The sequence below is a fragment of the Streptomyces sp. NPDC025618 genome (assembly GCF_055558795.1).
This window is the reverse complement of the sequence record NZ_JBVHLW010000001.1, coordinates 325,827-380,961: the sequence shown is the minus strand read 5'-3', so window position 1 is coordinate 380,961 and position 55,135 is coordinate 325,827. Positions and strand designations below refer to the sequence as shown.

52 protein-coding genes, 1 other RNA gene and 1 pseudogene (1 of these 54 running past the window's edge) are annotated in these 55,135 nt (G+C 72.3%); 26 read left to right on the top strand and 28 right to left on the bottom strand.

Annotation, left to right across the window (positions count from 1 at the left end):
* On the bottom strand, nt 1-652 hold the start of the coding sequence (locus ACZ4A5_RS01705) for a hypothetical protein (RefSeq protein WP_467577064.1). It extends 2,204 nt beyond the left edge of the window; the window shows 652 of its 2,856 coding nt (coding positions 1-652); its start codon is at nt 650-652; its stop codon lies off the left edge, out of view.
* A gap of 300 nt (nt 653-952) precedes the next feature.
* Here ACZ4A5_RS01705 and ACZ4A5_RS01700 point away from each other — a divergent pair, with 300 nt between their 5' ends.
* The 4 genes from ACZ4A5_RS01700 to ACZ4A5_RS01685 all read left to right on the top strand — a co-directional run bounded on the left by ACZ4A5_RS01700 (nt 953) and on the right by ACZ4A5_RS01685 (nt 4,839).
* The gene (locus tag ACZ4A5_RS01700; protein WP_467577061.1) at nt 953-1,990 is read left to right on the top strand and encodes an ABC transporter substrate-binding protein; all 1,038 of its coding nucleotides are present in this window, start codon (nt 953-955) and stop codon (nt 1,988-1,990) included.
* A gap of 65 nt (nt 1,991-2,055) precedes the next feature.
* A complete protein-coding gene (locus tag ACZ4A5_RS01695) occupies nt 2,056-2,895 on the top strand; it encodes a Nif3-like dinuclear metal center hexameric protein (protein WP_467577057.1) in 840 nt (279 codons plus the stop codon).
* Between the two features lie 16 nt (nt 2,896-2,911).
* Complete coding sequence (locus tag ACZ4A5_RS01690; RefSeq protein WP_467577263.1) at nt 2,912-3,655, top strand: zinc ribbon domain-containing protein; 744 nt, start codon at nt 2,912-2,914, stop codon at nt 3,653-3,655.
* Between the two features lie 5 nt (nt 3,656-3,660).
* On the top strand, nt 3,661-4,839 hold the full coding sequence (locus ACZ4A5_RS01685; protein ID WP_467577054.1) for a bifunctional RNase H/acid phosphatase: 1,179 nt from the start codon (nt 3,661-3,663) through the stop codon (nt 4,837-4,839).
* Between the two features lie 40 nt (nt 4,840-4,879).
* Here the strand turns inward: ACZ4A5_RS01685 and ACZ4A5_RS01680 are convergent, their stop codons facing one another.
* The 4 genes from ACZ4A5_RS01680 to ACZ4A5_RS01665 all read right to left on the bottom strand — a co-directional run bounded on the left by ACZ4A5_RS01680 (nt 4,880) and on the right by ACZ4A5_RS01665 (nt 8,260).
* A complete protein-coding gene (locus ACZ4A5_RS01680; RefSeq protein ID WP_467577051.1) occupies nt 4,880-5,320 on the bottom strand; it encodes a hypothetical protein in 441 nt (146 codons plus the stop codon).
* Between the two features lie 220 nt (nt 5,321-5,540).
* Nucleotides 5,541-6,164 carry a bifunctional 4-hydroxy-2-oxoglutarate aldolase/2-dehydro-3-deoxy-phosphogluconate aldolase gene (eda, locus tag ACZ4A5_RS01675; protein ID WP_467577048.1) on the bottom strand — a complete coding sequence of 208 codons (624 nt, stop codon included), beginning with the start codon at nt 6,162-6,164 and terminating at the stop codon, nt 5,541-5,543.
* 153 nt (nt 6,165-6,317) lie between these two features.
* Nucleotides 6,318-6,719: RNase P RNA component class A (gene rnpB, locus ACZ4A5_RS01670), an RNA gene on the bottom strand.
* A 68-nt stretch (nt 6,720-6,787) separates the two neighbouring features.
* The gene (locus ACZ4A5_RS01665) at nt 6,788-8,260 is read right to left on the bottom strand and encodes an RNB domain-containing ribonuclease (protein ID WP_467577045.1); all 1,473 of its coding nucleotides are present in this window, start codon (nt 8,258-8,260) and stop codon (nt 6,788-6,790) included.
* 108 nt (nt 8,261-8,368) lie between these two features.
* Here ACZ4A5_RS01665 and yaaA point away from each other — a divergent pair, with 108 nt between their 5' ends.
* Nucleotides 8,369-9,175 carry a peroxide stress protein YaaA gene (gene yaaA / locus ACZ4A5_RS01660; protein ID WP_467577042.1) on the top strand — a complete coding sequence of 269 codons (807 nt, stop codon included), beginning with the start codon at nt 8,369-8,371 and terminating at the stop codon, nt 9,173-9,175.
* A 93-nt stretch (nt 9,176-9,268) separates the two neighbouring features.
* Here the strand turns inward: yaaA and ACZ4A5_RS01655 are convergent, their stop codons facing one another.
* Nucleotides 9,269-9,691 carry a hypothetical protein gene (locus tag ACZ4A5_RS01655; RefSeq protein WP_467577039.1) on the bottom strand — a complete coding sequence of 141 codons (423 nt, stop codon included), beginning with the start codon at nt 9,689-9,691 and terminating at the stop codon, nt 9,269-9,271.
* 211 nt (nt 9,692-9,902) lie between these two features.
* Between ACZ4A5_RS01655 and ACZ4A5_RS01650 the strand changes: the two genes are divergently transcribed.
* Nucleotides 9,903-11,183 carry a Bcr/CflA family multidrug efflux MFS transporter gene (locus tag ACZ4A5_RS01650; protein WP_467577036.1) on the top strand — a complete coding sequence of 427 codons (1,281 nt, stop codon included), beginning with the start codon at nt 9,903-9,905 and terminating at the stop codon, nt 11,181-11,183.
* A 31-nt stretch (nt 11,184-11,214) separates the two neighbouring features.
* Nucleotides 11,215-12,231 (top strand): small ribosomal subunit Rsm22 family protein, encoded by a 1,017-nt coding sequence (locus tag ACZ4A5_RS01645; protein WP_467577034.1) that lies wholly within the window; start codon nt 11,215-11,217, stop codon nt 12,229-12,231.
* Nucleotides 12,232-12,341: 110 nt separating this feature from the next.
* Here ACZ4A5_RS01645 and ddaH read toward each other — a convergent pair whose 3' ends face one another.
* Both ddaH and ACZ4A5_RS01635 read right to left on the bottom strand, forming a co-directional pair.
* Nucleotides 12,342-13,172, bottom strand: a complete 831-nt coding sequence (gene ddaH / locus ACZ4A5_RS01640) for a dimethylargininase (protein ID WP_467577260.1) — start codon at nt 13,170-13,172, stop codon at nt 12,342-12,344.
* Between the two features lie 122 nt (nt 13,173-13,294).
* A complete protein-coding gene (locus ACZ4A5_RS01635) occupies nt 13,295-13,477 on the bottom strand; it encodes a DUF6243 family protein (RefSeq protein ID WP_467577031.1) in 183 nt (60 codons plus the stop codon).
* Nucleotides 13,478-13,605: 128 nt separating this feature from the next.
* Between ACZ4A5_RS01635 and ACZ4A5_RS01630 the strand changes: the two genes are divergently transcribed.
* On the top strand, nt 13,606-14,214 hold the full coding sequence (locus tag ACZ4A5_RS01630; protein WP_398867389.1) for a TetR/AcrR family transcriptional regulator: 609 nt from the start codon (nt 13,606-13,608) through the stop codon (nt 14,212-14,214).
* Nucleotides 14,215-14,334: 120 nt separating this feature from the next.
* Complete coding sequence (locus ACZ4A5_RS01625) at nt 14,335-15,048, top strand: bifunctional DNA primase/polymerase (RefSeq protein WP_467577027.1); 714 nt, start codon at nt 14,335-14,337, stop codon at nt 15,046-15,048.
* A 344-nt stretch (nt 15,049-15,392) separates the two neighbouring features.
* Here ACZ4A5_RS01625 and ACZ4A5_RS01620 read toward each other — a convergent pair whose 3' ends face one another.
* From ACZ4A5_RS01620 to ACZ4A5_RS01590, 7 genes are all read right to left on the bottom strand, one after another.
* Complete coding sequence (locus tag ACZ4A5_RS01620) at nt 15,393-16,328, bottom strand: SCO2278 family lipoprotein (RefSeq protein ID WP_467577257.1); 936 nt, start codon at nt 16,326-16,328, stop codon at nt 15,393-15,395.
* Complete coding sequence (gene efeU, locus ACZ4A5_RS01615; protein WP_398867387.1) at nt 16,246-17,214, bottom strand: iron uptake transporter permease EfeU; 969 nt, start codon at nt 17,212-17,214, stop codon at nt 16,246-16,248. Before efeU ends, ACZ4A5_RS01620 begins: the two co-directional genes overlap by 83 nt.
* A 43-nt stretch (nt 17,215-17,257) precedes the next feature.
* Complete coding sequence (gene efeB / locus ACZ4A5_RS01610) at nt 17,258-18,538, bottom strand: iron uptake transporter deferrochelatase/peroxidase subunit (protein ID WP_467577024.1); 1,281 nt, start codon at nt 18,536-18,538, stop codon at nt 17,258-17,260.
* Nucleotides 18,539-18,556: 18 nt separating this feature from the next.
* Nucleotides 18,557-19,687 (bottom strand): iron uptake system protein EfeO, encoded by a 1,131-nt coding sequence (efeO, locus tag ACZ4A5_RS01605; protein WP_467577020.1) that lies wholly within the window; start codon nt 19,685-19,687, stop codon nt 18,557-18,559.
* A 101-nt stretch (nt 19,688-19,788) separates the two neighbouring features.
* Complete coding sequence (locus tag ACZ4A5_RS01600) at nt 19,789-20,670, bottom strand: heme ABC transporter ATP-binding protein (protein WP_467577017.1); 882 nt, start codon at nt 20,668-20,670, stop codon at nt 19,789-19,791.
* The gene (locus ACZ4A5_RS01595; protein ID WP_467577014.1) at nt 20,667-21,749 is read right to left on the bottom strand and encodes a FecCD family ABC transporter permease; all 1,083 of its coding nucleotides are present in this window, start codon (nt 21,747-21,749) and stop codon (nt 20,667-20,669) included. The genes ACZ4A5_RS01600 and ACZ4A5_RS01595 overlap by 4 nt, the downstream gene beginning before the upstream one ends.
* Before the next feature lies 1 nt (nt 21,750).
* On the bottom strand, nt 21,751-22,797 hold the full coding sequence (locus ACZ4A5_RS01590; protein ID WP_467577011.1) for a heme/hemin ABC transporter substrate-binding protein: 1,047 nt from the start codon (nt 22,795-22,797) through the stop codon (nt 21,751-21,753).
* Nucleotides 22,798-23,134: 337 nt separating this feature from the next.
* On the opposite strand from ACZ4A5_RS01590, the gene ACZ4A5_RS01585 reads away from it, so the two are divergent.
* A complete protein-coding gene (locus ACZ4A5_RS01585; protein WP_467577008.1) occupies nt 23,135-24,760 on the top strand; it encodes an HtaA domain-containing protein in 1,626 nt (541 codons plus the stop codon).
* A 58-nt stretch (nt 24,761-24,818) separates the two neighbouring features.
* Here the strand turns inward: ACZ4A5_RS01585 and ACZ4A5_RS01580 are convergent, their stop codons facing one another.
* Together ACZ4A5_RS01580 and ACZ4A5_RS01575 are read right to left on the bottom strand one after the other, a co-directional pair.
* Nucleotides 24,819-25,952 carry a methyltransferase domain-containing protein gene (locus ACZ4A5_RS01580; RefSeq protein WP_467577005.1) on the bottom strand — a complete coding sequence of 378 codons (1,134 nt, stop codon included), beginning with the start codon at nt 25,950-25,952 and terminating at the stop codon, nt 24,819-24,821.
* 32 nt (nt 25,953-25,984) lie between these two features.
* Nucleotides 25,985-26,212, bottom strand: a complete 228-nt coding sequence (locus tag ACZ4A5_RS01575) for a hypothetical protein (protein WP_467577001.1) — start codon at nt 26,210-26,212, stop codon at nt 25,985-25,987.
* A gap of 133 nt (nt 26,213-26,345) precedes the next feature.
* On the opposite strand from ACZ4A5_RS01575, the gene ACZ4A5_RS01570 reads away from it, so the two are divergent.
* Together ACZ4A5_RS01570 and ACZ4A5_RS01565 are read left to right on the top strand one after the other, a co-directional pair.
* On the top strand, nt 26,346-27,281 hold the full coding sequence (locus ACZ4A5_RS01570; protein WP_467576999.1) for a helix-turn-helix domain-containing protein: 936 nt from the start codon (nt 26,346-26,348) through the stop codon (nt 27,279-27,281).
* Nucleotides 27,250-27,369 (top strand): annotated as a pseudogene (locus tag ACZ4A5_RS01565) (DUF397 domain-containing protein); the annotation flags it as partial. The gene ACZ4A5_RS01570 and the pseudogene ACZ4A5_RS01565, both read left to right, overlap by 32 nt.
* On the opposite strand, the gene ACZ4A5_RS01560 reads toward ACZ4A5_RS01565, so the two are convergent.
* Both ACZ4A5_RS01560 and map read right to left on the bottom strand, forming a co-directional pair.
* The gene (locus tag ACZ4A5_RS01560) at nt 27,370-28,032 is read right to left on the bottom strand and encodes a biliverdin-producing heme oxygenase (protein ID WP_467576996.1); all 663 of its coding nucleotides are present in this window, start codon (nt 28,030-28,032) and stop codon (nt 27,370-27,372) included.
* A gap of 144 nt (nt 28,033-28,176) precedes the next feature.
* A complete protein-coding gene (gene map / locus ACZ4A5_RS01555; protein WP_467576993.1) occupies nt 28,177-29,034 on the bottom strand; it encodes a type I methionyl aminopeptidase in 858 nt (285 codons plus the stop codon).
* Nucleotides 29,035-29,103: 69 nt separating this feature from the next.
* Between map and ACZ4A5_RS01550 the strand changes: the two genes are divergently transcribed.
* The gene (locus tag ACZ4A5_RS01550) at nt 29,104-29,328 is read left to right on the top strand and encodes a hypothetical protein (protein WP_467576990.1); all 225 of its coding nucleotides are present in this window, start codon (nt 29,104-29,106) and stop codon (nt 29,326-29,328) included.
* A 222-nt stretch (nt 29,329-29,550) separates the two neighbouring features.
* On the opposite strand, the gene ACZ4A5_RS01545 is transcribed toward ACZ4A5_RS01550, so the two are convergent.
* Together ACZ4A5_RS01545 and ACZ4A5_RS01540 are read right to left on the bottom strand one after the other, a co-directional pair.
* Nucleotides 29,551-30,879: an MFS transporter gene (locus ACZ4A5_RS01545; protein ID WP_467576987.1), complete on the bottom strand. Its 1,329-nt coding sequence runs from the start codon at nt 30,877-30,879 to the stop codon at nt 29,551-29,553.
* Nucleotides 30,880-30,934: 55 nt separating this feature from the next.
* Nucleotides 30,935-31,561: a hypothetical protein gene (locus ACZ4A5_RS01540; protein ID WP_467576984.1), complete on the bottom strand. Its 627-nt coding sequence runs from the start codon at nt 31,559-31,561 to the stop codon at nt 30,935-30,937.
* Nucleotides 31,562-31,679: 118 nt separating this feature from the next.
* On the opposite strand from ACZ4A5_RS01540, the gene npdG reads away from it, so the two are divergent.
* Nucleotides 31,680-32,384 (top strand): NADPH-dependent F420 reductase, encoded by a 705-nt coding sequence (gene npdG, locus ACZ4A5_RS01535; RefSeq protein ID WP_398867371.1) that lies wholly within the window; start codon nt 31,680-31,682, stop codon nt 32,382-32,384.
* A gap of 335 nt (nt 32,385-32,719) precedes the next feature.
* A complete protein-coding gene (locus tag ACZ4A5_RS01530) occupies nt 32,720-32,911 on the top strand; it encodes a hypothetical protein (RefSeq protein ID WP_467576981.1) in 192 nt (63 codons plus the stop codon).
* Here the strand turns inward: ACZ4A5_RS01530 and ACZ4A5_RS01525 are convergent.
* Entirely contained in the window at nt 32,901-33,707 is an 807-nt protein-coding gene (locus tag ACZ4A5_RS01525; protein ID WP_467576978.1) for a site-2 protease family protein, read from the bottom strand. The two genes, ACZ4A5_RS01530 and ACZ4A5_RS01525, sit on opposite strands and share 11 nt — an antisense overlap.
* Before the next feature lie 154 nt (nt 33,708-33,861).
* On the opposite strand from ACZ4A5_RS01525, the gene ACZ4A5_RS01520 reads away from it, so the two are divergent.
* On the top strand, nt 33,862-37,578 hold the full coding sequence (locus ACZ4A5_RS01520) for an AfsR/SARP family transcriptional regulator (RefSeq protein ID WP_467576975.1): 3,717 nt from the start codon (nt 33,862-33,864) through the stop codon (nt 37,576-37,578).
* A 26-nt stretch (nt 37,579-37,604) separates the two neighbouring features.
* Here the strand turns inward: ACZ4A5_RS01520 and ACZ4A5_RS01515 are convergent, their stop codons facing one another.
* From ACZ4A5_RS01515 to panB, 3 genes are all read right to left on the bottom strand, one after another.
* Nucleotides 37,605-38,435, bottom strand: coding sequence for an ABC transporter permease (locus ACZ4A5_RS01515; RefSeq protein WP_467576972.1), 831 nt, complete (start codon nt 38,433-38,435; stop codon nt 37,605-37,607).
* On the bottom strand, nt 38,432-39,451 hold the full coding sequence (locus ACZ4A5_RS01510) for an ATP-binding cassette domain-containing protein (protein WP_467576968.1): 1,020 nt from the start codon (nt 39,449-39,451) through the stop codon (nt 38,432-38,434). The genes ACZ4A5_RS01515 and ACZ4A5_RS01510 overlap by 4 nt, the downstream gene beginning before the upstream one ends.
* 75 nt (nt 39,452-39,526) lie before the next feature.
* Nucleotides 39,527-40,396, bottom strand: coding sequence for a 3-methyl-2-oxobutanoate hydroxymethyltransferase (panB, locus tag ACZ4A5_RS01505; protein ID WP_467576966.1), 870 nt, complete (start codon nt 40,394-40,396; stop codon nt 39,527-39,529).
* A gap of 157 nt (nt 40,397-40,553) precedes the next feature.
* Between panB and ACZ4A5_RS01500 the strand changes: the two genes are divergently transcribed.
* The 6 genes from ACZ4A5_RS01500 (at nt 40,554) to ACZ4A5_RS01475 (ending at nt 46,065) form a co-directional block, all read left to right on the top strand.
* Nucleotides 40,554-42,164: an MFS transporter gene (locus ACZ4A5_RS01500; RefSeq protein ID WP_467576963.1), complete on the top strand. Its 1,611-nt coding sequence runs from the start codon at nt 40,554-40,556 to the stop codon at nt 42,162-42,164.
* Nucleotides 42,161-42,832 carry a TetR/AcrR family transcriptional regulator gene (locus tag ACZ4A5_RS01495; protein WP_467576960.1) on the top strand — a complete coding sequence of 224 codons (672 nt, stop codon included), beginning with the start codon at nt 42,161-42,163 and terminating at the stop codon, nt 42,830-42,832. Before ACZ4A5_RS01500 ends, ACZ4A5_RS01495 begins: the two co-directional genes overlap by 4 nt.
* Before the next feature lie 305 nt (nt 42,833-43,137).
* Nucleotides 43,138-44,079, top strand: a complete 942-nt coding sequence (locus ACZ4A5_RS01490) for an endonuclease/exonuclease/phosphatase family protein (protein ID WP_467577254.1) — start codon at nt 43,138-43,140, stop codon at nt 44,077-44,079.
* A 145-nt stretch (nt 44,080-44,224) separates the two neighbouring features.
* Complete coding sequence (locus ACZ4A5_RS01485) at nt 44,225-45,454, top strand: MFS transporter (RefSeq protein ID WP_467576957.1); 1,230 nt, start codon at nt 44,225-44,227, stop codon at nt 45,452-45,454.
* A gap of 53 nt (nt 45,455-45,507) precedes the next feature.
* The gene (locus tag ACZ4A5_RS01480; RefSeq protein ID WP_467576954.1) at nt 45,508-45,747 is read left to right on the top strand and encodes a DUF2277 domain-containing protein; all 240 of its coding nucleotides are present in this window, start codon (nt 45,508-45,510) and stop codon (nt 45,745-45,747) included.
* 66 nt (nt 45,748-45,813) lie between these two features.
* Nucleotides 45,814-46,065 (top strand): hypothetical protein, encoded by a 252-nt coding sequence (locus tag ACZ4A5_RS01475; protein ID WP_398867360.1) that lies wholly within the window; start codon nt 45,814-45,816, stop codon nt 46,063-46,065.
* Between the two features lie 254 nt (nt 46,066-46,319).
* Here ACZ4A5_RS01475 and ACZ4A5_RS01470 read toward each other — a convergent pair whose 3' ends face one another.
* Nucleotides 46,320-48,074 (bottom strand): NAD+ synthase, encoded by a 1,755-nt coding sequence (locus ACZ4A5_RS01470; RefSeq protein ID WP_467576951.1) that lies wholly within the window; start codon nt 48,072-48,074, stop codon nt 46,320-46,322.
* Between the two features lie 185 nt (nt 48,075-48,259).
* Between ACZ4A5_RS01470 and ACZ4A5_RS01465 the strand changes: the two genes are divergently transcribed.
* Nucleotides 48,260-48,736 carry a DUF4234 domain-containing protein gene (locus ACZ4A5_RS01465; protein WP_467576948.1) on the top strand — a complete coding sequence of 159 codons (477 nt, stop codon included), beginning with the start codon at nt 48,260-48,262 and terminating at the stop codon, nt 48,734-48,736.
* 62 nt (nt 48,737-48,798) lie between these two features.
* Here the strand turns inward: ACZ4A5_RS01465 and ACZ4A5_RS01460 are convergent, their stop codons facing one another.
* Both ACZ4A5_RS01460 and ACZ4A5_RS01455 read right to left on the bottom strand, forming a co-directional pair.
* Nucleotides 48,799-50,373: a multicopper oxidase family protein gene (locus tag ACZ4A5_RS01460; RefSeq protein WP_467576945.1), complete on the bottom strand. Its 1,575-nt coding sequence runs from the start codon at nt 50,371-50,373 to the stop codon at nt 48,799-48,801.
* Nucleotides 50,374-50,458: 85 nt separating this feature from the next.
* The gene (locus ACZ4A5_RS01455; protein ID WP_467576942.1) at nt 50,459-50,857 is read right to left on the bottom strand and encodes a hypothetical protein; all 399 of its coding nucleotides are present in this window, start codon (nt 50,855-50,857) and stop codon (nt 50,459-50,461) included.
* 131 nt (nt 50,858-50,988) lie between these two features.
* Between ACZ4A5_RS01455 and ACZ4A5_RS01450 the strand changes: the two genes are divergently transcribed.
* The 3 genes from ACZ4A5_RS01450 (at nt 50,989) to glnA (ending at nt 55,046) form a co-directional block, all read left to right on the top strand.
* A complete protein-coding gene (locus ACZ4A5_RS01450) occupies nt 50,989-52,458 on the top strand; it encodes an APC family permease (RefSeq protein WP_467576939.1) in 1,470 nt (489 codons plus the stop codon).
* A 131-nt stretch (nt 52,459-52,589) separates the two neighbouring features.
* Entirely contained in the window at nt 52,590-53,459 is an 870-nt protein-coding gene (locus ACZ4A5_RS01445) for an alpha/beta fold hydrolase (protein WP_467576936.1), read from the top strand.
* Nucleotides 53,460-53,684: 225 nt separating this feature from the next.
* Complete coding sequence (gene glnA / locus ACZ4A5_RS01440; RefSeq protein WP_361521573.1) at nt 53,685-55,046, top strand: type I glutamate--ammonia ligase; 1,362 nt, start codon at nt 53,685-53,687, stop codon at nt 55,044-55,046.
* The last annotated feature ends 89 nt before the right edge of the window (nt 55,047-55,135 follow it).

Sequence of the window (55,135 nt, the reverse complement as noted above, 5' to 3'; positions counted from 1 at the left end):
CCAGCCGGTCGTGGCCGGGCGCGTCCGAGCGGACGAGCAGGAGACCGCTGTACGGGTCGGCCAGCAGCAGCCGGTCCTGGCTCTCCTCGGTGATCTGGAGGAGGGGACTGATCGCGCCACCCCGCCCGAGATCGACGATCACGGTCTTCGTGCGCCCGTCGTGCTCGCGGTCGAGGGCGAGCAGCCGGCCCGTACGGTCGAGCCACGCGCCGCCCGTGCAGCGGCCCCCGACCTCGGCGATCCGCTCGGGACCGAACGCGCCACCGTGCAGCAGCCACAGCGCGGTGGAGCGCTCGTGGTGCACCAGGCCGTACGCCGCGGTGCCGCCGGGCGCCGGGGGCAGCAGGGACAGCCGCTCGCACTCCACGGCTCCGACCTGCAGCTCTCCGGTGCCGGGGCCGGTGGGGTAGAGCAGCGAGAGTGTGTGCCGCTCGGCCACCTTGCGCCGGATCAGGACCCGGCCGTCGGAGAGCGGCAGCACATCGCTGTCGGGCTCCTCGGGCTGGGGGCCGGGCAGCGGCACGGCGTACGGTTCGGGGCCGTCGAGCGTCCAGCGCTCCGGAAACCAGCCACCCGTTCCGCCGTCGAGGGCCAGCCGCGCGGCGTACGAACCGTCCGCTGTGACCGTGAATGCCGCGCGTCTCATGTCCATCGACGCACTCCGTGGGGTGCTCTGTGGAGTGCTCTGGGGGGCACAGACCGTCATGAGAAACGTCACCTCCGGCACTGAACGTAGTTATCGCACTACCTGCCGAACAATGAGAGCGGGTCCGCTTCACGCGTAAGGGTGGCGGATGTCCGATTCGCCTGAGCGATGGGGGGTGGGTGTGCTTCGTGCAGCGCCGCCCGATTAAGGTAAGGCGTACCTAAGTGGCTGGACCGGCCGTCTTGACGGCCGCTCGACGGGTATGCCTCCGTACCCCGTTCGCACCCCTCACTCCTGGAGCACGTGATGTCCCTTCGCCGCCGCGGCCCCGCCGCCGTCGCCCTCTCCATAGCCGCCGCGCTGTCCCTCGCGGCCTGCGGCTCCTCCGACGACGGCAAGGACTCGGCGGGCAAGGACGGTGGCAACGGCTCCAAGGCCGTGGCCGAGGGCGGCAAGGACTTCGGCAAGGCCGGCGAGCAGACGAGGAAGATGGGCACGGACGCGGCGCCCGGCCGGTTCCCGCGCACGGTCACCCACGCGCTGGGCACCACGGAGATCAAGGAGCGGCCCAAGCGCGTCGTCGTCCTCGACGTCGGCGAGCTCGACAACGTCGTCTCGCTCGGCCTGAAGCCGGTCGGCTGGGCGCCCACCGAGGGCAGCCAGGGCATCCCCGACTACCTCAAGAAGGACGCCGGGGAGCCCAAGAGCGTCGGCACCATCAACAACCTCGACCTGGAGGCCATCAACGACCTCCACCCCGACCTGATCCTCGGCAGCAAGCTGCGCGCGGAGAAGAGCTACAAGAACCTGTCGAAGATCGCGCCGACCGTGTTCTCCGTCCGCCCGGGCTTCACCTGGAAGGAGAACTACCTCCTCAACGCCGCCGCCCTGGACCGGACCGCCGAGGCGAGGAAGAACCTCGACGCCTACGAGGCCAAGGCGAAGAAGCTCGGCGAGGACGTCGGGGAGAAGAAGCCGACGATCACCATGCTGCGCTACATGCCGCAGTTCACCCGCCTCTACGCGGGCCAGTCCTTCATCGGCACCGTTCTCAAGGACGCCGGCCTGCCGCGTCCGAAGAACCAGCAGGGCGACAAGCTCGCCGAGCAGATCAGCCCGGAGAACATCGATCAGGCGGACGCCGACTGGATCTTCACCGGCGTCTACGGCGACCCCGACAAGACCAAGCGCGACAGCGCCCAGGACAACCCCCTGTGGAAGAACCTGAAGGCGGTCAAGGACGGGCACGCCAAGGACGTCAAGGACGAGACCTGGTACCTCGGCCTGGGGGTCACCGCCGCGAACAGCGTCCTCGACGATCTTCGCGGCTTCCTGGTGAAGTAGCGCCCGGAGCGGTCGCCCCCCGCGCGATGGCCGTGCGGGCACGTCGGACAGGTAGCCTTTCCCCCGTGCCCGCACTGTCTGAAGTCATCGCCGCCCTCGACGCTCTGTGGCCCCCGGAGCGGGCCGAGCAGTGGGACGCCGTCGGCACCGTCTGCGGCGACCCCGAGGCCACCGTCGGCCGGGTCCTCTTCGCCGTCGACCCCGTGCAGGAGGTCGTCGACGAGGCCGTGAAGCTCGGCGCCGACCTGCTCGTCACCCACCACCCGCTCTATCTGCGGGGGACGACCACGGTCGCGGCCTCCACCTTCAAGGGCCGGGCCGTGCACACCCTCATCAAGCACGACATCGCCCTGCACGTCGCGCACACCAACGCCGACCGCGCCGACCCCGGCGTCTCCGACGCCCTCGCCGGCGCGCTCGACCTGCGCGTCACCGGACCGCTGGTGCCCGACCCGACCGACCCCGAGGGCCGCCGCGGCCTCGGCCGGATCTGCGCGGTCGACCCGCCGGTGAAGCTTTCCGAGTTCGCCGAGCGCGCCGCCCGGCGGCTGCCCTCCACCGCGCAGGGCATCCGCGTCGCGGGCGACGGCGACCGTACGATCCGCACGGTCGCCGTCTGCGGCGGCTCCGGCGACTCGCTCTTCGACGAGGTGCGGGCCGCGGGCGTGGACGCCTACGTCACCGCCGACCTGCGTCACCACCCCGCGTCCGAGGCCCAGCAGCACAGCCCGCTCGCCCTGGTCGACGCCGCGCACTGGGCCACCGAGTGGCCCTGGACCGAGCAGGCCGCCGCCCAGCTCGACGAGATCTCCGACCGCCACGGGTGGGGCCTGCGCACCCACATCTCCCGTACGGTCACCGACCCCTGGACCGCCCACGCGGCGTCCTCCTTCCCGCACAAGTAACCACAGGAGCCCCCAACTGAACGCCGCGCCCGCCGACCAGATCCGCCTTCTCGACCTCCAGGCCCTGGACACCCGCCTCGGACAGCTCGCGCACAAGCGCAAGAGCCTGCCCGAGCACGCCGAGATCACCTCGCTGGAGGCCGACCTCATCCAGCACCGCGACCTCCTCGTCGCCGCGCAGACCGAGGAGAGCGACACCGCCCGCGAGCAGTCCAAGGCCGAGTCGGACGTCGACCAGGTGCGCCAGCGCGCCGCCCGCGACCAGCAGCGCCTGGACACCGGCGTCGGCATGTCCGCCAAGGACCTGGAGAACCTCCAGCGCGAGATCGCCTCGCTCGCCAAGCGCCAGGGTGACCTGGAGGACGTCGTCCTGGAGGTCATGGAGCGCCGCGAGTCCGCGCAGGAGCGGGCCACCGAGCTGGCCGGCCGCGTGGAGTCCGTGCAGGCCAAGGTCAACGACGCCGTCGCGCGCCGCGACGCAGCCTTCGCCGAGATCGACGCCGAGGCCGCCTCGGTCACCAAGCAGCGCGAGATCGTCGCCGGATCCATCCCGGCCGACCTGCTGAAGCTCTACGACAAGCTGCGCGTCAAGGAGGGCGGCGTTGGCGCGGCCCGCCTCTACCAGCGCCGCTGCGAGGGCTGCCGCGTGGAGCTCGACATCACCGCGTTCAACGAGGTCCGGGCCGCCGCCCCGGAGACCGTCGTGCGCTGCGAGAACTGCACCCGCATCCTGGTCCGCACCTCCGAGTCGGGCCTGTAGCACCCATGGCGCGTCGCTTCGTCGTCGAGGCCGACGGAGGGTCCCGGGGCAACCCGGGCCCCGCCGGCTACGGCGCGGTCGTGCTGGACCCGGCGACGGGCGAGGCGCTCGCGGAGGCCGCCGAGTACATCGGCACGGCCACCAACAACGTCGCCGAGTACAAGGGCCTCATCGCCGGGCTCCGGGCGGCGAAGGCCCTCGACCCGGAGGCCGTCGTCCTGGTCCGGATGGACTCCAAGCTCGTCGTGGAGCAGATGTCCGGCCGCTGGAAGATCAAGCACCCGGACATGAAGCCGCTGGCCGCCGAGGCCCGTACGGTCCTCCCGGCAGGGCGTGTCACCTATCAGTGGATCCCGCGCGAGCAGAACAAGCACGCGGACCGGCTCGCCAACGAGGCCATGGACGCCGGGCGGCTCGGCAGGCAGTGGGAGCCCGGCGCGTCCGCCGCGGCCGTCCGCGAGCGGCCGGCCCCGGAACCCGTCATACCCGCGCTCCCGGACGGGCCCCCGCTCGCCGAGCCCAAGGCCGCGCCCGTCGGCTGGGCGGCACCCGCCGACCTCGGCACGCCCACCACCTTCGTCCTGCTGCGGCACGGCGAGACGGCCCTGACACCGCAGAAGCGGTTCTCCGGCAGCGGTGGCGACGACCCCGCGCTCTCGCCCGCCGGGCGCCGCCAGGCCGAGGCCACGGCGGCCGCCCTCGCCGCCCGCGGCACCGTCCAGGCCGTCGTCACCTCGCCGCTGCGGCGCTGCCGGGAGACGGCCGCCGTCGTGGCCGCGCGCCTCGGCCTGGAGGCGCGCGTCGAGGAGGGCCTGCGCGAGGCGTCCTTCGGCGCCTGGGAGGGCCTGACCTTCGCCGAGGTCAAGGAGCGCCACCCCGACGACCTCGACGCCTGGCTCGCCTCCTCCAAGGCCGCGCCCACCGGCGGTGGCGAGAGCTTCGCCACGGTGGCCCGCCGGATCGCGCTCACCCGCGACAGGCTCCTCGCGCGCTACGCGGGCCGGACGGTCCTCCTGGTCACGCACGTGACCCCGGTCAAGACCCTCGTCCGCCTCGCGCTGGGCGCCCCGCCGGAGTCGCTGTTCCGGATGGAGCTGTCCGCGGCCTCCCTCTCGGCGGTGGCCTATTACGCCGACGGCAACGCCTCCGTACGGCTGCTGAACGACACGTCGCACCTGCGATAGCGGCACGACGGGCTCCCGCCGCCGACGGGAGCCCGCCCGGCTACTCCGCGACGCGCAGTGCTATCGCCTCGTTCAGGGCCGCGAGCGCGGCCAGGCGCTGCCGCTCACGCTCCTCGATGTCCTGGGGGCTCTCGCCCGTCGCCGCGACGCGCGGGCACGTCGGGCACTGCCAGCGGTCGGGGGCACCCATGGGCGGCGGTGTCATGGCGACAGCGCAGTGGGGGCACTTCACGATCACTCCTTCCACATGACCGCACGACGCGCAGACCCACACGGGGCCCTCGGCGTCGTGCTGCCGCCACGCCGTCCTCAGACAGCGCGGGCAGCCGGTGGTGACGATCCCGGCGCGGCTCATGACTGGCGGCTCCGGGGTGGTGTCCGCGTACTCGATGATCCGGGCCCTGATCCGGGCGTCCGTGGTGTTGGCCATCCTGAGCAGGTGTGCGACTCGCGAGCGGGCCTCGTCAACGAAATCGTTCATGGCGAGCAGCAGGCTACGCGGAAGGAGCGCGGGTCAGGCGCGGTGATCACGGCTCAAGGGCGGAGGTTCGCGGGCCGCGGGAGAGTGGCGGTGCAGGTACGGCGGGGCCATGGCGTTCGATGGCGTTCCATGGCGCGTTTCTCGGATTGACCCTTTCGGACGACACCGGACCGGTGGGCTGAGGTGACCGCTGCGTGATCGCGGGGCCCGTGACGTCGGTTCAGCCGCGCAAGGACGCGGCCGCGCGGGCGAGTTCGGTCACCCGGCCCCAGTCCCGCTCCGCGAGGGCGTCGGCGGGCAGCATCCACGTACCGCCCACGCAGCCGACGTTGGGCAGGGCCAGGTAAGCACGCGCCGTCTTCGGGCCGATGCCGCCCGTCGGGCAGAAGCGGGCCGCGGGCAGCGGCCCGGCGAGGGACTTCAGGAACGCGGGCCCGCCCGCGGCCTCGGCGGGGAAGAACTTCATCTCGCGCACGCCGCGCTCCAGCAGCGCCATGACCTCCGAGGCGGTCGACACCCCCGGCAGGAAGGGCACTCCGGCCGCCGTCGCCGCGGCCAGCAGCCGCTCCGTCCACCCCGGGCTCACCAGGAACCCGGCCCCGGCCGCCGTCGCCGCCTCCGCCTGATCGGGCGTCAGCACGGTCCCCGCCCCGACGACCGCCTCCGGCACCTCCGCCGCGACGGCCCGTATCGCCTCCAGCGCCGCGCCCGTACGCAACGTGATCTCGACCGCCCGCAGCCCGCCCGCCACCAGCGCCCGCGCCAGCGGCACGGCGTCGCCGGGGTCGTCGAGCACGACCACCGGCAGCACGGGAGCGAGGCTGAGCACGTCACGGGGTGGCATCACGCACGGCATCCTGCCGTGGGGGAGTGAGGCGCGCAATGGTGGTTGCGGAGGACGCAACGCGAGGGCCTCGCGCCCGGCTCACGGGCATACGGCGAAGGCCCCCTGCCCTGCCGCTTCGGCAGTTCAGGGGGCCTCGCTCACGATGGCCGGCGGACGAGTCGGCCTGTACGCCGGGTTCTGTCTCCCGGTCGCCTCGCGGCGGCCGGGGAGGCGGCCATCCATCTAGACCTGCCGTTGCCGACAGGTTCGTGCGGTCTACCCGCGGACTCGGGCGGGCAGCCCTCGGTCGTCCGCGCAGGGCCGCCGTGAGGCGACCCCTCTTGACCTTGCTCCGGGTGGGGTTTACCTAGCCGTCCGGGTCACCCCGGACGCTGGTGGTCTCTTACACCACCGTTTCACCCTTACCGGAAGCCTCGCGGCCTCCGGCGGTCTGTTTTCTGTGGCACTGTCCCGCGGGTCACCCCGGGTGGGCGTTACCCACCACCCTGCCGTGTGGAGCCCGGACGTTCCTCGGGAGATCCGAAGATCCCACGCGGCCGCCCGGCCGGCTCGTCCGCCGTGCCGACCATGTTACCTGGCGTGACGCAGCCCCCTGGACCTCGCTCCCCGCGCCCTGCCCCTCACGCCGGAGCGAACCAGAGCTTGTCCCGGCCCGGGTCCGCCTCGATCACCCGGACCCGCATCCGGTGGCCCAGCCGCAGGGGCGGGCCGTCCCCGTCGCCCTCGACATGGCCGACCACGGCGGGCTCGTAGAGATGGACGGTGCCCGCGGTGGGGCGCTCCTCCTGGACGTCGACGACGTACGCGTCGAAGACCTGGCCGATCCGGTCGCGCAGCAGCGCCGCCTCGACCAGGTCCACGCACTCCCGCTCCACCTCGGCCGCCCGCCGCGCGCCCGTCTCCATCTCGCCGGGCAGGGCGTCGAGCGCGGCCCGCACCCACTCCGGCGGGTCGGTCCCGGCGGCCGCGGCCAGGCACAGCTCGCCCGTGTAGCGGTCGACGAGGCGGCGCAGCGGGGCCGTGCAGTGGGCGTACGGCGCGGCGAGCGCGGCGTGGGCGAGGGCGGCCGGGTCGGTGGGGACGGGGTGGGCGGACGGCCGCTCGTGGTCGAAGACCGCGTACCCGGCGCCGCGCAGGAGGGCGGTGCACTCCTGGAGGAAGGCGGCGTGCTGGGCGTGGGTGGGTTCGAGGGCGCGGACGACCACGGCGTAGGGCATGTTCTCGGGCCAGTTGACGCCGAGGGCGCGGGCCACGCGGCGCAGCCGGGCGACGGCGGACCCGGGCGCGGGCGGGAGGGTGCGCAGGATGCCGGTGCCCGTGCTGAGCATCAGCTCGGCGGCGGCCATGCCGGTCATCAGGGATATCTGGGCGTTCCAGCCGTCGGCGGGCAGGGGCGCGCGGTATTCGAGGGCGTAGTGGTTGCCGCGGCGGACGATCTGCTGCTCGGGGACGTCGAGCGAGACGCCGCCGCGGGCGCGCTCCAACTCCTCGCGGCGCAGCCCGACCTCCCGCAGCAGGCACAGCGGTTCCTCGGCCGTGCCGGAGTCCACGGCGCGCTGCACGCCCGCGTAGTCGAGCTTGGCCCGGCTGCGGACGAGGGCACGGCGCACGTCGGCCCGCTCGACCTGGCCGTCCGGGTCGAGGTCGAACTGCCAGAGCAGGGCGGGCCGGGTGTGGTCCGGCAGCAGGCTGGCGGCGCCCTCGCCGAGGACGTCGGGGTGCAGGGGCACGCGCCGGTCCGGGTAGTAGAGGGTCATGACGCGGCGGTGCGCCTCGGCGTCGAGAGCCTGGCCGGGGCGGACGAAGGCGGTGACGTCGGCGATGGCGTAGTGCACCCGGAAGCCGCCCGCCCCCCGGCGCGCGAGGAACATCGCCTGGTCCAGGTCGCGCGAGTCGGGCGGGTCGACGGTGAAGAGCGGCAGATCGGTGGCGTCGCGCGCCGGGAGCCGGGGCCGCGCCGCCGCCTGCTCGGCCTCCGCGAGGACCTCGGCCGGGAAGTCCACGGGTGTCCCGGACCGCGCGCGCAGCTCGCGCAGGGCGGCCCGCAGGGGCGTGCCGTCAGCGTCGGTCACGTGGATCGGCCGGCGGGGCATGACATCGAGCGTAGGCGGGGCGCGGGCGCGGGGCACGGCGGGAGCGGCGCACGGCGTTAGGCTGCCCCGGGGCCGTACCCGAAGAAGAACCACTGGAGGAGATCGACCGTGCGCGTGCTGCTGCCGCCGTCCGAGGGGAAGGCCACGGCCGTCGAGGGCGGGCCCGGGGCCGCGCTCGACCTCGGGGCACTGTCGCTGCCGGGGCTGTCCGGGGCGCGCGAGGCCGTGCTGACGGAGCTGGTGGAGCTGTGCGCGGCCGACGCGGACAAGGCCGCCGAGGTGCTGGGGCTCTCGCCCGGCCTGCGCGGGGAGATCGCGAAGAACGCGGGCCTGCGCACGGCGGGCGCCCGCCCGGCCGGTGAGGTCTACACCGGCGTGCTGTACGACGCGCTGGGCCTGGCCGGCCTGCCCCCGGCGGCGCGCCGCCGCGCGGAGGCTTCCCTGCTGGTCTTCTCCGGGCTGTGGGGCGCGGTGCGGGTGGGCGACCCGATCCCGTCGTACCGCTGCTCGATGGGCGTACGGCTGCCGGGGCTGGGCGCGCTCGGCGCGTACTGGCGCGGCGCGATGGAGCCGCACCTGGCGGAGGAGGCGGCGGACGGGCTGGTGCTCGACCTGAGGTCGGCGGCCTACGCCACGGCGTGGAAGCCCAAGGGCGAGGCGGCGAGCCGCACCGCGACGGTGCGGGTCCTCCAGTCGAAGATCGTCGACGGGGTCGAGAAGCGGTCCGTGGTGAGCCACTTCAACAAGGCGACCAAGGGCCGCCTGGTCCGCGACCTCCTTACGGCGGGCGTCGTCCCCGCCGACGTGCCGGAGCTGGTGACCGCGCTGCGGGACCTGGAGTACACGGTGGAGGCCGCGGCCCCCGCCCGCGCGGGCCGGCCGTGGGCGCTGGACGTCGTGGTGACCGAGGTCTGACGGGGGACTGGCGGGGGTCCGGCGGAGATCCGACCGGGGTCCAGGACGGCCGAAGGCCCCGGTGGGGGCCGGGGCCTTCGGGGCTGTGGCCGGTCAGCGCACCGTGACCGTGAACTCGGGGGACGTCGCCTGGCCGCCCGTGACGCGGAGGGAGTTCTTGCCCTTGATGCCGAGCTTGACGCGCATCGAGTAGGCCGAGTTCTTGTCGACCGCGACGGTGGCGGGGAGCGAGACCCACGTGGAGCCCTGCTTCTGCTGGAGGGTGACCTTCGTGCCCGCCTTGATGCCGGTCGCCTTGCCGGAGACGCGGAACTCCTGCCAGGCGCTGACGGTGGCCGTGCTCGCCTGCGCGGTCAGCGCGGGCCGCGCGGATATCGCGGCGGAGGGGGACACAGAGGAAACAGAGGGGGAGGCGGAGGAAACAGAGGGGGAAGCGGACGGGGCGGCGGCGAAGGCGGCACTCGCGCCGCCGGCGACGAGGGCACCAGTGAGGGCGAGGCGGTATGCGCGGTTCATGGCGTGTTCCTCCCTGTAGACCTGATTCATGGCCTTCATCGAGGAACACGGGAAACGCGGGGTCCGGGTTGCCTGTGGATGCCATGTAATTCAAGGGAGTTGAGGTCCCTGTGGCTCTTCACGGGCCTGCCGGCGCGGGCCCGGCCGCCGGTGATCATGTCACCATGGTGGACTGAATGGTTGATCCGACAACTACTGTGGAGTGCGACGCATGACGGACCCCGGCCGCGGCACAGCCGCGCCCCAGCGTGCCCCCGAGGGCGGCTCCGGCGACCGCATAGCCGCGGCCCGGCGCACGGGCCTGCTCGTCACCCTCGTCCTCGGCGGTCTCACCGCCCTGCCGCCGCTGTCCATGGACATGTACCTCCCGGCGCTGCCGGAGGTTACCGACGCCCTGCACCGGCCCGCGGCGACCGTCCAGCTCACGCTCACCGCCTGCCTCCTGGGCATGGCGCTCGGCCAGCTCGTGGTCGGTCCCATGAGCGACAAGTGGGGGCGCAGGCGGCCCCTCCTCGCCGGCATGATGATCTACGTCCTCGCCACCGCCGTCTGCGCCTTCGCGCCCACCGCGGAACTGCTGATCGCCTTCCGCCTCGTGCAGGGGCTGGCGGGCGCGGCGGGCATCGTCATCGCCCGCGCCGTCGTGCGCGACCTCTACGACGGCGACGCCATGGCCCGCTTCTTCTCCACCCTCATGCTGATCTCCGGGGTCGCCCCCGTCGTCGCCCCGCTCATCGGCGGACAGGTGCTGCGGATCACCGACTGGCGGGGCGTCTTCGCCGTCCTCACCGTCGTCGGCCTGCTGCTCACCGTCGTCGTCTGGCGCGGCCTGGGCGAGACGCTGCCGCCCGGACGGCGCCAGGCCGGCGGGCTCCGCGAGACCCTGCGGGCCATGGGCGGGCTCCTCGGCGACCGCGTCTTCGCCGGTTACATGCTCTCCGGCGGCTTCGCCTTCGCCGCTCTCTTCGCCTACATCTCCGCGTCGCCGTTCGTGATCCAGGACATCTACGGGGCGTCCCCGCAGACCTTCAGCCTGCTCTTCGGCCTCAACTCCATCGGCCTCGTCATCGTCGGCCAGATCAACGGCAAGGTGCTCGTCGGGCGCGTCAGCCTCGACAAGGCGCTCGCCGTCGGGCTCGCCGTCGTCACCCTCGCGTCCGTCGCCCTGCTGCTGATGGCCTCCGGCGTCTTCGGTAAGGCGGGACTGGTGCCGGTCGCGGCCGGGCTGTTCGTGCTGATGTCGGCGATGGGCCTCGCCATGCCGAACACCAACGCCCAGGCGCTGATGCGCTCGCGGGACGCGGCGGGCTCGGCGTCGGCCCTGCTGGGCACGTCGACGTTCGCGCTCGGCGCCGTGGCCTCGCCCCTGGTGGGCATCGCGGGCGAGGGCACGGCCGTGCCGATGGCGGTGGTGCAGGTGGTCTGCGCCGTGGCGGCGGTGCTGAGCTTTGTGCTGCTGTGCCGGCCCTGGCGGGCCCGGTCCGGCAGCTGAGGCCCTTCGCCCAGACCGTAGAATTCTGCGAATGCACGCCCCCCACCCCCTTCCCGTCGCCGACAATCTGCGGTCCGCGCTCGCCGCGGTGCTCGACGGGCTGCCGCCGCGCGTCGCCGCGCAGGCCGTCGAGCGGCTGATCGCCAACTACCGGGGGCGCACCCCGACGCACACCCCCGTGCTGCGGGACCGCTCCGACGTCGTCGCGTACGCCGCCTACCGCATGCCCGCGACCTTCGAGGCCGTGCGGTCCGCGCTGGAGGCGTTCCGGGACCGGCTCCCGGCGTGGGTGCCCGCCACGCACGTCGACGTCGGCGGCGGTACGGGCGCCGCGAGCTGGGCGGTGGCCGCCGCGTGGGAAGGGCACGAGCGCCGCACGACCGTCCTCGACTGGGCCGAGCCCGCCCTCGCGCTCGGCGCCGAACTGGCCGGCGCCGCGCACGACGCGGGCCTGCGCGCCGCCGAGTGGCGGCGGCAGACCATCGGCGGCGCCCTCGCGATCCCGGACGGCACGGACCTCGTCACCGTCTCGTACGTCCTGGGCGAGCTCACCGAGGCGGACCGCCGCGCGGTGACCGACGAGGCGGCCCGCGCCGCCCGCGCCGTCGTCCTGATCGAACCGGGCACGCCCGAGGGCTACCTCCGCGTCATCGAGGCCCGCGACCGCCTGATCGCGGCCGGCTTCCGCGTCGTCGCCCCCTGCCCGCACAGCGCCGCCTGCCCCATAGAGCGGGGCACGGACTGGTGCCACTTCTCCGCCCGGGTGAGCCGCTCCTCCCTCCACCGGCAGGTGAAGGGAGGCTCGCTGCCGTACGAGGACGAGAAGTTCTCGTACGTGGCCGCGGTGCGCGACCTCGACGTGCCCCCGGCGCCGGCCCGCGTCGTACGCAAACCGCAGATCCGCAAGGGCCAGGTCCTGCTCGACCTGTGCACCCCCGGGGACGGCCTCACGAGACAGACGGTGACGAAGCGGCACGGTGATCTTTACAGGGCGGCGCGGGATGTGAATTGGGGCGATGAGTGGGGCGCCGAGCGGGACGACGACTGATCGCCGGACGGGCTGGCATCAGCCCGTCCGGCGTTCGAGGACGCGGCGGCGGGCCGCTCCCGCCGCAGGCGGCGCACCGGCCCGCGGCCGACGCACTACCTGACTGCCCGTCACCGCAACTCCAGCGTGCAGCACTTCACACTCCCGCCCCCTTTCAAGAGCTCGCCCAGATCCAGCCCGATCGGCTCGTACCCCCGCGCCCGCAAAGGCTCGAAGAGCCCCACCGCCGCCTGCGGCAGGAGCACATGGCGGCCGTCGGACACCGCGTTCAGACCGAGCGCCGAGGCGTCCTCCTCGGTGGCGATCAGCGCGTCGGGGAAGAGCCGCTCCAGCACGGCCCGGCTGCCGGGTGAGAAGGCCCCCGGGTAATACATGACCTCGTCGCCGTCGAGCACGCACAGCGCCGTGTCCAGGTGGTAGTAGCGCGGGTCGATCAGGTCGAGCCCGATCACCGGGCGGCCGAAGAACTCCTGTGCCTCGGGGTGGGACAGCGGGCTGCTGCGGAAGCCGCGCCCGGCGAGCAGCCAGGAGGCGGTGACGGCGAAGTCGCCCTCGCCCTCGTTGATGTGCTCCGGTTCGAGGACGTCGCGGTAGCCGTGCCCGCGGAACCACTCCGCGTGCGCGGCCGCCTCGGCGGTCCGCTCGGGATGGGCGAAGCGGGCGCCCAGCACCCGCCCGTCGACGACGGTGGCGCCGTTGGCGGCGTAGACCATGTCGGGCAGTTCGGGGCGCGGTTCGAGCACTTCCACCGTGTGCCCGAGGGCGAGGTACCGGTCGCGCAGGTCCTCCCACTGCGCGAGGGCGAGGGGCAGGTCGACCGGCTTGGCCGGATCCATCCAGGGGTTGATGGAGTAGGTGACCCTGAAGTGGGTCGGGGGACACATCAGATAGCGCCGCGGTCCGGCGGCCCGTCGTGGTGCGGCGGTGGCAGGTGGAGCGATACGCAAGGAGAGCTCCTCACGGTGGTGTGGGGCACGTGCGGGGTTGTGGCACGTGCCCCAAATCGTCCTCGCTCCAAGGGCTTTGGCGCATGAACCGTACGGGTGGTTTACCCGTGACCCGCTCACGCTCCGGTGGTTCCGCCCCTTCCCTCGCGCAACTTCCGCAGCAGTTCCCGCTTCTGGGCGTTCGCGTCCGCGCCGCCCCCGGTGCGGCCGCCGCGGCCGCCGCCGCGGAGCGCGCCGCGCGAGAGGTTGCTGCGGGTGCCGCCGACTCCGAGCATGTTGCCCGCGCTGCCCCGGCTCATGGGATCCCCTTCCAGTCCTGCGAGACGCTCCGTCTCGCTTCACTCATAAGACTGAACGAGACGCGTCGTCTTGTCAAGACGATACGTATCGGTTCGTGGGGTGCGCGCGTGCTCGCTAGGATGCGGCCATGTCCCAGAAGACGCCCGCTCCCAAGAGCCCCGACGTCAGCCGCCGCAGCGAGCGCTCCCGCCGTGCGATCCTCGACGCAGCCCTCGAACTGGTCGCGGAGGTGGGGTTCACCAAGCTCACCATCGAGGCCATCGCCGCCCGCGCGGGCGTCGGCAAGCAGACGATCTACCGCTGGTGGCCCTCGAAGGCCGCGGTCCTCTTCGAGGCGGTCGTGCCCGAGGGCATCGACCCGGCCGACATCGAGCTGCCCGACACCGGTGACCTGGAGGCCGACCTCAAGCTCGTGCTGCGGGCCACGGTGGACGACCTCACCAGCGAGCGCCTCGACGCCCCCACCCGCGCCCTGCAGGCCGAGACGCAGAACGACCCCGAGCTCGGCCGCGCGCTCACCGAGAAGGTCCTCGAACCCCAGCTCCAGGCGTACGTCCGCCGGCTGCGCGCCGCCCAGCGGGCCGGGCAGCTCGCCGAGGACGTCGACCTGCGGATCGCCCTGGAACTCCTGGTCGGCCCGCTCTTCCACCGCTGGCAGACCCGCACCCTGCCGCTGACCCACGCCTACGCGGACACCGTCGTCGAGCTGGCGCTGCGGGGCCTCGCCCCCCGCTGACGGCGGCGCGGGGGCCGCGCGAGCGGTCCGTCTCACACCGTCCGGATACGTCCGACGGTCACACCAGGCCCCGGATGGTGGCAGCATTGAGGCCGGACCGCGGTCGAAGTGAGGGGATAGATGGAACGCAAGAGCAGGTTCTCCCAGTGGCTGCGCCGCTCCAGGAGCGGAGCGGGCGGCGATACGGGTACCGGAGCGGCCTCGGAGGCCGCCCGCGAAGAACTGCTCCTGGCCGCGGCAGCCGCGGGCTTCCCACTGGCCCCCGCCGCGCACCCGTCGGGCTACGGCTGTTCCTGTGAGCGCATCGGCTGTCCGACGCCCGGCCGCCACCCCGTCTCCTTCGCCTGGCAGACCCTCGCCACCACCGACGCCGAACAGGTCACCAAGTGGCTGCGGGCCCAGCCCGAGGCCAATTTCATCACCGCCACCGGCATCGCCCACGACGTTCTCGACGTCCCCGCCGAGGCCGGCCGCAAGGCCCTCGACCGGCTGGGGGCGGCCGGCGTCGAGGTGGGCCCGGTCGCCACCGTCACCCCCGACCGCATGCTCTTCTTCACGGCCACCCGCGGCACGCCCGACGACGAGGACGAGTGGTGGCCCTGCGAGCTCGACTGCCACCCGGAGACGCTGGACGAGCATCCCGGGCTGCGCTGGCACTGCCGTGGCAGCTATGTTCTCCTGCCGCCGTCGCGGCTGCCGTCCGATGGGCAGGTGGCTTGGCTGTACGGGCCTGAGCGGGGTCTTCCCGACCCGTTGTCGTTGCTTGAGGCTCTTACGGATGCGTGTGGGCAGGTTGAACACCACGAGTCCGAGGCGTGGCCGATCGGGCGGTAGGCCCGGCCCTGGCGGGCGGCTTGTTCCCCTACCCGCCCCTTCCCGAACTGGGGCTGCGCCCCAGACCCCCAGCAACACGCTTCGCGCGTTGTCCTCAATCTCCCCCAGCTACCTCCCCCAGACTCCGTCCGGGGGTGCCCCCAGAGGTGCCCCCAACGGGCTGATTGTGCTGGTTACGGTCCGCACAATCAGCCCGTCCGGCGATTGAGGACTCGGCCGCAGGCCGCTCCCGCCGCAGGCGGCAACGAAACCCGCAGCCGGGGGCCTGGGGCGCGCGCCCCAGTTCGGGAAGGGGCGGGGCTGGGGTACAAGCCCGCCGCAGGCGCAACGCACCCGCACCCGAACTACTCCCCCTTCACCCCCGTCACGCTCTCGATCCGGTTCAAGAACACCACCGCCCCCGAAGACTTCGGAATCCGCACCGCCGACTCCGAAACCTTCGTATACGTCACCGACCGCTGAAGATCACCCCGCAGCAGCGCCTTCATCCGCGGATCGGTGATCGCGGGCCGCAGGCCCTGAGCCATCGTGCGCCGTTCACGGTGATGCGCGGTGAAGAAGGCGAGCGCGCCCCCGTCGGACGTGCGCAGGGCGGGGGCGGGGAAGCCGTCGGCGGCCTCCGGAGTGTCGATGAACTCCGTCCAGAACGTGGGCGTCCGCCGGATCTTGTCGCGGTCCTCGCGCAGACCGGTCGTGCGCGGCCCCGGCGCGAACGTCCGGCCGCCGCCGGTCCGCAGGAAGCCGGTGTACGCGGCGCTCACCGCGTCCGGCGCGACGGCCAGGCCCGGGTCCTCGCCCTTGGCGGCCGGCACGGCCTCGGCGTAACCGTCCTTGTCGGTCGCGAAGGACGGCACCTTGTCGGGGCTGAGGATCGACAGATAGGCGGCCCGCCAGGGCTCCTTGACGCCGTCGCGCAGGAAGACCACGAACCAGCGGTTGCCGTCGCGGTTGCTGCGGGTGTCGGCGAGGAAGAACTTCGGCCAGCCGGCCTGCTTGGGGATCGTGAAGCGGGCGTCGTCGAGGACGAGGGGCGGATAGCCGGGGTTGCCGCCCGGCGTCAGCGCGCTCTGCGTCGTCATGTCGGCGTTGCCGATCTCGGCGAGCGGACCGCTCTCGACCCGGGCTATGACACCCGGGTCGAGCTTGCGGTACGCCTCGTTGTAGCCCTCCGTGAAGCGCTGGAGGACCTTGGGGGCCTCAGCCCTGTCCACCGCCGGGATGATCTCCCGCTCGCCGTGCACCGTCACGCACCCGGTCGCCGTCAGCAGCAGCGCCGACACGGTCAGCGCCGCCGGGGCTATCGGCGATCGGCGGGACGGCCGGGGTCTCATGGGACGTCGACTCCTTGGTGGCGGCTCGGGACGGCGCCACCCTACCCGGGGCGAAGAAGACGAGGAGGGTGGGTATCAGATACAGCGCCCACACCGCGACCTGGAGCCAGGTCGGGTCCGGCTGGAAGTTGAAGACGCCCTTGAGCAGGGTGCCGTACCAGCTGTCGGCCGGGATCTGCTCGCTGATGTCGAACGCCTTGCTGCCCAGCCCCGGCAGCGCGTCGGCCTCCTGGAGGTCGTGGAAGCCGTAGGCGAGCACACCCGCCGCCACCACGATCAGCATGGCGCCGGTCCAGGTGAAGAACTTCGCGAGGTTGATCTTCAACGCGCCGCGGTAGAACAGCCAGCCCAGCACCACGGCCGTCAGCAGGCCCAGCAGCGCGCCGACCAGCGGCCGTACGCCGTCGTCCGTCGCCTGCACGGCCGTCCAGATGAACAGCGCGGTCTCCAGGCCCTCCCGGCCCACCGCGAGGAAGGCGGTGACGACCAGCGCGGTGGTGCCCATCGCGAGCGCCGCGTCGAGCTTGCCGTGCAGCTCCTTCTTCAGGTGCCGCGCGGTGCGCCGCATCCAGAAGACCATCCACGTCACCAGGCCCACCGCGACGACCGACAGCGAACCGCCGAGCATCTCCTGGGCCTTGAAGGTCATGCTCTGCGAGCCGAACTGGAGCAGCGCGCCGAAGCCCATGCTCAGCAGCACGGCCACGGCGATGCCGAGCCAGATCGGCCGCAGCGCGTCCTTGCGCCCGGTCTTGACCAGATAGGCGACGAGGATGCAGACGACCAGGCTGGCCTCCAGGCCCTCGCGCAGACCGATCAGGTAGTTGCCGAACACGCGGCTTCCCCTTCCTTCGAGAGATCCGTCAACAGGCCGCCGTTCACGCGAAGAGCGCCTTGCCCCACCAGTCGTCCTTGCCGCGGACGCCGGGCGGGACGGCGAAGACCGCCGAACCCACGTGCTGGATGTACTCGTTGAGGGCGTCCTTGGCCGCGAGCCGCGTCTGGAGCGGCACGAAGCCGTCGCGTACGTCCTTCTGGTACGCGATGAAGAACAGGCCGGCGTCCAGGCGGCCGAGGCCGTCCGTGCCGTCGGTGAAGGAGTAGCCGCGGCGCAGGATCGTCACGCCGTTGTTGCTGTCCGGGTGGGCCAGCCGCACGTGCGCGGTGTCCTTCATCGCCCTGAGGTCGGGCTCGTCGTGCTCGCGCTGCTTGCCCTGCGGGGCGCCCTCGGCCTTGTCGCGGCCGAAGACGTCCTCCTGCTCCTTGAGCGAGGTGCGGTCCCAGGTCTCGATGTGCATGCGGATGCGGCGGGCGACGAGGTAGGAGCCGCCGGCCATCCAGTCGGGGCCGTCCTTCTCGCCGACCCAGACGTACTTGCCGAGGCGGTCGGTCTCGGTCCCGGCGATGTTCCGGGTGCCGTCCTTGAAGCCCAGCATGTTGCGCGGGGTCTGGGCGTCGGGCGTCGTGGAGGACGTCTTGCCGAAGCCCAGCTGCGACCAGCGGATCGCGACCCGGCCCATGCCGATCCGGGCGAGGTTGCGGATCGCGTGCACGGCGACCTGGGGGTCGTCGGCGCACGCCTGGACGCACAGGTCGCCGCCGCTGCGGGCCGCGTCGAGGTTGTCGCCGGGGAAGGCCGGCAGGTCGATCAGGGCCTTCGGGCGGCGGGACCTGAGCCCGAAGCGGTCCTTGCCGTCCTTCTCGAAGAGGCCGGGACCGACGCCGAAGGTCAGCGTCAGCCGCGAGGGCTTGAGGCCGAGGGCCTCGCCCGTGTCGTCCGGCGGCAGCTCCTCGTTCTCGCTGATCGCGCCCTCGCCGACCTCGTGCCCGGCCGTCATCCGCGCGGCGGCGGCCGTCCACTCCTGGAGCAGCTTCATCAGGGCCGCGCGGTCGGTGGTGGTCACGTCGAAGGACGCGAAGTGCAGGCGGTCCTGCACGGGGGTGGAGATGCCGGCCTGGTGCTCGCCGTAGAACTCCACCGCGTCGCCCCCGGAGGCGGCGGGCGAGGTGTCGTCGCCGACGCGCAGCGCGGCGACGGTCCCGCCGGCGGCGGCCGCGCCCAGCGCGAGCCCTGCACCGCCCCAGCCCAGCACGGAACGGCGGGAGGGCGCGGCGGACTTGTCGGCCGTCACTTCTTCCTTCTTCTTTTCGTCAGTCATGAAAGATCGCCCCCCGCGTTACTTCGCGACAGCCGCGGCGAGCTTGGACAGCGGCTCGGAGAGCGCGTTGACGGCGTCGGACAGCTTCTTGCGGTCGTCCTTGCCGACGGTGTCGTACGCCTTGAAGCCGTCGCCCTCGCGGTAGTCGTCGAGCGCCTTCTTCACCGCGGCGAACTGCTTGTCCAGTTCCTTGGTGAGCTCGGGGTCGTGCTTGGCGGCGACCGGCTTCAGCAGCCCGTACGCCTTCTCGGCGCCGTCCACGTTGCCCTCGAAGTCGACGAGGTCGGTGTGGCTGTAGCGCTCCTCCTCACCGGTGATCTTGTTCCGGTAGACCTCGTCGAGGAGTTCCTTGGCGCCGTTGGCCATGCTGGTCGGGGTGATCTCGGCGGTGCCGACGCGCTTCTGCCAGTCCTTGAGGTCCGTCATCAGCTGGTCGGCGAGCTTCTTGTCGTCGTCCGTGATCTTCTTGTCGTCCCAGAGCGACTTCTCCAGCCGGTGCCAGCCGGTCCACTTCTGGTCCTTCTCCAGGCCGTCCTCGCGGACGTCCACCTTCGGGTCGATGTCACCGAAGGACTCCGCGACCGGCTCGGTCCGCTCCCAGCCGACGCGGGAGAGGGCGTAGGTCTTCCTCGCCTCGTCCAGGTCGCCGCTCTTGACCGCGTCCGCGAACTTCTGGGCCGCGGGGATCGTCTCGTCGGCCTGCTCCTGCGCGTACTTGCGGTACTCCGCGACCGCCTTGTCCAGCTCCGGGTCGCTCTTCTTCGCCGCGCCGCCGCCGGTCACGGTGATCTTCTGACGGATGCCGTCGCCCTTCATCCCGGGCTTGCAGGCGATCTCGTACGAACCGGCCTTGATGGTGGCGGTGATCTCCGCCTTGGTGCCGGGGCCTATGTTCTCGCGCTCGGTGACGATCCGGTCGTCCGGGGCGTAGACGTAGACCTCGGTGACCTTCGAGCCCTTGTTCTGGACATTGATCTTGACGTGCCCGGCCGGGAAGGTCGTCGTGGAGACCTCGCACTTGTCGTCGGACGCCGTGACGTTGACGGCGTCGGAGCCCTTGCCGTCCGACTTCTCGGCACAACCGGACACGGCGGTCAGGGCCGCTGCCGCCGCGACGGCGGTGACGGCGGAGGTGCGGAGGACTCGCATACGGGGCTCCAGGCGTGCTCAAGGAGGATGGAGCTGAACTCGGACGAGATGGCCGAATCAGCGTGGCCTATTTAGGCCGCCCTAACTTATCTGAGGCTTGCCTATCTTGTTCCCAGATCGGTGCGTGATTCTGCTCTCACGGGGCAGATACCGCCCTCCCGTCGCGGGACCACCAGAGGTTCACCGGTGCGCGGATGATCGATGACCTCCACCGGCTGCGCGTAGACCCGGCTCAGCGACGCCGCGTCGAAGACCGCGGCCGGCGGACCCTCGGCCGCGATCCGGCCCTGGTGCAGCACGGCCACCCGGTCCGCGTACGCCCCGGCGAGGCCCAGGTCGTGCAGGACGACCACCACCGCGTCACCCGCCGCGGCCCGCTCCCGGCACACCCGCAGCACCAGTTCCTGGTGGCGCAGGTCCAGCGCGGCCGTCGGCTCGTCGAGCAGCAGCAGCGGGGCGCGCTGCGCGAGGACGCGGGCGAAGGAGACCCGGGCCCGCTCCCCGCCGGACAGCGCGGCGAAGGGCCGGGCGGCGAAGCCGGTCACCTCCGTGGCGGCCATGGCGCTCCGTACGGCCTCGTCGTCCTCCTCCTCCGCGCGGGTCCCGGCCCAGGGCGCGCGCCCCATCCGTACGACGTCCCCGACCGGGAAGGGGAACGACAGCTCCGCCGACTGCGGCAGCACGGCCCGGCGCAGCGCGAGATCGGCGGGCGTCCAGGCGGCGGCGGGCCGCCCGTCGATCCACACCTCGCCCGACTCGGCGGGCAGGTCGTGGGCGAGCGCGGCGAGCAGGGTGGACTTCCCGGCGCCGTTCGGCCCGACGAGCGCGAGCACTTCGCCCGCGACGACGGTCAGCTCGGCCTCGGAGAGGACGGTACGCCCGCCGAGCCGCACCCGCAGCGCCCGCGCCTCGGCCCGCACGGTCCCGATGGGGGCGGGGAGGGGCGGGTGGGGCGTACGGGACCGGAAGAGGGAACGCGTCATACCCAACCTCCCTGCCCGCGCCGCGCCTTCCGCAGCAACCAGAAGAAGAACGGGCTGCCCAGCAGGGCCGTCAGGACGCCCAGGGGGAGTTCCGCCGGCTGGGCCGCCATGCGGGCGGCGAGGTCGGCGGCGATCAGGACGAGCGCGCCGCCCAGCGCGCTGCCCGGGACCAGGAAGCGGTGCCCCGGGCCCGCCGCCATGCGCAGCAGGTGCGGCACCAGCAGCCCCACGAAGGTGATGATCCCCGCCACGGCCACCGCCGCCGCCGTCAACAGCGCCACCACCAGCACCAGTACGAGGCGCAGCCGCTCGACGTCCACGCCGAGGTGCCGTGCGGGCCGCTCCCCGAGCGCGAGGAGGTCCAGCTTCCGCGCGTACCAGGGCGCGACGGCCAGCCCGGCCAGCGCGCACGGCAGCACGGCGAGCACTTTCGGCCATGTCGCCTGGGCGAGCGAGCCCAGCTGCCAGAAGGTGATCTGGGTGACCTGAGCGCTGTCCGCGAGGAAGACGCACAGGCCGATGAGGGCACCCGCGAAGGCGTTCACCGCGATGCCGGTGAGGATGAGGGTGACCACTTCCGTACGCCCGCCGGACCGCGACAGCGCGTACACCGCCAGCACCGTCACCAGCCCGCCCGCGAACGCGCAGGCCGTGACCGTCCAGTTGCCGAGGAAGGTCAGGCCGAGCGCGATCGAGGCGACCGCGCCGACGGCCGCGCCCGAGGAGACGCCGATGACGCCGGGCTCGGCGAGCGGATTGCCGAACACGCCCTGCATCAGCGCCCCCGCGCACCCCAGCGACGCCCCGACGAGGAGCGCGAGGGCCACGCGCGGCAGCCGGACGTTCCACAGCACGCTCTCGCCGACCCGGTCCAGCGGGTGCCCGCCGAGGCCCACGCGGTGGAGCAGCGAGCGGAGCACGTCGCCGACGGCGATGTCGTACGCGCCGAGACCCGCGGAGAGGAGGCAGAGGGCGAGGAGTGCCCCGGCCATGCCGAGCGTGAGGAGCGTGCCGGTGCGGCGGCGCGGGGCGCCTTCGGCCGTGACCGCCGGCTCCGGCGGCTTGGCCAGGAGGGTCATGTCAGGACTTCTTCGGATGGAACTGCTCGATCAGGGAGGTGAGCACGGTGTCGGTGCGAGGGCCGAAGCTCAGCAGGGTGCCGTCGTCGGCCGAGGCGACGCGGCGGTCCATCCCGGCGGGGGTCTGGGCCACGCCCGGGATCTTGAGGAGGCCGTCCACGCCGCCGACCGACTGGAGGCCCTTGTCCATGACGAGCAGGACGTCGGGCGCCGCCTTGGCCAGGGCCTCGCTGGTGACGGGTGTGAACTCCCGCTTCAGCCCCGACTCCACGCCCGCGTCCGCCCCGCCGGCCGCCTCGATGAGCGAGTCGGCACCGGAGCCCGGGCCGCCGAGCATGTAGACGGACGCCGAGCCCCGCAGATAGAGGAAGGCGACGCGGGGCTTCTTCGCGTCGTGCGGGATGCCCTTCCGCGCGGCGTCGAGGCGCTGCTCGGTGCGGCGGCGCAGCTCGTCACCGGCGGTCCGGACGCCGAGCGCCTCGGCCACCTTGTCGATGCGCGGCCCGACATCGGACAGCTTCTTCGCGGGGTCGAGCACGACGACGGGGACCCCGGCGTCCCGGATCCGGCCGACGGCCTCGGCGGGCCCGGTGGTGGTCTCGGCGAGGACGAGGGTGGGCTTGAGCGAGAGGACGCTCTCCGCGGAGACGTCGTGTCCGCGGGTGACGACGGGAAGCTTCTTGGCCTGCTCGAACGTGGCGGTGACATCACGGGCGACGACGTGGTCCCCGAGCCCGAGCGTGAAGACGGTCTCGGCGAGCGCCCCGGTGAGCGGCACGATCCGGTCCGTGGCGTGCACGGTCACGTCGCGGTCGTCGGCGGACCGTACGGTGACGGGGAGTTGGGCCCGGTGCGCGCTCGCGAGCGGCTCGATGCCGGTGCTCTCGGCGGCCGCGCTCCGGGACGGTCTCGCGCTGTCGCCGCCGCTGTCCTCGGAGGAGCAGCCGACGAGGCCGATGAGCGCGGCGAGGACGGCGAGCAGGGCGACGGGTGCGCCCGCGCGGCGTGGGGTACGTATCGAGGGGCCCGTCGACTGCCGTTGAAGCACGGTTCCACCTTTCGCTCCGGCCGGCGGCTCCGGCGTGATGGGAAGTAACTTAGGTTAGCCTTACCTAAACTGCAACCGAGTGGGGTGAGGATGGCGCGATTGCTTCCGCTTGGGTGTCGAGGTGTGCGTGTTCCCGGTGGTACGCAGGGGCTGGGCGGCGTCCGCAACGCGGGCATCTGATTCCGTTTCGGGGAAATGACCGGGGTGCCCGGTGTCGCCCGTGACGCCCCCTCATGCGGCTCGGCCGACCCGGCACTTCCTTGGTCCCCGGTGACCTGATGTCATGGGGGTCAAACTCTGATCCCAGTTGTCTCAAGTTTCTCTAGGAGAGCCAAACATGACCGCCACCGCACGCCGCGCCGCGCTCGCCGCGCTGGCCACGGCGACTGCCCTTGGGGCGACTGTGCTGACCGCGCCCGCGTTCGCGGCGGAGCCGCCGAAGCAGGGTGAGGCGTCGGCTCCGGTCGATGCGTCGAAGCTGGGCGGCGCCTCGAAGCCGGTCGAGGCGCCCTCGTCGAACGACGCGTCGCGGCTGGAGCTCAAGGACGGCAAGCTCGAGTGGGGGGTGAAGCAGTCGCTCCGTGACGACATCAAGGGCGGGAAGGTCACGGTCACCGGGGCCCCGCAGGCCAAGGACGGCGGTGTCTTCACCTTTGGCGAGGGCAAGGGTACGGACGACAAGTCGACCGGTGTGGCCACCGTGACCTTCAAGGATGGCGTGTACTTCCAGGGGTACGGGGACGCGGAGCACGGCTACAAGCTCGACCTCAAGCTCTCCGACCTGAAGGTCGTCACCGCGACCAAGGAGAAAAAGGGCGAGATCACGGCGACCGTCACGAAGAACGGTGGCAAGCCTCAGGAGAACGTGGTCATCGCCACCCTGGAGCACGTCGATCGCAGCACGAAGGGCGGCGTCCACACCTTCAAGAAGATATCCGCGAAGCTGACGGCGGCCGGGGCGGAGGCATTCGCGCACACGGACGGCGAGAAGCCTTACAAGGAGGGCGACGAGCTCGACTCGCTCGACTTCTCGGTGAAAGCGGCGACGGCCGAGCCGACCGACAACGGCGGGAGCACGGGCAACGAAGGCAACAACACCGGGAACCAGGGCGGGGCGAACGGCGGCGAGCAGGGTAAGGACACCGAAAACAAGGGCAAGGAGGGTGAGCAGAAGGCTCCCGCCAAGGTCGTCGACGGTAACCTCGACTGGGGGCTGTCGGATACCTTCCGCAAGTACATCGACAACACGAGTGGCAAGGCCACGGTGTCCGGCGGCGCGAAGCGCTTCAAGGAGGGCTACCGCTTCTCCAAGGGCAGTGGCTCCTACAACGCCACTGATTCTTCGCTCAAGGCCAAGTTCGCCGGCGAGGTCCGCTTCACTGCCCGCGGGGGCGACGTGGATCTGAAGCTCACGGACCTTCAGGTCGAGGTGAAGGGCAAGACCGGCACCGTCACTGCCACGACCAACCGGAGCACCGAGCCCATCCCGTTCGCCAAGCTGGCACTCCCCGGGGACTTCCCGAAGGCCAAGGACGGCGTGGTGACGCTTTCGGCGGTCCCGGCGACGCTCACGCCTGAGGGCGCTGCTGCGCTCACCTTCAAGAACGACACGATCGTCAAGAGCGGCGACGCCCTGGACCCGCTGACGGTGAACGTCGCAACCGACAAGAACGCCAAGCTCCCTGACATGCCGTCGGGCACCAGCTCCGACAAGAGCACCGACACCACCACCAACACCGGCGCGACCGCCACCAACACCTCCACCACCACGGGCGGCACCGGCTCCACCGCCACCACCGGTGGCACGGCCACGGCGACGGACACCACCGCCTCCGGCACGCTCGCGTCCACCGGCGCGAACACCCCCACCGGCCCGCTCCTCGGTGGCGCGGCCGCGCTGATCGCCGTCGGTGGCGGCGCGGTCTACGCGGCGCGCCGCCGCAAGGCCGGCCAGCAGGGCTGACGTCCAGCGCCTCGCCCACACGCCTTTTGGGGAGAAGCGTGTGGGCGGGGCGGCGGGCCTACTCGATGACGGCGGACCACTTGCCCCGGGTGAGGTGGCAGGTCCCGTCCGGGTCGATCTTCGCGTGACTGCCGTAGACCGGCAGGCCGCCTTCGGCGTTCTGCCGGTGCCGGATGCGTTCGAGGACGTCCCAGAGTCGGCGCGGGCCGCTCTGATGGACCGTGGGTGGGTCAAGGTGCGATGCGGTGGCCCGAGCCCATGAGCCGTCCTCGTGGATGAGCCATGCGGTGCGCTGCCTGCCCTCCTGCCGGTAGTGGGTCTCCACTCCCGGGGCGGAGAGTTCGAGCATCGATCGCAACTCCCACGCGTCGGTGAGGTTCAGGACGGGGTATCGGCCTTGGGAGACATGGTCTCCCTCCATGTCCCCGATCGCGTCGAGTCGGTTCCCGGGTCCGGGCGGATAGTCGTCGCCTCGGCGGGTGTGCATGAAACCGGCCCAGTCGCGCTCGATCTGGCCGACCGCCCCGCCGTCGTCGGTCTTCCACGCTGTGAGGATCATCGACGTGCCGGCGATGGTGGTCACGAGACGTCCGCCGGGCCGGAGCGCGGACAGCCATGAGGCCGGTACGGGCCGCACGGAGACCGTGGACACGATCCGGTCGTAGTCGCCCGGAAGCGGACCTGCCGCGTCACACGTGATGACGTTCGGCCGAAGCCTGATGCGATCGAGGCGGTCGCGCGCGGCCTCGGTGAGGTAGGGGTCGACGTCCAGCGCCGTGACGTGTCGCTCCCCGAGCACGCGTGCCGCGAGAGCGGTTCCGTATCCCGAGCCCGTGGCCACGTCCAGCAGGTCCGCGCCCTCGTACAGCCGGTCGTAGCGGTACATCTTGACGACCAGGCCGGGCAGCGTCGAGGACGATGTCGGCCGCCCGGTGGCGGTCTCGCCGGCTTCGGCGTGGTCGGCGTGGCGTGGTCCGACCCGGGTGACGAGCGTCTGATCCGAATAGGCGGCGGCTGCCCATGTTCCGTGGTCTTCGACCCCGTCACGCAGGCGCCATCCGTCACCCCCGGCCCGTTCCCACCACCGGGGTACGAGTATGTGGCGGGGGGTCTCCGCGACCGGCCTACGCCACCGCGAGACGGGGTCGGCCACCTGAGCGGCGAGCCGTCGCGCGTGAGGCTTCCAGTCCACGGGCGTTGGGTACCCGCCCAAGGGCGAGGTCATCAGTCCACGCTCCGGGGTCCGAGGCCGAGGGTGCGGCGTTCCTCGTCGGTGGCCAGGCGGACGGACGCTGCGGGGGCCGTCCATCGCTCGGTGCTCCCGATCCCCACGAGCGTGTACCGCTCGCCGTCGAACGCGTGGGACACGCCCAACCTGCCGGTGGTCTTGTCCACCACCAGCGCGCCGGACCGGTAGCCGGTCCACAGTGCCGCGCCCGTCGTCTCCGTCATCTGTTCGAGCCTCCGTGTGTTCCGCTCATGGGGAGCGGGCATCAAGCTTGAGGCTCAGATTCCACCGGCTGCCGCTACGCTGACCAGGGCTCCAGCCATTCCAAAGCGGGCTGGAATATGGGGAGTTGAACATATGAGCGATGAGTCGGGCCCGTCGGAGTCGCCGGTCCGGACATTCGGTGTGGAGATCAAGTACGCCCGTGAGGCGCGCGGGTGGTCGCAAGCCGTGCTCGCCGACAAGCTGTGCTGCCAACAGCCTTACGTCAGCAAGGTCGAGACGGGCCAGCAACTGGCCAGCGCTCAGTTCGCGGAACAGTGCGACAAGGTCTTCGGCACGCCTGGGGTCTACACCAGAATGCGTCAGCGAGCGGCAGACGCGGGCAATCCGGCGTGGATGATCCCGTATCTCCAGTTGGAGCGTAAGGCGGCGGACGTCTGTGACTACTCGCCTGTGCTGGTGCCAGGCATCTTGCAGACTCCCGAGTACGCCGAGGTCGTCTATCGGGCGGCCCGTCCAGAGGATGCGACCCCACAGATCATGCAGCGGGTAGAGGACCGCATGCGGCGCCGGGAAGTATTCGAGCGGCCCAAGCCCCCTTCCTTCTGGGTCATTCTGCAAGAGGCTGCACTGTGGTCCGGTCTGGGTGGTGCTGATGTGATGCTGAGGCAACTCCGGCACTTGCTGGCGGTGTCCGAGCATCCGCGCATCACGGTGCAGATGCTCCCCTTCGGCGGAGTCCCTCCCCGGGGAACGCCGTTTATCTTGCTCAGGCAGCAGGGCGGGCCCGAAGTCCTGTATGCGGAGAGTTATGTGCAGGGGCAAGTGCATGACCAGTCGGAAGCGGTCGCCGAAGCGCGCGCGACCTTTGAGCGGCTGCGCGCCAATGCCCTGTCACTCGATGACTCTCTCTTCCTCATCCGGCATGTCATGGAGGCATACAGAAATGAGCACCACCCACGACCTCACCCCTGCGATATGGGTGAAGTCCAGCCACAGCGACGGGAACGGCGGAACCTGCGTCGAATGGGCCCCCGCATTCGCGGTCTCCGGCGTCGTCCCCGTCCGTGACAGCAAGGCCCCGCAGAACCCCGCGCTCCTGCTCCCGGCCGACGCCTGGGGCCCGTTCGTCTCCGCCGTCCGGGAGGGCGCGCTCTGACTACGCGCTCAGCGGGAACTCGCGTCCCAGCGCGTGGAAGACCTCCGTGTTCAGCGCGAAAGCGCGCTTGCACTCGTCGATCACACGCTGCTTCTCCAGGTCGTCGACCGGCAGCGCGTCGAGGAGTTCGCGGTACTCCCGCTTGAACGCGGCGGGGTTGCCGATGCCCTCGAAGACGTAGAAGCGCACGCCGTCGCCCTTGCGCGCGAAGCCCCACGTCTTCTCGGCGGTGCCGCGGATGATCTGGCCGCCGGAGAGGTCGCCCAGATAGCGGGTGTAGTGGTGGGCCACATAGCCCGCGGGCCACTCGCGGGCGCACTCCTCGACGCGGGCCGCGTACGCCGCCGTCGCCGGCAGCGGTGTGGCCTGCGTGCGCCAGCCCGGCCCGCCGAGGTGGGTGAGGTCGCGCTCCAGCTCGGGCGTGCGGGTCAGCTCGGGGCGTATGAAGGGGCCCGCGACCGGGTCGTCCGCGAGGGTCGCCGTCGCGGCTTCCAGGGCGCGGTAGACGAACCAGAGCTGCTCCGTATAGCGCCGGTAGGCGGCGACGCCGAGCCGCCCGCCGAGCATGTCGCTCATGAACGACGAGTTCTCCGCCTCCGTGTGCTGCTCGTGCGAGGCGGTGCGGATCAGCGTGGAGAACGGCGTGCTGGCGGGCGCGTCCAAGGCGGACCTCCGGGGGCCGAGGGGCGGGAGCGACGGGACGGGGCGCGCGGGCGCGCTGGTGTCGCCGATTCTCTCTACTTAGGCTTACCTAAGTCAATATTTTCCCGACGTGCTGTCGGTAAAACCTTACCGCCCTCGGCCGCCTTACGGCAGGGTCAGAATCTCCGCCCCGGAGTCCGTCACCACCAGCGTGTGCTCGAACTGCGCGGTCCGCTTGCGGTCCTTCGTGACGACCGTCCAGCCGTCCGCCCACATGTCGTACTCGTACGTCCCCAGCGTCAGCATCGGCTCGATGGTGAAGGTCATCCCGGGCTGGATCAGGGTGTCGTGGTGCGGGCTGTCGTAGTGCGGGACGATCAGGCCGGAGTGGAAGGACGAGTTGATGCCGTGACCGGTGAAGTCGCGGACGACGCCGTAGCCGAAGCGCTTGGCGTACGACTCGATGACCCGGCCGATGATGTTGATCCGGCGGCCGGGCTTGACGGCCTTGATCGCGCGGTTCAGCGCCTCGCGGGTCCGCTCGACCAGCAGACGGGACTCCTCGTCCACGTCACCGCACAGATAGGTGGCGTTGTTGTCGCCGTGCACGCCGCCGATGAAGGCCGTCACGTCGAGGTTGACGATGTCGCCGTCGCGCAGCACGGTCGAGTCCGGGATGCCGTGGCAGATCACCTCGTTCACGGAGGCGCACAGCGACTTGGGGAAGCCGCGGTAGCCGAGCGTGGAGGGGTAGGCGCCGTGGTCGCACATGTACTCGTGCGCGACGCGGTCCAGCTCGTCCGTCGTCACGCCCGGGGCGATGAGCTTGGCCGCCTCCTCCATCGCCCGCGCGGCGATGCGGCCCGCGACCCGCATCCGCTCGATCGTCTCGGCGCTCTGGACCTCGGGGCCGTCGTACGGTGTCGGCATGTCCTTGCCGACGTATTCGGGCCGCGGGATCGAAGCGGGCACGGGACGGGTGGGGGAGAGCGTCCCCGGACTGAGAAGCGACTGGCCAGACATGTCAGCGAGTGTATCCAGGGCACATCGGGGAGCATGTGGGCGAGAGCACGATGAGGGTTGGGAGAGCTGATGGCACTGTTCAAGCGGCGCGCGGCCGGCCAGGCGGGGGAGTGGTACTACTGCCTCAAGCACGGCGTGGTGGAGGAGGGGCCGGAGTGCCGGGCCGCGGACCGGATGGGTCCTTATGGGTCGCGCGAGGAGGCGTCTCATGCGATGGAGACGGCGCGTGAGCGGAATGAATCGTGGCAGGAGGATCCGCGGTGGAATGACGAGGGGCGTCCGCCGGGGGAGTGAGCGGGGCCGCTGCGCTTTGCTGTGCGGAGTGTTGCCGGGTGCGGGTTGGGTGCGCCTGCGGCGGGCTCGTTCCCCAGCCCCGCCCCTCCCCGAAACCGGAGGCGAGCCCCCGGACCCCCGGCAACACGCTTCGCGCGTTGTCCTCAAACGCCGGACGGGCTGATTAATCAGCCCGTCCGGCGTTTGAGGACGTGGCCGCAGGTCAACGGACCCGCACCCCCACTACGCCGCCTCAGCCAGCTTGCGCTGGCGCAAACGCACCGCGTGCGGATCCGTCCTGCCGTCATAAGCCATCAGCTTCGGCAGCGCCACAGCCAGCAAGCCCACCGACGCCACGCACGCCACACCCCCGGCCCACACGGACGTCCGCGCGTTCGTCAGCGAAGCCATGCCGCCCGCGCGGACCTGGCCGATCTGCGGGCCCAGGGAGTAGGAGAGCATTTCTATGCCCGCCAGGCGGCCGCGGAGTTCGTCCGGGATCGTCTGGTCCCAGATCGCGGAGCGGAAGAGGCCGCTGACCATGTCGCAGCCGCCCGCGACGGCGAGGAAGAGCAGGACGAGCCAGACGTTGTGCATCCAGCCGGCCACGGCCATCGCGGCGCCCCAGCCGAGGGCCGCGAAGACGACCATCCGGCCGTGCCGGTGGACCCGTGAGGCCCAGCCGCTGGTCAGGCTCACGACGAGGGAGCCGACCGCGCCGGCGGAGTACATCAGGCCCAGCGCCCAGGGCGCGCCCAGGTCGTCCGCGAGGAAGGGGAAGATCGCGGTGGGGAAGGCGAACAGCATGGCCGCCATGTCGATGGCGTACGTGCCGAGCAGTTCCTTGCGGCTCCACGCGTAGCGGCCGCCCTCCAGGATGCCGCGCAGCGACGGCTTCTCCGCCTCGCGCGCGGCGGGGGAGGGGGCGAGGCCGAGGAGCAGCAGGCCGGAGACGGCGTACGAGGCGATGTCGAGCGTGTACGCCCACGGCAGCCCCGCGAACGCGATGATCAGGCCGGCCAGGGACGGGCCCGCGATGGCGCCGAGCTGCCAGCGCATCGAGTTCAGGGCGATGGCCGCGGGGAGCTGGTCGTGCGCGACGATGCGCGGCACGATCGCCTGCATCGCGGGGCGCTGGAGCCCGCTCAGGGCGCTGGTCAGCGCCGCCACCACATACAGCGGCCAGATCATCGGGTCCGGCAGCAGCGTGTTGAGCAGCAGGATCACCGACAGGACCCCGAGCCCGGCCTCGGTCCACAGGATCAGCTTGCGGCGGTCCATGGCGTCGGCGAGCGCCCCGCCGTAGAGGCCGAAGACGATCAGGGGGACGAGCTCGACCGCGCCGACCGCGCCCACGGCGAGCGCCGAGCCGGTCAGCTCCTTGAGCTGAAGGGGCACCGCGATGAAGGTCAGGAACGTGCCGAAGACCGTCACCAGCCCGGCCAGCCACATCCGGCGGTAGTCGGGGGAGGAGCGCCAGGGGGAAAGGTCGGGCAGCAGCGCGCGCAGGCGGCGGCCGGGCACGGGTTCGGAAGGGGCGGATGGTTCGGAAGGGGGGTCTTGCGCAGTCACGGGAGACCATGGTCCGTAACGGGGCCACGCGGAGCAAACCGATTTCCCCCGGCGGTCACCAGCGGGGCGGTGGCGGGGCCGTCAACTGGTCGGCGAGGCGGGCGAGGCGGTCGCGGAAGCGGCGGCCGCGCCGCTCGGGCAGGCTGTTCTCCCCGGCGGCGGCGCTGACCAGGTGCTGCATGGTGTCGAGGTCGAGCTCGGTGGTGGTGGAGGACGGCGAGGGGGGCACGGTCAGCCGGTCGTGGGCGAGGGCGCACAGCTCGGAGTCCGTACCCTCGGAGGTGCCGTCCAGAGCCAGCACGGTCGCCCCGCCGCGGCGCACGTCGTGCACCCGCTCCAGCAGCTCCGCGCCGGGCCGCTCGGCCGTCACCACCAGCAGCGTCTCGCCCCGGCGGGCCGCCGCGAGCCGGCCGAGCCCGACCGACAGGTGCGCGGGGCCGCCCGGCGGGACCCGGTGCCGCACGAGGGTGGGCGACAGCTCGGGCAGGCCGGACCAGGCGGCCTCGTCGTCCAGGTGGGCGGCCAGATGCCAGGGCTCGTACTCCGCGGTGCCGACGAGGAGCAGGCCGCCGTGGTGGCGGGTGACCGAGTTCCGGAGCGTTCCCGCGAAGCGGCGGGTGGACTGGAGCCATTCCGTTCCGGCGAGGACTTCGCGCAGGAGCGCGACGCGTACGGCATCCATGCGGCCGGATTGTGCCGTGCCGGGGTGCCGTCCGGGATCGGGTTGCCCGGGGTCTCACCCGTACGGGCCGGGAAACGCCGGAGGCGATACCTCCGGGCCTGCGTGACAGGATCGCCCCATGACTACTTCTGACGACACGAAGAAGGCCCCCGCCAAGGACCCCTGGGACCTGCCCGACGTCTCCGGGCTCGTGGTCGGCGTGCTCGGCGGCACCGGTGACCAGGGGCGCGGGCTCGCCTACCGGCTGGCGAAGGCCGGGCAGCGGGTGATCATCGGGTCGCGGGCCGCCGAGCGCGCGCGGACCGCCGCCGAGGAGCTGGGCCTGGGCGTCGAGGGCGCGGACAACGCGGAGTGCGCGCGGCGCAGCGACATCGTGATCGTCGCCGTGCCGTGGGACGGGCACGCGAAGACCCTGGAGTCGCTGCGCGAGGAGCTCGCCGGGAAGCTGGTGATCGATTGCGTCAACCCGCTCGGCTTCGACAAGAAGGGCGCCTACGCGCTGAAGCCGGAGGAGGGCAGTGCCGCCGAGCAGGCCGCCGCCCTGCTGCCGGACTCGCGGGTGACCGCCGCCTTCCACCACCTGTCGGCGGTGCTGCTGTCCGACCCGTCGATCGCCGAGATCGACACCGATGTGATGGTCCTCGGTGAGGCGCGGGCCGATACGGATGTCGTGCAGGCGCTGGCCGCTCGCATTCCCGGCATGCGGGGGGTGTTCGCGGGGCGGCTGCGCAATGCGCATCAGGTGGAGTCGCTGGTCGCGAACCTTATTTCTGTGAACCGGCGGTACAAGGCGCATGCGGGGTTGCGGGTGACTGACGTTTAGGGGGTGCGGGTGGGGGTGCGGGTGCGGGTGGGGGCGCCTGCGGCGGGCCTTTCCCCAGCCCCGCCCCTTCCCGAAACTGGGGCTGTCGCCCCAGACCCCGCAACACGGCTTCGCCGCGTTGTCCTCAAACGCCGGACGGGCTGATTGTGCTGGCTACGGTCCGCACAATTCAGCCCGTCCGGCGTTTGAGGATGCGCCCGCAGGGCGCTCCCGCCGCAGGCGCAACGCGCCCCCGGCAACCGACCGAACCCCCGCCACCCGCCAAGCGCAGCGCCCCGTGGGGGACAATGGCCAGGATCGTACGCACATGCGCCCCCGGACAGGAGCCGTCCCCCATGCCCCGCCTCGCTCTCTACGCCATCGCCGTATGCGTCCTCGCGACGGTGGCGGCCGTCATCTCGTTCGTCCAGGGCAGCTGGCTCGGCGTCGTCTGGATCCTGCTGCTCGGCGTCTCGTCCAACATCGCCTGGTACTACGTGCGCAAGGCGAAGAACGACCGCGCCGCCGAGCAGGCCGCTAGCCGATGACGATGTCGGCCAGCCGCGGGATGTCGGGCGTGCCCTGCCAGAAGCGGAACAGCTGCCTTCCCCAGTAGGTGTCCCACTCCGTCACGCCCAGGTCGCGCAGCAGCGAGTTGATCGCGTCGAAGAAGGCGTGGTTCACCTCGGGGATCCACAGGAAGCCGAAGACCGCGAGCAGGCCGAACGGCGCGAACGGCTCGACCTGCCGCCGGATGCCGTGGGACAGCCAGGGCTCGATCACGCCGTAGCCGTCCAGGCCCGGCACCGGCAGGAAGTTCAGGATCGCCGCGGTGACCTGGAGCAGCACCATGAAGCCCAGGGCGTAGCGGAAGTGGTCCGGCACGCCGTCCATGGCGTCCAGCCAGAAGGGCGCGGCGACGACGGCCGCGAAGAGGGCGTTCGTCAGCGGGCCCGCCGCCGAGACCAGGCTCTGCTTCCAGCGGCTGCGGATGCGGTGCCGCTCGATGAAGACCGCGCCGCCGGGCAGGCCGATCCCGCCCATGATCACGAAGATCACCGGCAGCACGATGCTGAGCACGGCGTGCGTGTACTTCAGCGGGTCGAGGGTCAGATAGCCCTTCGCCCCCACCGAGATGTCACCGCCGAAGAGGGCCGAGCGCGCGTGCGCGTACTCGTGCAGGCAGAGCGAGACGATCCAGCCCGAGACGATGAAGAGGAAGACGGCGAAGCCGGGGCTCGCCGAGAAGTCGGTCCACACCGCCCATATGGAGACCGCCATGATGGCGACGAGGGCGAGGAAGACGGGGCTCACCCGCCGTTCGCCGCGGGCCGCTGTCGACATAGGTGTGCGCTCCTGAAGGTTTGGCCTGTGCTGCCGGGAATGCCCCGGGTGTACGAACGTACGGGGCGAACCGTACTTCCTCCCGCCGGATCGGCGTAACGCCTGCTGGAGGCGGTGAAAAAACCGGGTGGACGGGCCGGGAGAGAATGGGACCGTGCGTTACGGCATCCTCGGCACCACCCAGGCCCATTCCGACGACGGCCGCCCCACCGGCGTGGGCGGCCCTCGGCTGCGCGCGCTCCTCGCGGCGCTCGCCCTGCACCCGGGGCGCACCCGCACCGCGCAGGCGCTGATCGACGCCGTCTGGGACGGCGAGCCGCCCGCCGACGCGGCCGGGGCGCTCCAGGCACTCGTCGGCCGGCTGCGGCGCGCGCTCGGCCCGGACGCGGTGGCCTCCGTGGACGGCGGCTACCGCCTGTGCGCCGAGCCCGACGACGTCGACCTCCACCGCTTCCAGCGGCTCGCCGACGAGGGGACGACCGCGCTCGCCGCCGGTGCCCCCGAGCGGGCCGACGCCCTGCTCGGCGAGGCCCTCGCCCTCTGGCGCGGCCCCGTACTCGCCGACCTGCCCGGCCGCTCGGCCATGGCGGGCCGCTACGAGGCCCGCCACCTCGACGCCCGGCGCGGCCGCCTCGCCGCGGCGGTCGCCCTCGGGCACGCCGAGCGGGTCCTTCCCGAGCTCGCCGAGCTCTGCGCCGACCACCCCCTGGACGAGCCGCTGCACGCCCTCCGCCTCCGCGCCCTGCGCGCCGCGGGCCGCCCGGCGGAGGCTCTCGCGGCCTACGAGACGGTCCGCACCGCGATAGCCGACCGCCTGGGCGCGGACCCGGGCCCGGAACTGCGTGCCCTGCACGCGGAGCTTCTGTCGGGGACGGCACCCCAGGACGCGGGCCGGGCGCGGCTCGGCGCTTCCGCGCGGGGCGGTGCGTCGCTTCCGGGTGGTGCACCGCTTGAGGGCGGTGCTTCCGGGGCACATGCCGGTCCCGTGCCGGGCGGTGAGCCTTCGGCCTTCGGCGGCGGTGCCTCCGGGGCACACGCCGGTGCCGCGCTGGACGAGGCTCCCGCGCCAGGCAGTGCCTCCGGGGCGCACGCCGGTCCCGCGCCGGGTGGGGCTTCCGCGCCCGGCGGTGCCACAGGTGCGCCCGCCGCTCCCGCCCCGCCCGCCGGGCCGGTGCCGGCCGAAGCCGCCGCGCCGCTCGGCGAGCACCCGCCGTACGGCGTTCCCGCCCCGGCCGCCGCCATAGCCGCGCGCCCTCCGGCCGCGCCCGGCGCGGCCTCCGGTCCGTACGCCCCGCCCGCGCCGTACGGCGCGCCCCGGCACGGCAATCTCCGGGCCCGGCTCACCTCGTTCGTCGGGCGGGAGGGGGATCTGGAGCTCATACGCGGCGACCTCGGGCGGCACCGGCTGGTGACGCTGCTCGGGCCCGGCGGGGCCGGGAAGACGCGGCTGTCGCAGGAGGCCGCGGAGGCGGCCGCCGCCGGGAACGGCGGCTGGCCGGACGGCGTGTGGCTCGCCGAGCTCGCGCCCGTCGACGACCCCGGCACCGTGCCCGAGGCCGTGCTCACCGCGCTGGGCGCGCGCGAGACCGTCGTGCGCGGCACCACCGCCGAGGGCGTGCGGGCCGCCGAGGCCGCCGCGCTCGACCCGCTGGACCGGCTCGCCGAGCACTGCGCGCCGCGCCGCATGCTGCTGGTGCTCGACAACTGCGAGCACGTCGTCGACGCCGCCGCCCGCCTCGCCGAGACCCTCCTCGCGCGCTGCCCGGACGTCACCGTGCTCGCCACGAGCCGCGAACCCCTCGCCGTACCGGGCGAGTTGGTGCGCCCGGTGGAGCCGCTGCCCGACCCCGTCGCGCTGCGGCTGCTCGCCGACCGGGGCGCCGCCGCCAGCCCCGGCTTCCGCGTCGAGGACGACCCCGAGGCGTGCGCCGAGATCTGCCGACGGCTGGACGGCATGCCGCTGGCCATCGAACTGGCCGCCGCCCGGCTGCGGATGCTCACCCCCCGCGGGCTCGCCGACCGCCTGGACGACCGCTTCCGGCTGCTGACCTCGGGCAGCCGTACGGTCCTGCCCAGGCAGCAGACCCTGCGCGCGGTCGTCGACTGGTCCTGGGACCTCCTCGACACGCCCGAACGGGCCGTCCTGCGCAGGCTGTCCGTCTTCTCCGGCGGCTGCGACCTCGGCAAGGCCGAGGAGGTCTGCGGCTCGGACGAGGAGGCGGGCGGCGAGGGCGCCGTGCGGCCGCGGGACGTCGCCGCGCTGCTCGGCTCGCTGGTCGACAAGTCGCTGGTCGTCGCCGCGCCCGCCGCCGACGGCGACATGCGCTACCGCCTGCTGGAGACGGTGGGGGAGTACGCCGCCGAGCGGCTGGACGAGGCCGGGGAGCGTACGGCCGTCGAGCGCCGTCACCTGGTCGCCTACCGTGAGCTCGCGCGCACCGCCGACCCGCTCCTGCGCGGTCCCGCGCAGCGCGTCTGGCTGGACCGGCTGGAGCTCGAACACGACAATCTGCGCAGCGCGTTGCGCCGCTCCGTCGCCGCCCGGGACGAGCAGGAGGCGCTGTGCCTGGTGCTCTCCCTGGCCTGGTTCTGGCAGCTGCGGGACCACCGCGGTGACGCCCGCACTTGGTCGGAGGCGGCCGCCGCGCTGGGTCCGGACCCCTTCGCCGACCCCGTGGAACCGGCACCTCCGCTGTATGTGGGCTGCACCGACGCGCCCCCGCCGATGCCGCCGGAGCTGCTGACCGAGGCCCGGCGCCAGGTGCGGATGATCGCGCTCGCCAATGTCGAGAGCAACATGCTGGTGATCGGCTCGCCCGCGATGAAGCAGCGGATGCGCGGCGTGCTGGAGGCGTACGGCGAAGGGCGGCCGCAGAACTGCCGTGTGCCGGGCTTCATGTGGTTCTTCGCGATTCTGATGTCCGGCGACTTCGAGGGCGTGCAGGCGGCCGTGGACTCGGGCGTGGCGCGCTGCCGCGAGCTCGGCTACGACTGGGAACTCGCCCACGCTCTCCAGCTCCGCGCCAAGATCCTCAACGATCGCAAGGGCCGGCTGGCACAGGGCGCGCGGGACGCCGAGGAGGCCCTGGAGATCTTCCGCCGGATCGGGGACGGCTGGGGCGTGGCCGAGGCACTGGCGGGGCGCGGCGAGGCGTACGAGCGGCAGGGTGAGTTCGAGCTCGCGGCACAGGCGTACGGCGAGGCCGTCGAGCAAGTGCTGGAGCTCGGCGCGACGGGCGAGATGCCCGCGCTCCGCGCCCGGCTGGCCGAGGCGTTGCTGGAGACCGGAGCCATCGGCCCCGCGGAGGGGGAGGCCATGCTCCGGCAGGCGATCAGGGAGGCCGACAAGGCCAACCCGGAGGCGTCCGCCTTCGCCCGGGTGCAGCTCGCGAGCCGGATCGCCCGCGACGGCCGCACGGCGGAGGCCCGGGAGATCTTCGACGAGCTGATGGCCGACTTCACCAAGGGCTTCCTCGTGGTCTTCCAGAGCCTGATGCACGGTCAGCTCGGCTGGCTCGACATCATGGAGAAGAAGCCCGCCGACGGGCTGGAGCGGCTGCGGGCCGGGCTCGCGATGACCGAGGACGCGCTGGCGCAGCTCGTCCTGCCGCAACTGGCCTCGCTCCAGCTGAAGTACGCGGCGCTGGCCTACGCCGAACTGGGCGGCGCGGAGAACGCCGCCACCGCGGCCCGCCTGCTGGGTGCCTCCGAGGCGCTGCGGCCCGTCGACTACTGCCCGCCGTCCTCCGAGCGCGAGACGGTGCAGCGCGTGCGGGACCTGGCCCGCTCGGCGCTCGGTGTCCCGGCCTACGAGCGCGCGTACGCCGAGGGCGGCGGCCTCACCATGGAGGAGGCCACCGCTCTCGTATGACGCGACACCCGTGGCCCGCCCGGCCGTCAGGTCTTCCTGCGGAAGCGGGAGACGGCCAGCGGCGCGGTCACGGCCGTGATGGCCACGGACCAGGCGAGGACCATCCACACCGAGTGGGCCACCGGGCCGCCCCTGATGAGATGGCGCGCGGCGTCGGCGAGGTTGGACAGCGGGTTGTACTCCGTGAAGCCCTCCAGCCAGCCCGGCATGTTCGTGGTGGGCGCGAAGATGGAGCTGCCGAACTGGAGGGGCATCAGGACGAGCATGGCGATGCCCTGGACGGCCTGCGGCGTCTTCATGGTCAGGCCCAGCAGGATGAATATCCACATCAGGGAGGCGCCGAAGACGATCGACAGCGCCACCGCGGCCAGCAGGTGCAGGACCGAGGTGCTGACGGTCAGGCCCAGGGCGAAGCCCATGGCCAGCAGGATCGTCGTCGCGATGAGCATCCGGCCGACCTCGACGACGATCTTCGCGACGAGGACGGAGGACCGGGCTATCGGCATGGTGCGGAAGCGGTCCATCACCCCCTTCTTGAAGTCGTCGTTGATGCCCGTGCCGACGGCCATGGAGATGTTCATCCCCATCATCGCCATCAGGCCGGGGACCAGGTAGTTCAGATACTCCCGCTCATGGCCCTTGCCGCCGATGGAGCCGCCGAAGACATAGGTGAAGAGCAGGATGAAGATGATCGGCATGAGCACGGCGTCGAACATCGACTCCGGGTCCTGCTTGATCTGGAGCATGTTGCGGCGCGCGAGCGCGCCGATGTGGCGGAGGTTGGACCGGAGGCCGATCCGGCCCTCGCCGGCGGCCTTCCTCACCGGCGCGCCCGCCGTTGCCGTTGCGGTGCTCACGCGGCGACCTCCTGAAGTACCTCTGCGTCGTCGCCCTGTGCCACCGGGGCGGATGCCTTCTGGCCGGTGATGGCCAGGAACACCTCGTCGAGGCTGGGCAGATGGGTGCTGATGTCGGCGACGGCGAAACCACGCTCGCCCAACAGGCCGATCACCGCGGTCAGTTGCTCGTCGCTCAGCAGCGGGACGCTGACCGTGCCCGCCGCCTCGTCGGCGGTCGCGCCGGTGACGCCGTCCAGCCCGGCCTGGGCCAGCGCGCCCACCATGCGGGACAGCTCGCCGCGGTCGGCGGGCCGGATCACCAGGGTGCGGCCGCCGACCTTCGCCTTGAGGTCGTCGACGCGGCCGCCCGCGATCACCCGGCCGCGGTCGATGACCGTCAGCTCCTGCGCGAGCTGCTCGGCCTCCTCCATGTACTGCGTGGTGAGCAGGACGGTGGCGCCCTCGGCGACCATCCGCTGGACCTCCTCCCACACCTCGTTGCGGGTGCGGGGGTCGAGGCCGGTGGTCGGCTCGTCCAGATAGAGCACGGCCGGCTGTCCGATCATGGACGCGGCCAGGTCCAGCCGGCGGCGCATGCCGCCGGAATACTGCATGGCGGGCCGCTTGGCCGCCTCCGTGAGCGAGAAGCGCTCCAGCATGGCGTCGGCGCGGCGCCGGGCGTCCTTGCGGGAGAGGTCGAGCAGCCGCCCGATCATATAGAGGTTCTCGAAGCCGGAGAGCTTCTCGTCGACCGAGGCGTACTGACCGGTCAGCCCGATGACCCGGCGCAGCTGCCGGGGCTGGGTGAGTACGTCGTAGCCCGCGACGCGGGCGGTGCCCGCGTCGGGCCTGATGAGGGTGGACAGGGCGCGGACCAGAGTGGTCTTGCCCGCGCCGTTGGGGCCCAGCACGCCGAGGACGGTGCCCTCGCGTACGTCAAGGTCGACCCCGTCCAGGGCCTTGGTGGCACCGAAGTGCTTGACCAGGCCCCGGACTTCGACGGCGTTTCCGCCGCGGTTGTCTTTTCGCGTCATGGGGTAACCGTGACAGGCCCCACTGACAACGCGCCGACAGCCGGCCGACAGCGCGCCTACGCCATGCGCGACGGGTTAGTGGAAGGAGTGCTCCTCCGCGGGGTACGCGCCGCCCACCACGTCCGCGCCGAACGCGCGCGCCGCCTCGCCCAGCGTCTCGCGCAGCCGCGCGTACTGCTTCACGAAGCGCGGCACCCGGCCGGCCGTCATGCCGGCCATGTCCGTCCACACCAGCACCTGCGCGTCGCACTCCTGCCCGGCGCCGATGCCGACCGTCGGGATGTGCAGGGTGCGCGTGACCTCCGCGGCCAGCTCCGCCGGGACCAGCTCCAGGACGACCGAGAACGCGCCCGCGTCCTGGACGGCCTTGGCGTCGCGGAGCAGCTGCTGGGCCGCCTCCTCGCCGCGGCCCTGCACGGGATAGCCGCCGAAGGCGTTGACCGACTGCGGGGTCAGGCCGATGTGGGCCATGACCGGGATGCCGGCCTCGACGAGCAGCCGGATCTGCTCGGCGGACCGCTCGCCGCCCTCCAGCTTGATCGCGCCGACGCCCGCCTCCTTCACCAGCCGGGTGGCGTTGCGCAGCGCCTGGACGGGGCTCTCCTGGTACGACCCGAAGGGCAGGTCGGCGACGACGAGCGCGCGCCGGGTGCCGCGTACGACGGCGGCGGAGAGCACCGCGATCTCGTCCATCGTGACGGGCACGGTGGATTCGTAGCCGAGGTGACAGTTGCCCATGGAGTCGCCGACCAGCAGGACGGGGATGCCGGACTCGTCGAAGACGGAGGCGGTCAGCGCGTCGTAGGCGGTGAGCATGGGCCACTTCTCGCCGCGCGCCTTGGCGGCGGCGATGTCGCGGACGGTGATCCGCCGGGAGCTCTTCCCTCCGTACAGCGCCTTGGGATCGGCCGGGCTGCTGTCGGGGGTGTTCGGGACATGCGTCATGGCGGTGGCTCCTGTGATGTCGTCTCGAGGCGCCCTGACGGCGTCCCCGGATCACCTCCATGCTGACACGCCCCGGCCGGGCAGACCAGAGCGGTCCTTCGCAAAGACTTTCCAATACGAGACGGGTGCGTATCGAAAGGAACGTAGGCTGGTCCGCATGTCGACTGATATCCCGGCCCGCCGGGTTCCCGAGGCGGTCCACCGCAGACGGTGGGCGATCCTGACGGTGCTGCTGTTCAGCCTCCTGATCGTGGTGCTGGACAACTCGATCCTCAATGTGGCGATGAAGACCATCGCCTCCCCGGCCCCCGACGGCCTGGGCGCGACGCAGAGCCAGCTCGAGTGGGCGATCAACTCCTACACCCTGGTCTTCGCCGGAATACTCTTCACCGCGGGGCTGCTCGGTGACCGGCTCGGGCGCAAGAAGGTCCTGCTCTTCGGCATGGTGGTGTTCGGCATCGGCTCGGTGCTCTCCGCCTTCGCCGGCTCCTCCGGCGAGCTGATCGGCTTCCGTGCCGTGATGGGCTTCGGCGGCGCCTTCGTGATGCCCGCGACGCTGGCCATCATCATGAACGTCTTCGAGCGCGAGGAGCAGCCCAAGGTGATCGGCATCTGGGCCGGTGCCGTCGGGCTGGCCATCGCCATAGGGCCGATCACCGGCGGCATCCTGCTCGACCACTTCTGGTGGGGCTCGGTCTTCCTGGTGAACGTCCCGATCGTGATCGTCGGTCTGATCGCGATGGTGCTGCTCGTCCCCGACTCCAAGGACCCGCGGCCGGGCCGCCTCGACCCGGTCGGCGTGCTGCTGTCCGTCGTCGGCCTCGTCCTCCTCGTCTACGGGATCATCAAGGGTGGCCAGCTCGCCGACTTCACCCGGCCCGAGGTCTACGGCACGGTCGGCGGCGGCCTGCTGGTCCTGATCGCGTTCGTCCTGCACGAGCGGCGCAGTGACCACCCGGCCATCGACGTGCGGTACTTCCGCAACCCCGCCTTCTCCGCCGCGGTCTCCTCCATCTCGCTGGTCTTCTTCGCGCTGATGGGCACGACCTTCTTCATCGTCTTCTACACCCAGAGCGTGCGCGGCTACACCCCGCTCCAGAGCGGCCTGCTCCTGCTGCCGCTGGCCGCCGCCCAGATGTTCTTCGCGCCGCGCGCCCGGCTCGTCGTCGACAAGTTCGGCGCCAAGGCGGTGTGCACCACCGGCATGCTGCTGGTCGCCGCCACCACGGCGGGCTTCCTGCTGCTCGGCACCGACACCCCGATCTGGGTCCTGGAGGTGCTGTTCTTCCTCCAGGGCACGGGGATGGCGCACATCATGCCGCCCGCCACCGTCTCGATCATGCAGTCGCTGCCCCGCGAGAAGGCCGGTTCCGGCTCCGCCGTGAACAACACCTTCCGGCAGGTCGGCGGCGCGCTCGGGGTCGCGGTGCTGGGCTCCCTGCTCTCCACCACCTACCGCGACGGCATCTCCGGCGACCTCGACGCGGTCCCCGGCCTGTCCGACTCCGCGCGGCACGCCGCGGGCGAGTCCATCGAGGCCACCCTGGGCGTCGCCGAGAAGCTCGGCCCGCAGGGCAAGGCCCTCGTCGGCCCGGCCAACGACGCCTTCATCCACGCCATGCACGTCACCGTGCTGGGCTCCGCCGGCGTCGCCCTGCTCGGCGCGGCCGTCGTCGCGCTCTTCCTGCCGGGCCGCGGGGCCACCGCCGCGAGCGGGGCGGACACCCGGCCCGGCGCGGAGAAGGAGCAGGCGGGAGCGGGCACATGACCGGGCGGGCACCGGGCGGGACGACAGCGTCCGCCGCCGGGGCGGTCCCCGTCCCGGCGGCGGAGCCCGCCGAGCGGCGCGGCCGCCCGCGCAACGCCGCCGTCGACACCACCGTCGTCGAGACCGTCCTGCGCCTGCTGGAGGAGGGCGTCACCATGGGCGAGCTGTCCATGGAGCGGATCGCCCGCGAGGCGGGCGTCGGCAAGGCCAGCCTCTACCGGCGCTGGGCCGGCAAGGAGGAGCTGATGCTCGACGTCCTGCGCTCCATGGACGACGCCGTCCCCGAGCTCCCGGGCACCTCCGCCCGTGACGACCTTGTCGCCGTCCTGGAACTGCTGCGCAGGCGCGGCCTCGCCAAGCGCTCCTCCGCCGTCCTGCGCACGGTCATCAGCCAGGTCCAGGCCCACCCCAAGCTGTGGAGGGAGTACCACCAGACGGTCATCCTCGCCCGGCGCGCGATGGTCCACGCGGTGCTGCGCCGCGGCATGGCGACCGGCGAGCTCCGCTCCGACCTCGACATCCAGCTGCTCTCGGACCTCTTCGTCAGCCCGATGCTCTCCCGGGCCATGCTCCACGAGTGGGAGGACCTGCCGGAGGGGCTCGCCGAGGAGATCGTCGACGCCGTCATGGAGGGCGCGCGCCCCCGGCCGGAGGGCCCCGCCCACTGACCCGCCGGACCCGGCCGCCGCCCCGCGAGGACCCGCGGGGCGGCGGCCGCGCTCGAATATGCCCGTTGTGTCACAGCCCGCCCGCACGGCCCGCCCACCGGAACCCGGCCGGGCCGCGGACACGTCCTTGAGACCGACACCCCACCCCGGGGTGGAGGGAACGCCCCGGCACCGGTGATCACCTATCGTCGTGCGGGGGCCGCAGCGGATGATCAGTGAGGCAGTCGATGGCGCAGGCGTACATGCAGGAGACGGGTCGAGACGGGAACGGTCCGGAGCGGGCCGGCGCCCGGGCCCGGCGCCTCATGGACCAGTGGCGCGGCCCGGGCGTCTGGCGGCGCGGCCTGGTCGTCGCCGCCTTCGCGGTCCTCCTCGGGCTGCTGATGCTGCTGCACACCCACCTCCCCAATCGGGTGGGCAACCTCGGCAGCCTCACCGAGACCTTCCTGCCGTGGCTCGGCCTCGGCATACCGGTGCTGCTCGTCCTCGCCGTGCTGCGCCGCTCCGCCACCGCGCTGATCGCCCTGCTGCTGCCGGCGGTCGCCTGGGTCAACCTCTTCGGCGGGCTGCTCACCGACAAGTCCGGCAAGGGCGGCAACTTCACCGTCGCCACCCACAACGTCAACGCCGAGAACCCCGACCCGACCGGCACCGCCAAGGACGTCGCCGCCTCCGGCGCGGACGTGGTGGCGCTGGAGGAGCTCAAGGCGTCGGCCGTCCCGACGTACGAGAAGGCCCTCGCGAGCAGCTACCGGTACCACTCCGTCCAGGGCACCGTCGGCATCTGGAGCAAGTACCCGCTCGAACTCGTCCAGCCCGTCGACATCCGCATGGGCTGGACCCGCGCCCTGCGCGCCACGGTCAAGACGCCGCAGGGCCCCGTCGCCGTCTACGTCGCGCACATGCCGTCGGTGCGCGTGAAGTTCAACGCGGGCTTCACCGCCGGACAGCGGGACAACAGCGCCGAGGCGCTCGGCCAGGCCATCGCCAAGGAGCCGGAGAAGAAGGTCCTCCTCCTCGGCGATCTCAACGGCACCATGAACGACCGCTCGCTCGCCCCCATCACCTCGCAGCTGCGCTCCGCGCAGGGCGCCGCGGGCGACGGCTTCGGCTTCAGCTGGCCGGCGAGCTTCCCGATGGCGCGCATCGACCAGATCATGGTGCGCGGGATGGACCCCGTCTCCGCCTGGACCCTTCCCAGGACGGGCAGCGACCACCTGCCGGTGGCCGCGCGGATGAAGCTCTGACCGGGCCGTTCACCTGATCGTTCACAAAAGGGAACGACAGCGGGAACATCCGCCTGAGAGGCTTTGTTCTCCGGGGGAACTTTCCGTGGGCGGCAGGCCCACGTCCCCCGCGGGAACACACCCCCCCTCGAAAGGCTGTCCCCTCATGCCCCTGGCGCTGCTCGCCCTCGCGGTCTCCGCCTTCGGTATCGGCACGACCGAGTTCGTGATGATGGGGCTGCTGCCCAACGTCGCCGACGACCTGGGCACGTCCGTCCCCACCGCCGGCTACCTCGTCTCCGCCTACGCCCTCGGCGTCGTCATCGGCGCCCCGCTCCTCACCGCCCTCGGCTCCCGCGTCCCGCGCAAGCTCATGCTCGTGCTGCTCATGGGGCTCTTCACCATCGGGAACCTCGCCTCCGCGCTCGCCCCGTCCTTCGGGCTGCTCATCGCCGGACGCGTCCTCGCGGGCCTGCCGCACGGCGCCTTCTTCGGCGTCGGCGCGGTCGTCGCCGCCCGCCTGGTGCGTGAGGGCCGGCAGGCGCGGGCGGTCGCCACGATGTTCCTCGGCCTCACGGTCGCCAACATCGTCGGCGTCCCCACCGCCACCCTGCTCGGCCAGCACCTCGGCTGGCGCGCCACCTTCCTCGTGGTCGCGGCCATCGGGATCGTCGCCATGGCCGCGCTCGCCGCCCTCGTCCCGCGCATCCCGCGCGAGCGGAGCGAGGGCCTCGGCCAGGAGCTGCGCGCGCTGGGCGACCGGCAGGTGCTGCTCGGCCTGCTCACCGCCGTCTTCGGCTTCGCCGGGGTCTTCGCCGTCTACAGCTACCTCGCCTCGATGATGACCGAGGTCACCGGCTTCGCCGAGTCCTCCGTGACGATCGTGCTCGCCCTCTTCGGCATCGGCATGACCCTCGGCGCGCTGATCGCGGGGCCCCTGACCGACCGGGCGCTGCGCCCCACGCTGTACGGATCGCTGGCCGCGCTCGCCGCCGTCCTCGTGCTCTTCGACTTCACCGTCCATGTGAAGTGGGCGGCGCTCGTCACCGTGGTGATCCTCGGCGCGGTCGGCTTCATGACCACCACGCCGCTCCAGATGCTCGTCATGAACAAGGCGCGGCAGGCCCCCACCCTGGCCTCCGCCTCCAACCACTCGGCGTTCAACCTGGCCAACGCGGGTGGCGCCTGGCTCGGCGGCGTCGCCATCGCCGCCGGCTGGGGCTGGAGCTCCCCGACCCTGGTCGGCGCGGTCCTCGCGGTCGTGGGCCTGGCCGTCGCGGTCACCGCCGGTCTGCTGGACCGCGACCGCGCCGGCGCGGCGGGCGCGTCCCGGGTCGTCGCCTCCGGCGACCGGCCGGGCGACCGGGCCCCCGAGTCCGCGGGCGTCCCGCGCTGACAGCCCTTGGCCATGGGCGGCGGGCTGTCGGTGACGCGCGGCACACTGGGGGCATGTGCCGCAGTATCAAGACCCTCAGACCGCCGGTGACGCCCGAGGTGGGCGCCGAGGACATCCACGCGGCGGCCTTGCAGTACGTACGGAAGGTGTCCGGCTTCCGGGCACCCGCCGCCCACAACCAGGCGGTCTTCGAGCACGCCGTGGACGCCGTCGCGCTGGCGACCAAGGCGCTGCTCGACGGCCTGGAGATACGGGGCGGCCCGGGCGCCGGGCGCCGCCCCGCCACGGGGTGAGCCGGCCCGGGCGGCAAGCGGGATCGGAAGAGGCGAGAGAGGGAAGGGGAGTGGTCCCGGCAGGCCATGACACAGCCGACGCTCACCGAAGGCCAAGTATCAGCGATCCGCCAGTTCTGTGTGCAGGGCGGCATCCACCTGGAGATGTCGTCCGGGGTGCCGGTCGTCGTCCCGGTGCGCAGTGGATTCCCGACCTGTCCGGAGTGCGGCCGGCTGCCGTCGTCCGTGATGCTGGAACCGGGCACGCTCACGGGCGGCCGGATCACCTATGAAGGATGCGGGCACGTCTTCAAGATCCCACGGGGAGCGCAGACATGAGCGATGACGAGCGGCAGCCACAGCAGCCGTGTCAGCACTGTGAGGGCAAGGGACTCATCGCGCAGCCGGACGGTTCGGTCGTGGTCTGTCCGGAGGCCAATGGTCCGGGGCATTACTGAGAGCCGTGTCCGCTCGCTTCCGGGTGCGGCTCCGTAGCGCCTGCGGCGGGCGGCCTCGATCGCCGGCCGGGCTTGAAGTGGCCGAGGTGGGTTCACCACCGGCCCGTCCGGCGATCGCGGAGGCGCGCACCGCGCTCAGGACGTCTCGCGCCAGCGGTTGGTGATCGGCAGGCGGCGGTCCTTGCCGAAGCCCTTCGCGGAGATCTTCGTGCCCGGCGGGTACTGCCGGCGCTTGTACTCCGCGGTGTCGACCATCCGCAGCACCCGCGCGACCAGCTCCGCGTCGAAGCCCGCCGCCACGATCTCCGCCCGGCCCTGGTCCCGGTCGACGTACCGCTCCAGGATCCGGTCCAGCACCTCGTAGTCCGGCAGCGAGTCGGTGTCCACCTGGCCCGGCCGCAGCTCGGCGCTCGGCGGCTTGGTGATGGAGTTCTCCGGGATCGGCGGGGTCTCGCCGCGCTCCTCGGCCGCCCGGTTGCGCCAGGTGGCGAGCCGGAAGACCCAGGTCTTGTAGACGTCCTTGATCGGCCCGTACGCGCCGACCGAGTCGCCGTAGAGCGTGGAGTAACCGCAGGCCAGCTCCGACTTGTTGCCCGGCGCGAGCACGATGTGCCCCTCCTGGTTGGAGATCGCCATCAGCATCGTGCCGCGCAGCCGCGACTGGAGGTTCTCCTCCGCGAGGCCGGTGAGCCCCAGCGCTCCCATGTACGCGTCGAACATCGGCGCGATCGGCACGGTCCGCAGCCGCAGGCCGGTGCGCCGGGCGAGCTCCTCGGCGTCGGCGAGGGAGTGCTCGGAGGAGTAGCGGGACGGCATGGCCACGCCGTGCACGTTCTCCGCGCCGAGCGCGTCGCACGCGATGGCGGCGACCAGCGCCGAGTCGATGCCGCCGGAGAGCCCGATCACCACGCTGCGGAAGTTGTTCTTGGTGACGTACGCGCGCAGGCCGATGACCAGCGCCTCGTACACCTCCTCGGCGTCACCGAGCCGCTCCGCGACCGTGCCCGCCGCCTTCGCCTCGTACGGCGGGAGCGGGTCGGCGGTCAGCACGACGTGGTCGATGCGCAGGCCGTCGTCCACCACCCCGGAGGGCGCCTCGGCCGCGGCGGCCGGCAGGTCGAGGTCGATCACCACGCAGCGCTCCTCGAACTGCCGGGCGCGCGTGAGCACTTGGCCGTCGCGGTCGACGACGATGGTGTCCCCGTCGAAGACCAGCTCGTCCTGGCCGCCGGTCATCGCGAGGTACGCCGTCGTGCAGCCCGCCTCCTGGGCGCGCTTGCGGACGAGCTCCAGCCGTGTGTCGTCCTTCTCGCGCTCGTACGGCGAGGCGTTGACCGACAGCAGCAGCCCGGCGCCGGCGGCGCGGGCGGCGGGCACCCGGCCGCCCTCCTGCCACAGGTCCTCGCAGATCGCGAGCGCGACGTCGATGCCGCGCACCCGCACCACCGGCATGGTGTCGCCGGGCACGAAGTAGCGGAACTCGTCGAAGACGCCGTAGTTGGGCAGGTGGTGCTTGGCGAAGGAGAGTGCCACCTCGCCCCGGTGCAGCACGGCCGCGGCGTTGCGCGGCGCGCCCGCCGGGCGGCCCAGCCGGGGCTGCGTCCGCGTGCTGCGGTCGAGATAGCCGACGACGACCGGCAGTTCGCCCAGGCCCTCGGCGGCGAGCCGGGCGGCGAGCGAGCGCAGCGCCTCCCGGCCGGCCTCGACGAAGGAGGAGCGCAGCGCGAGGTCCTCCACGGGGTAGCCCGTCAGCGCCATCTCGGGGAAGGCGGCCAAGTGGGCGCCCTGCTCGGCGGAGTGCCGGACCCAGCGGACGATCGACTCGGCGTTCCCGGCGAGATCACCGACGCAGGAATCGATCTGATTCAGAGCGAGACGAAGTTGAGGCACGGCGCCCAGTCTAATCGTCTGTCTGACGCGATGTAGGGGAGCCGGTGCCGGGCCGCCGCCGTGGCGGGCGCATGTGATCTTGTGACAAGCTTCGGCGCGTCGCCCCTGGCATATGCCATGGGCATGTCTTGTTTCGAAGTTCTTCCTAGGAGACCGCGTTGAGCACGCAGGGCTACCCTCCGGCCATGCCCCCGCAGAACCCGTACGGTGGTGCGGGCTATCCGCAGCAGGCGCCGATGGGCTACCCGGCCCCGGGGCCCGCCGCCTACGGCCTGTCGATGAAGCGCCGCAACCCCTTCGCCGCCTGGCTGGGCCTGCCGCTGATCACTCTCGGCATCTACGGCATCGTCTGGCACTACAAGGTCAACAAGGAGATGGCGCAGTTCGACAGCCGGCGGCACATCAACCCCGCCATGTCGGTGCTCGCCATCACGCTGGGCATCTTCCTGATCATTCCGCCGTACGTGTCGATCTTCAACACGGGCCGGCGCATCGCCGAGGCGCAGCGCGCCGCGGGCCTGTCGCCCTCGTGCAGCGGCGGACTGGGCCTGTTCCTCGCGTTCTTCGGCTTCCACGCGCTCTATTACCAGATCGAGCTGAACAAGGTCGTCGACCACTACGGCCGGCCCGAGCCCGGCACCCAGGTGCCGCTGGCCGTCTGAGCCATGCCGTATGACAGCCCGCGGGGCCCGTGCCGAACCGGCGCGGGCCCCGCGGCCGTCGGTCAGCGCCGGTAGCCGAGGACCGTCATCATCCCGGACTCCGCGTGGTAGACGTTGTGGCAGTGGAGCATCCACAGCCCCGGGTTGTCGGCGTCGAAGTCGACCTCGAGGCGCTGTCCCGGGCGGACGATCGCGGTGTCCTTGCGCGGCCCGCCGCCGGGCAGCGCGAAGGTGTGGCCGTGCAGGTGCATCGGGTGCCACATCGTCGTCCTGTTCACGAAGGCGAGCCGGACCCGCTCGCCCGCCGCCACCGGACAGCGCTGATCGGGCGCGTACTTCCGGTTGTTGACCGCCCAGTCGTACTTCGCCATCGAGCCCGTGAGGTCGAGCTCGATCGTGCGGTCCGGCCGGCGGCCTGGGAGCCGCACGCTCCGGTCCGCCTTCAGCCGGTCGGCCGTCAGCAGGGTGCCGTCCAGTTCCCGCGGCCGGGCGGCCGCCTCGGGCGCCGGGCCGCCGCCCGTGCGCAGCACCGCCAGCGCGGCGGCGTTCTTGCCCTCGGCCAGCGCCGTCAGCGGGAACACCCCGTCCCCGGCCTCGACCAGCACGTCGTACCGCTCGCCCATGCCCAGCAGCAGCGCGTCCGTCTCCGCGTGCTCGACGGGGAAGCCGTCCGTGTGCGTCACCGTCATCCGGTGGCCGCCGAGCGCCACCCGGAAGGCCGTGTCGCCGCCCGCGTTGACGAAGCGGACGCGGACGCGGTCGCCGGGCTTCGCGGTGAAGGTCTCCGGGGCGTCGGGCGTCCGTCCGTTGACGAGGTAGTGCGGGTACGCGACGTCGCCCGCGTCCCCGCCGAGGAGCGGGCTGGTCGCGCCCATCATCATCCGGGGCGGCCCGGAGGGAGCCGGGGAGGATTGCCCGGCGCCCCTCGCCATGCCGGACATCTTCCCCATGCCGTGCCCGCCGTGGTCCATGCCCTCCATGCCGCCCATGCCCCGGCTCAGTTCGGCCAGCACCCCGTCGGGCGTGCTGCCGTCCACGCCGTCGACCCAGTCGTCCAGGACGACCACCCACTCCTTGTCGTAGGAGAGCGGCTCCTTGGGGTCCTCCACGATCAGCGGGGCGTAGAGCCCCCGGTCCTGCTGGACGCCCGAGTGCGGGTGGACCCAGTAGGTGCCGGGGTGCGTGACGGTGAAGCGGTAGGCGTACGAGGCTCCTGGCCCCACCGCGCGCTGGGTGAGGCCGGGGACGCCGTCCATGTCGTTGCGGAGCGCGAGCCCGTGCCAGTGCAGGGAGGTGGCCTCGGGCAGGTGGTTGGCGAGGGTCAGCGCGAGCGTGTCGCCCGCGGTGACCCGGATCTCCCTGCCGGGCAGCCGGTCGCCGTACGCCCAGGAGTCGACCATACGGCCGCCCAGGTCGAGCCGGGCGCGGGTGGCCGTCAGCTCCATCTCGCGTACGGGGCCGGTGCCGCGCTTCGCCTCGGCGGCGGCGACCTCCTCGCCGTCCGGGGCGAGATAGCCGGCGGAGGGCGCGGCCGGGGCCGGACGGCCGTCCCGGCTCCCGGAACAGGCGGCGAGCAGTCCGCTTCCGGCAGCGGCGAGTCCCGCGCCGAGCACGGCGCGGCGGGTGGGGGAAGACATGGGGAAGAGCACCTCGTGGTGTCGGGTCCTGTGAAAGAGGCAGCGGCGCGTGCCGCCGCGCACGGGGGCGCGGCGGCACCCGCTGCTACACGCGCAGGACCGACAGCCGGGCGAGGGCCTTGTGCCGTGGTGGCGGCGGGATGGGCCGGAGGACGAGGAGCAGCCGCGCGCGGAGCGCGGGCAGGGCCGTAGCGGCGCGGCGCAGCGCGGCCGCCCCGAGGAGGAGGACGAGCGCGAGGAGGGCGGAGCCGAGCACGGCGAGGCAGACGGACATGGGGTCCATGCCGTGGCTCTCGCCGTGGACGGAAGGGGCCTGCGGGGGAGCGGCGTGGTGGATTTCCGCCCGCATCGAGTGCGAGCCGGCCGCCGGGCCGCCGTGCTCCGCCGGGTGCCCCAGCGCGTGCATGGTCACGATGCCCAGCAGCAGCGCGGTGAACAGCAGCAGCCGACCGCACCGGGCGGCGGCCCCGCGCTGTCCTGCCATCGCCTGTCCCCCGAACTCCTGACGCACCTCCGCGGCACCTTACCCCCTCGGGGTATGCCTTCTCCAGGTGTCGCAGATGGGATCATTGGGGCGTACACGATCGACGCCCGCCGAAGGACGCTCCACCTCACATGACCAGCACGGACCAGGTGAGGGACGACCGTCCCCTCGCCACGGGCGCCACCACCCCGGGCGCCACCCAGACGCAGTTCATCTCGTGGGTGACCCTCGCGATGATGACCACGGCGTCGGTCGCCAACCTGCGGCCCTCGCCGTCCATGGCGATCTACGGCCTCGCCGCCGTCTTCCTCTACGTCGTACCCGCCGTGGTCTTCCTGCTGCCGACCGCGCTGGTCTCCGCCGAGCTCGCCTCCGGCTGGACCGGCGGCGTCTACCGCTGGGTGAGCGAGGGGCTCTCCAAGCCGCTCGGCTTCCTGGCCGTCTGGTGCCAGTTCGCGATGACCATCGCCTACTACCCGAGCCTGCTCGCCTATGTGGCGAGCACGTTCGCGTACGTCATCGACCCCCGGCTCGCCGGCAACGGGCTCTACGTCGCCCTGGTCATCGTCGTCGTCTACTGGTCGGGCGTGCTGATCTCCTCGCGCGGCACGAAGGCGGTCGCCGGGCTGGCCGGCGCGGGCCTGGTGATCGGGACGCTGATCCCGGGCGTGGTGCTCGTCGTGCTCGGCCTGGTCTTCCTCGGCCAGGGCAACGCCCCCGCCGCGCCCATGGACAGCGGCCACTTCCTGCCGCCGTGGACCGGGCTCGCCAGCCTCGTCCTGATCGTGAACAACTTCCTGTCCTACGCGGGCATGGAGATGAACGGCGTGCACGTCGCCTCGCTGCGCGAGCCCGGCAGGCAGTTCCCGCGCTCGGTCTTCGCCGCCACCGGACTCGTCCTGCTGATCTTCATCCTCCCGGCGCTCGCGATCAGCTGGGTGATGCCGGGCGAGGACCTCAGCCTGACCGCGGGCGTGATGCAGGCGTTCCAGGGCTTCTTCGACCACTTCCACGTGGGCTGGCTGACCAAGGTCGTCGGGGTGCTGCTCGTCGTGGCCGCGCTCGGCGGCATGCTCGCCTGGCTGGCGGGCCCCTCCAAGGGCCTGCTGATGGTCGCCCGGCAGGAGGGCTATCTGCCGCCCGTCCTGCAGAAGCTCAACAAGCACGGCGTGCAGCGGAACATCATGGTCGCGCAGGGCGTGCTCACCACCCTCATCGCGCTGCTCTACGCCTTCATCCCCGATGTCTCCAGCGCCTACTGGATCTTCTCGGTGATCACCACCCAGATCTATCTGGTCGTCTATCTGCTGATGTTCGCCGCCGTGGTCCGGCTGCGGACCACCCAGCCGGACCGGCCGCGCGGCTTCCGCGTCCCGGCCGTGCGGCTGGTGGCGGGCGTCGGCTTCGCGGCCTCGCTCGCGGCCATGTGCATCGGCTTCGTCCCGCCGGACCAGTTCGGCGGCGGCCCGCTGTGGCGCTACCTCCTCACCGTGGGCGGCGGCCTGCTGGTCCTCGGCTTCCTCGCGCCGCTCGCCCTGCTGAAGCTCCGCAAGCCGCACTGGGTGGCGCCGGAACACCGCGCGCGGCCGGCCGGGGAGTAGCCGCCCCGCTACCACGGAATTCCCCGGCGAGGGGGCCGTGGCGCGGGCTGCCGCCGCGCGCCGGTACGGTCGTCCTCGTCGCGCTCCGCGCGGTGTGGACGGACGGTCACAAGGGGGACAGTGTGGACGGTATGGAGCGGCCACCAGGGCACATGCTGCGGGTCGGCGGGGTGCCGCTGCACGTCGTGTGCGAGGGCTCCGGGCCCGTGTGCGTGCTGAGCGCGGGACTCGGCATGGGCTGGTTCGACTGGGACCCCGTCGTGCCGCTGCTCACCGGGCACCGCACCGTCGTCCGCTTCGACCGGCCCGGCCTCGGCTTCAGCGCGCCGCCCCTCGAACCGCCCACCGCCGCCGGGGAGGCCGCGCGGATAGCGGGCGTCCTCGACGCCCTGGGGCTCGGCGGACCGGCCACGGTCGTGGGCCACTCGCTCGCCGGCTTCCACGCCGAGGCGTTCGCCCGGCTGCACCCGCTGCGCACGGCCGGGATCGTGCTGGTCGACAGCAGCGTGGAGGACGAGCGCGGGGCCGCGCCCGCCCGTGAGCTGCGCACCACCGCCGCGCACGCCCGGGGACTGGTCCTCGCCGCCGCCGGGCTGCCCCGCGCGCTCGGCCCCTCCCTGCGCAAGCTCACCGTCCGGGCCTCCTCCGTCACCCGCCAGGACCCGGCCCCCGCCGAGCTGGTGCGCCGCACCTACGGGACCGGCCGGGTGCTGCGCGCCCTGCTGATGGAGAACGCCCGCTACCGCGACGTCGCCGCCGAGCTCCACGAGCTGCGGGACCGGCACCCGATGCCGCCCGTGCCGGTGACCGTCCTCGCGGCCTCCCCGGGCACCGGGTCCGCCGTGGAGCGCCGCTGGCTGGAGCGCCAGCGCGCCCTCGCGACCCGCCTCGACGGCCGCTTCGAGGCGGTGGCACCCGCCGGTCACCTGCTGATGTACGACCGCCCGCAGGCGATCGCGGCGGCCGTGCTGGCCATGCCGATGGTCCCCGGCGGCACCTGACGTTTCCCCTGTCCGCCCCCGGCCGTTACACGGACGGGGGCGGACAGGCAGTATGGAAAGCGATGCTCTTCCAGGGGCCCGTGGCCATGGACGGTACCCCCGCACGAGCGGAGACGTTCAGACGCGCGTACGCAACGCACCCGAAATCGTGTGGTGGGATGCTCATGTGCCCCCGATGTGCCCCGCGGCTTGGGAAGGGGCGGCCTGACCGAGGATAGGTGGATTATGGATAAGCAGCAGGAGTTCGTGCTCCGTACGCTCGAAGAGCGCGACATCCGGTTCGTACGGCTGTGGTTCACCGATGTGCTGGGCTATCTGAAGTCCGTGGCCGTCGCCCCGGCGGAGCTGGAGCAGGCCTTCGACGAGGGCATCGGCTTCGACGGCTCGGCGATCGAGGGATTCGCCCGTGTGTACGAGTCGGACATGATCGCCAAGCCCGACCCCGGCACCTTCCAGATCCTCCCCTGGCGTGCCGAGGCCCCCGGCACGGCCCGGATGTTCTGCGACATCCTGATGCCCGACGGCTCCCCGTCCTACGCCGACCCGCGCTACGTCCTCAAGCGCATCCTCGCCAAGACCTCCGACCTCGGCTTCACCTTCTACACCCACCCCGAGATCGAGTTCTTCCTGCTCAAGGACAAGCCCGTCGACGGCTCCCGCCCGGTGCCCGCCGACAACTCCGGCTATTTCGACCACACCCCGCAGAACGTGGGCATGGACTTCCGCCGCCAGGCCATCACCATGCTCGAATCCATGGGCATCTCGGTCGAGTTCAGCCACCACGAGGGCGCCCCCGGCCAGCAGGAGATCGACCTGCGCTACGCCGACGCGCTCTCCACCGCCGACAACGTCATGACCTTCCGGCTCGTGATGAAGCAGGTGGCGCTGGAGCAGGGCGTGCAGGCCACCTTCATGCCCAAGCCGTTCTCGGAGTACCCCGGCTCCGGGATGCACACCCACCTCTCCCTCTTCGAGGGCGACCGCAACGCCTTCTACGAGTCGGGCGCCGAGTACCAGCTCTCCAAGGTCGGCCGCTCCTTCATCGCCGGACTGCTCCGGCACGCCGCCGAGACCTCCGCCGTCACCAACCAGTGGGTCAACTCCTACAAGCGGATCTGGGGCGGCTCCAAGCGCACGGCGGGCGCGGGCGGCGAGGCCCCCTCGTACATCTGCTGGGGCCACAACAACCGCTCCGCGCTCATCCGCGTGCCGATGTACAAGCCCGGCAAGACCGGCTCCACCCGCGTCGAGGTCCGCTCCATCGACTCCGGCGCCAACCCCTATCTCACCTACGCCGTCCTGCTGGCCGCCGGCCTCAAGGGCATCGAGGAGGGCTACGAACTGCCCGCCGGCGCCGACGACGACGTCTGGGCGCTCTCCGACGCGGAGCGCCGGGCCATGGGCATCGAGCCGCTGCCGCAGAACCTCGGTGAGGCCATCGAGTTGATGGAGCGCAGCGAGCTGGTCGCCGAGACGCTCGGCGAGCACGTCTTCGACTTCTTCCTGCGCAACAAGAAGCAGGAGTGGGAGGAGTACCGTTCGGAAGTGACCGCGTTCGAACTCCGCAAGATGCTTCCGGTTCTCTGACGTCAGCGGCCGCGGGGGGGGGGGGGAGGGGGGGGGGGGGGGGGGGGGGGGGGGGGGGGGGGGGGGGGGGGGGGGGGGGGAGGTGGGGA

Coding starts and splice junctions, on each gene's coding strand:
- ACZ4A5_RS01700 (WP_467577061.1), top strand. CDS start 953: ATGTCCCTTCGCCGCCGCGGCCCCGCCGCCGTCGCCCTCTCCATAGCC.
- ACZ4A5_RS01685 (WP_467577054.1), top strand. CDS start 3,661: ATGGCGCGTCGCTTCGTCGTCGAGGCCGACGGAGGGTCCCGGGGCAAC.
- ACZ4A5_RS01680 (WP_467577051.1), bottom strand. CDS start 5,320: ATGAACGATTTCGTTGACGAGGCCCGCTCGCGAGTCGCACACCTGCTC.
- eda (WP_467577048.1), bottom strand. CDS start 6,164: ATGCCACCCCGTGACGTGCTCAGCCTCGCTCCCGTGCTGCCGGTGGTC.
- ACZ4A5_RS01665 (WP_467577045.1), bottom strand. CDS start 8,260: ATGCCCCGCCGGCCGATCCACGTGACCGACGCTGACGGCACGCCCCTG.
- ACZ4A5_RS01655 (WP_467577039.1), bottom strand. CDS start 9,691: ATGAACCGCGCATACCGCCTCGCCCTCACTGGTGCCCTCGTCGCCGGC.
- ACZ4A5_RS01650 (WP_467577036.1), top strand. CDS start 9,903: ATGACGGACCCCGGCCGCGGCACAGCCGCGCCCCAGCGTGCCCCCGAG.
- ACZ4A5_RS01645 (WP_467577034.1), top strand. CDS start 11,215: ATGCACGCCCCCCACCCCCTTCCCGTCGCCGACAATCTGCGGTCCGCG.
- ACZ4A5_RS01635 (WP_467577031.1), bottom strand. CDS start 13,477: ATGAGCCGGGGCAGCGCGGGCAACATGCTCGGAGTCGGCGGCACCCGC.
- ACZ4A5_RS01630 (WP_398867389.1), top strand. CDS start 13,606: ATGTCCCAGAAGACGCCCGCTCCCAAGAGCCCCGACGTCAGCCGCCGC.
- ACZ4A5_RS01625 (WP_467577027.1), top strand. CDS start 14,335: ATGGAACGCAAGAGCAGGTTCTCCCAGTGGCTGCGCCGCTCCAGGAGC.
- efeB (WP_467577024.1), bottom strand. CDS start 18,538: ATGACTGACGAAAAGAAGAAGGAAGAAGTGACGGCCGACAAGTCCGCC.
- efeO (WP_467577020.1), bottom strand. CDS start 19,687: ATGCGAGTCCTCCGCACCTCCGCCGTCACCGCCGTCGCGGCGGCAGCG.
- ACZ4A5_RS01600 (WP_467577017.1), bottom strand. CDS start 20,670: ATGACGCGTTCCCTCTTCCGGTCCCGTACGCCCCACCCGCCCCTCCCC.
- ACZ4A5_RS01595 (WP_467577014.1), bottom strand. CDS start 21,749: ATGACCCTCCTGGCCAAGCCGCCGGAGCCGGCGGTCACGGCCGAAGGC.
- ACZ4A5_RS01585 (WP_467577008.1), top strand. CDS start 23,135: ATGACCGCCACCGCACGCCGCGCCGCGCTCGCCGCGCTGGCCACGGCG.
- ACZ4A5_RS01575 (WP_467577001.1), bottom strand. CDS start 26,212: ATGACGGAGACGACGGGCGCGGCACTGTGGACCGGCTACCGGTCCGGC.
- ACZ4A5_RS01570 (WP_467576999.1), top strand. CDS start 26,346: ATGAGCGATGAGTCGGGCCCGTCGGAGTCGCCGGTCCGGACATTCGGT.
- map (WP_467576993.1), bottom strand. CDS start 29,034: ATGTCTGGCCAGTCGCTTCTCAGTCCGGGGACGCTCTCCCCCACCCGT.
- ACZ4A5_RS01550 (WP_467576990.1), top strand. CDS start 29,104: ATGGCACTGTTCAAGCGGCGCGCGGCCGGCCAGGCGGGGGAGTGGTAC.
- ACZ4A5_RS01540 (WP_467576984.1), bottom strand. CDS start 31,561: ATGGATGCCGTACGCGTCGCGCTCCTGCGCGAAGTCCTCGCCGGAACG.
- npdG (WP_398867371.1), top strand. CDS start 31,680: ATGACTACTTCTGACGACACGAAGAAGGCCCCCGCCAAGGACCCCTGG.
- ACZ4A5_RS01530 (WP_467576981.1), top strand. CDS start 32,720: ATGCCCCGCCTCGCTCTCTACGCCATCGCCGTATGCGTCCTCGCGACG.
- ACZ4A5_RS01525 (WP_467576978.1), bottom strand. CDS start 33,707: ATGTCGACAGCGGCCCGCGGCGAACGGCGGGTGAGCCCCGTCTTCCTC.
- ACZ4A5_RS01510 (WP_467576968.1), bottom strand. CDS start 39,451: ATGACGCGAAAAGACAACCGCGGCGGAAACGCCGTCGAAGTCCGGGGC.
- panB (WP_467576966.1), bottom strand. CDS start 40,396: ATGACGCATGTCCCGAACACCCCCGACAGCAGCCCGGCCGATCCCAAG.
- ACZ4A5_RS01500 (WP_467576963.1), top strand. CDS start 40,554: ATGTCGACTGATATCCCGGCCCGCCGGGTTCCCGAGGCGGTCCACCGC.
- ACZ4A5_RS01495 (WP_467576960.1), top strand. CDS start 42,161: ATGACCGGGCGGGCACCGGGCGGGACGACAGCGTCCGCCGCCGGGGCG.
- ACZ4A5_RS01490 (WP_467577254.1), top strand. CDS start 43,138: ATGGACCAGTGGCGCGGCCCGGGCGTCTGGCGGCGCGGCCTGGTCGTC.
- ACZ4A5_RS01485 (WP_467576957.1), top strand. CDS start 44,225: ATGCCCCTGGCGCTGCTCGCCCTCGCGGTCTCCGCCTTCGGTATCGGC.
- ACZ4A5_RS01480 (WP_467576954.1), top strand. CDS start 45,508: ATGTGCCGCAGTATCAAGACCCTCAGACCGCCGGTGACGCCCGAGGTG.
- ACZ4A5_RS01475 (WP_398867360.1), top strand. CDS start 45,814: ATGACACAGCCGACGCTCACCGAAGGCCAAGTATCAGCGATCCGCCAG.
- ACZ4A5_RS01465 (WP_467576948.1), top strand. CDS start 48,260: ATGCCCCCGCAGAACCCGTACGGTGGTGCGGGCTATCCGCAGCAGGCG.
- ACZ4A5_RS01460 (WP_467576945.1), bottom strand. CDS start 50,373: ATGTCTTCCCCCACCCGCCGCGCCGTGCTCGGCGCGGGACTCGCCGCT.
- ACZ4A5_RS01455 (WP_467576942.1), bottom strand. CDS start 50,857: ATGGCAGGACAGCGCGGGGCCGCCGCCCGGTGCGGTCGGCTGCTGCTG.
- ACZ4A5_RS01450 (WP_467576939.1), top strand. CDS start 50,989: ATGACCAGCACGGACCAGGTGAGGGACGACCGTCCCCTCGCCACGGGC.
- ACZ4A5_RS01445 (WP_467576936.1), top strand. CDS start 52,590: ATGGAGCGGCCACCAGGGCACATGCTGCGGGTCGGCGGGGTGCCGCTG.
- glnA (WP_361521573.1), top strand. CDS start 53,685: ATGGATAAGCAGCAGGAGTTCGTGCTCCGTACGCTCGAAGAGCGCGAC.